Annotated in this window: 56 protein-coding genes and 1 pseudogene (2 of these 57 cut by a window edge); 38 read left to right on the top strand and 19 right to left on the bottom strand. The window is 57.6% G+C overall.

Annotation, left to right across the window (positions count from 1 at the left end; genetic code table 11):
- Window positions 1–219, bottom strand: partial view of a DUF3565 domain-containing protein gene (locus ACF0H7_RS26315; protein WP_397454028.1) — the 5' portion only. 66 nt of this gene lie to the left of the window's left edge; only the first 219 of its 285 coding nucleotides appear in the window; its start codon is at window positions 217–219; its stop codon lies beyond the left edge, outside the window.
- A gap of 25 nt (window positions 220–244) precedes the next feature.
- On the opposite strand from ACF0H7_RS26315, the gene ACF0H7_RS26310 reads away from it, so the two are divergent.
- The 4 genes from ACF0H7_RS26310 to ACF0H7_RS26295 all read left to right on the top strand — a co-directional run bounded on the left by ACF0H7_RS26310 (window position 245) and on the right by ACF0H7_RS26295 (window position 3,200).
- The gene (locus ACF0H7_RS26310) at window positions 245–730 is read left to right on the top strand and encodes a peptidylprolyl isomerase (protein ID WP_397449757.1); all 486 of its coding nucleotides are present in this window, start codon (window positions 245–247) and stop codon (window positions 728–730) included.
- 120 nt (window positions 731–850) lie between these two features.
- Complete coding sequence (locus ACF0H7_RS26305; protein WP_397449756.1) at window positions 851–1,333, top strand: glutathione peroxidase; 483 nt, start codon at window positions 851–853, stop codon at window positions 1,331–1,333.
- A 134-nt stretch (window positions 1,334–1,467) separates the two neighbouring features.
- On the top strand, window positions 1,468–2,079 hold the full coding sequence (locus ACF0H7_RS26300; RefSeq protein ID WP_397449755.1) for a TetR family transcriptional regulator C-terminal domain-containing protein: 612 nt from the start codon (window positions 1,468–1,470) through the stop codon (window positions 2,077–2,079).
- A 17-nt stretch (window positions 2,080–2,096) separates the two neighbouring features.
- Complete coding sequence (locus ACF0H7_RS26295; protein ID WP_397449754.1) at window positions 2,097–3,200, top strand: NADH:flavin oxidoreductase; 1,104 nt, start codon at window positions 2,097–2,099, stop codon at window positions 3,198–3,200.
- A gap of 77 nt (window positions 3,201–3,277) precedes the next feature.
- On the opposite strand, the gene ACF0H7_RS26290 is transcribed toward ACF0H7_RS26295, so the two are convergent.
- Complete coding sequence (locus ACF0H7_RS26290; RefSeq protein WP_397449753.1) at window positions 3,278–4,453, bottom strand: glycosyltransferase family 4 protein; 1,176 nt, start codon at window positions 4,451–4,453, stop codon at window positions 3,278–3,280.
- A 380-nt stretch (window positions 4,454–4,833) separates the two neighbouring features.
- On the opposite strand from ACF0H7_RS26290, the gene ACF0H7_RS26285 reads away from it, so the two are divergent.
- Complete coding sequence (locus ACF0H7_RS26285; protein ID WP_397449752.1) at window positions 4,834–5,268, top strand: flagellar protein FlhE; 435 nt, start codon at window positions 4,834–4,836, stop codon at window positions 5,266–5,268.
- 60 nt (window positions 5,269–5,328) lie between these two features.
- Here the strand turns inward: ACF0H7_RS26285 and ACF0H7_RS26280 are convergent, their stop codons facing one another.
- The 3 genes from ACF0H7_RS26280 to cysZ all read right to left on the bottom strand — a co-directional run bounded on the left by ACF0H7_RS26280 (window position 5,329) and on the right by cysZ (window position 7,443).
- On the bottom strand, window positions 5,329–5,841 hold the full coding sequence (locus ACF0H7_RS26280) for a hypothetical protein (protein WP_397449751.1): 513 nt from the start codon (window positions 5,839–5,841) through the stop codon (window positions 5,329–5,331).
- Window positions 5,842–6,142: 301 nt separating this feature from the next.
- On the bottom strand, window positions 6,143–6,481 hold the full coding sequence (locus tag ACF0H7_RS26275) for a hypothetical protein (protein ID WP_397449750.1): 339 nt from the start codon (window positions 6,479–6,481) through the stop codon (window positions 6,143–6,145).
- Window positions 6,482–6,681: 200 nt separating this feature from the next.
- Window positions 6,682–7,443, bottom strand: coding sequence for a sulfate transporter CysZ (cysZ, locus tag ACF0H7_RS26270; protein ID WP_397449749.1), 762 nt, complete (start codon window positions 7,441–7,443; stop codon window positions 6,682–6,684).
- Window positions 7,444–7,691: 248 nt separating this feature from the next.
- On the opposite strand from cysZ, the gene ACF0H7_RS26265 reads away from it, so the two are divergent.
- Window positions 7,692–8,291, top strand: coding sequence for a peroxiredoxin (locus ACF0H7_RS26265; protein ID WP_397449748.1), 600 nt, complete (start codon window positions 7,692–7,694; stop codon window positions 8,289–8,291).
- 163 nt (window positions 8,292–8,454) lie between these two features.
- On the top strand, window positions 8,455–9,417 hold the full coding sequence (trxB, locus tag ACF0H7_RS26260) for a thioredoxin-disulfide reductase (RefSeq protein ID WP_397449747.1): 963 nt from the start codon (window positions 8,455–8,457) through the stop codon (window positions 9,415–9,417).
- 61 nt (window positions 9,418–9,478) lie between these two features.
- Here trxB and ACF0H7_RS26255 read toward each other — a convergent pair whose 3' ends face one another.
- The 6 genes from ACF0H7_RS26255 to ACF0H7_RS26230 all read right to left on the bottom strand — a co-directional run bounded on the left by ACF0H7_RS26255 (window position 9,479) and on the right by ACF0H7_RS26230 (window position 12,675).
- A complete protein-coding gene (locus ACF0H7_RS26255) occupies window positions 9,479–9,820 on the bottom strand; it encodes a HopJ type III effector protein (RefSeq protein WP_397449746.1) in 342 nt (113 codons plus the stop codon).
- The gene (locus ACF0H7_RS26250) at window positions 9,813–10,109 is read right to left on the bottom strand and encodes a DUF1244 domain-containing protein (RefSeq protein WP_397449745.1); all 297 of its coding nucleotides are present in this window, start codon (window positions 10,107–10,109) and stop codon (window positions 9,813–9,815) included. The genes ACF0H7_RS26255 and ACF0H7_RS26250 overlap by 8 nt, the downstream gene beginning before the upstream one ends.
- 161 nt (window positions 10,110–10,270) lie before the next feature.
- Window positions 10,271–10,642: a dihydroneopterin triphosphate 2'-epimerase gene (gene folX / locus ACF0H7_RS26245; RefSeq protein ID WP_397449744.1), complete on the bottom strand. Its 372-nt coding sequence runs from the start codon at window positions 10,640–10,642 to the stop codon at window positions 10,271–10,273.
- Between the two features lie 2 nt (window positions 10,643–10,644).
- Window positions 10,645–11,205 (bottom strand): GTP cyclohydrolase I FolE, encoded by a 561-nt coding sequence (gene folE, locus ACF0H7_RS26240; RefSeq protein WP_397449743.1) that lies wholly within the window; start codon window positions 11,203–11,205, stop codon window positions 10,645–10,647.
- A 22-nt stretch (window positions 11,206–11,227) separates the two neighbouring features.
- Window positions 11,228–11,938, bottom strand: a complete 711-nt coding sequence (folM, locus tag ACF0H7_RS26235) for a dihydromonapterin reductase (protein WP_397449742.1) — start codon at window positions 11,936–11,938, stop codon at window positions 11,228–11,230.
- A gap of 167 nt (window positions 11,939–12,105) precedes the next feature.
- Window positions 12,106–12,675, bottom strand: coding sequence for an antibiotic biosynthesis monooxygenase (locus ACF0H7_RS26230; protein ID WP_397449741.1), 570 nt, complete (start codon window positions 12,673–12,675; stop codon window positions 12,106–12,108).
- Between the two features lie 199 nt (window positions 12,676–12,874).
- Here ACF0H7_RS26230 and ACF0H7_RS26225 point away from each other — a divergent pair, with 199 nt between their 5' ends.
- Window positions 12,875–13,825 carry a MerR family transcriptional regulator gene (locus ACF0H7_RS26225; protein WP_397449740.1) on the top strand — a complete coding sequence of 317 codons (951 nt, stop codon included), beginning with the start codon at window positions 12,875–12,877 and terminating at the stop codon, window positions 13,823–13,825.
- Between the two features lie 18 nt (window positions 13,826–13,843).
- Here ACF0H7_RS26225 and ACF0H7_RS26220 read toward each other — a convergent pair whose 3' ends face one another.
- Both ACF0H7_RS26220 and ACF0H7_RS26215 read right to left on the bottom strand, forming a co-directional pair.
- Window positions 13,844–14,452: a hypothetical protein gene (locus ACF0H7_RS26220; protein WP_397449739.1), complete on the bottom strand. Its 609-nt coding sequence runs from the start codon at window positions 14,450–14,452 to the stop codon at window positions 13,844–13,846.
- Between the two features lie 52 nt (window positions 14,453–14,504).
- Complete coding sequence (locus ACF0H7_RS26215) at window positions 14,505–14,966, bottom strand: PAS domain-containing protein (RefSeq protein ID WP_397449738.1); 462 nt, start codon at window positions 14,964–14,966, stop codon at window positions 14,505–14,507.
- Window positions 14,967–15,064: 98 nt separating this feature from the next.
- On the opposite strand from ACF0H7_RS26215, the gene ACF0H7_RS26210 reads away from it, so the two are divergent.
- Window positions 15,065–15,520: a flavodoxin gene (locus tag ACF0H7_RS26210; protein WP_397449737.1), complete on the top strand. Its 456-nt coding sequence runs from the start codon at window positions 15,065–15,067 to the stop codon at window positions 15,518–15,520.
- On the opposite strand, the gene ACF0H7_RS26205 is transcribed toward ACF0H7_RS26210, so the two are convergent.
- Complete coding sequence (locus tag ACF0H7_RS26205) at window positions 15,502–16,398, bottom strand: LysR family transcriptional regulator (RefSeq protein ID WP_397449736.1); 897 nt, start codon at window positions 16,396–16,398, stop codon at window positions 15,502–15,504. The two genes, ACF0H7_RS26210 and ACF0H7_RS26205, sit on opposite strands and share 19 nt — an antisense overlap.
- Window positions 16,399–16,514: 116 nt before the next feature.
- On the opposite strand from ACF0H7_RS26205, the gene ACF0H7_RS26200 reads away from it, so the two are divergent.
- The 6 genes from ACF0H7_RS26200 (at window position 16,515) to ACF0H7_RS26175 (ending at window position 21,203) form a co-directional block, all read left to right on the top strand.
- Window positions 16,515–16,901, top strand: a complete 387-nt coding sequence (locus ACF0H7_RS26200) for a CidA/LrgA family protein (RefSeq protein ID WP_397454027.1) — start codon at window positions 16,515–16,517, stop codon at window positions 16,899–16,901.
- Entirely contained in the window at window positions 16,891–17,577 is a 687-nt protein-coding gene (locus ACF0H7_RS26195) for an LrgB family protein (RefSeq protein WP_397449735.1), read from the top strand. Before ACF0H7_RS26200 ends, ACF0H7_RS26195 begins: the two co-directional genes overlap by 11 nt.
- Before the next feature lie 135 nt (window positions 17,578–17,712).
- Window positions 17,713–18,477: a class II aldolase/adducin family protein gene (locus ACF0H7_RS26190; RefSeq protein WP_397454026.1), complete on the top strand. Its 765-nt coding sequence runs from the start codon at window positions 17,713–17,715 to the stop codon at window positions 18,475–18,477.
- The gene (locus ACF0H7_RS26185; protein WP_397449734.1) at window positions 18,477–19,442 is read left to right on the top strand and encodes an alpha/beta fold hydrolase; all 966 of its coding nucleotides are present in this window, start codon (window positions 18,477–18,479) and stop codon (window positions 19,440–19,442) included. Before ACF0H7_RS26190 ends, ACF0H7_RS26185 begins: the two co-directional genes overlap by 1 nt.
- Window positions 19,443–19,580: 138 nt before the next feature.
- A complete protein-coding gene (locus ACF0H7_RS26180; protein WP_397449733.1) occupies window positions 19,581–20,492 on the top strand; it encodes an SDR family oxidoreductase in 912 nt (303 codons plus the stop codon).
- 186 nt (window positions 20,493–20,678) lie between these two features.
- Window positions 20,679–21,203, top strand: coding sequence for a hypothetical protein (locus tag ACF0H7_RS26175; RefSeq protein ID WP_397449732.1), 525 nt, complete (start codon window positions 20,679–20,681; stop codon window positions 21,201–21,203).
- A 66-nt stretch (window positions 21,204–21,269) separates the two neighbouring features.
- Here ACF0H7_RS26175 and ACF0H7_RS26170 read toward each other — a convergent pair whose 3' ends face one another.
- On the bottom strand, window positions 21,270–21,680 hold the full coding sequence (locus ACF0H7_RS26170; RefSeq protein ID WP_397449731.1) for a hypothetical protein: 411 nt from the start codon (window positions 21,678–21,680) through the stop codon (window positions 21,270–21,272).
- A 736-nt stretch (window positions 21,681–22,416) separates the two neighbouring features.
- Here ACF0H7_RS26170 and ACF0H7_RS26165 point away from each other — a divergent pair.
- The 3 genes from ACF0H7_RS26165 to ACF0H7_RS26155 all read left to right on the top strand — a co-directional run bounded on the left by ACF0H7_RS26165 (window position 22,417) and on the right by ACF0H7_RS26155 (window position 28,355).
- Entirely contained in the window at window positions 22,417–24,228 is a 1,812-nt protein-coding gene (locus ACF0H7_RS26165) for a DUF1302 domain-containing protein (protein ID WP_397449730.1), read from the top strand.
- A gap of 22 nt (window positions 24,229–24,250) precedes the next feature.
- Window positions 24,251–25,621 carry a DUF1329 domain-containing protein gene (locus ACF0H7_RS26160; RefSeq protein ID WP_397454025.1) on the top strand — a complete coding sequence of 457 codons (1,371 nt, stop codon included), beginning with the start codon at window positions 24,251–24,253 and terminating at the stop codon, window positions 25,619–25,621.
- 160 nt (window positions 25,622–25,781) lie between these two features.
- A complete protein-coding gene (locus ACF0H7_RS26155; RefSeq protein WP_397449729.1) occupies window positions 25,782–28,355 on the top strand; it encodes a LuxR C-terminal-related transcriptional regulator in 2,574 nt (857 codons plus the stop codon).
- Between the two features lie 22 nt (window positions 28,356–28,377).
- Here ACF0H7_RS26155 and ACF0H7_RS26150 read toward each other — a convergent pair whose 3' ends face one another.
- Window positions 28,378–29,181 carry a SirB1 family protein gene (locus ACF0H7_RS26150; RefSeq protein ID WP_397449728.1) on the bottom strand — a complete coding sequence of 268 codons (804 nt, stop codon included), beginning with the start codon at window positions 29,179–29,181 and terminating at the stop codon, window positions 28,378–28,380.
- Window positions 29,182–29,418: 237 nt separating this feature from the next.
- Here ACF0H7_RS26150 and ACF0H7_RS26145 point away from each other — a divergent pair, with 237 nt between their 5' ends.
- The 8 genes from ACF0H7_RS26145 (at window position 29,419) to ACF0H7_RS26110 (ending at window position 38,383) form a co-directional block, all read left to right on the top strand.
- Window positions 29,419–30,441, top strand: a complete 1,023-nt coding sequence (locus ACF0H7_RS26145; RefSeq protein ID WP_397449727.1) for a Leu/Phe/Val dehydrogenase — start codon at window positions 29,419–29,421, stop codon at window positions 30,439–30,441.
- 84 nt (window positions 30,442–30,525) lie between these two features.
- Window positions 30,526–31,626, top strand: coding sequence for a pyruvate dehydrogenase (acetyl-transferring) E1 component subunit alpha (gene pdhA, locus ACF0H7_RS26140; protein WP_397449726.1), 1,101 nt, complete (start codon window positions 30,526–30,528; stop codon window positions 31,624–31,626).
- Complete coding sequence (locus ACF0H7_RS26135; protein WP_397449725.1) at window positions 31,616–32,602, top strand: alpha-ketoacid dehydrogenase subunit beta; 987 nt, start codon at window positions 31,616–31,618, stop codon at window positions 32,600–32,602. The genes pdhA and ACF0H7_RS26135 overlap by 11 nt, the downstream gene beginning before the upstream one ends.
- Before the next feature lie 12 nt (window positions 32,603–32,614).
- Complete coding sequence (locus tag ACF0H7_RS26130) at window positions 32,615–33,625, top strand: dihydrolipoamide acetyltransferase family protein (protein ID WP_397449724.1); 1,011 nt, start codon at window positions 32,615–32,617, stop codon at window positions 33,623–33,625.
- Window positions 33,626–34,279: 654 nt separating this feature from the next.
- Window positions 34,280–34,837, top strand: a complete 558-nt coding sequence (locus ACF0H7_RS26125; protein ID WP_397449723.1) for a polysaccharide biosynthesis/export family protein — start codon at window positions 34,280–34,282, stop codon at window positions 34,835–34,837.
- A 26-nt stretch (window positions 34,838–34,863) separates the two neighbouring features.
- Window positions 34,864–35,979, top strand: coding sequence for a hypothetical protein (locus ACF0H7_RS26120; RefSeq protein WP_397449722.1), 1,116 nt, complete (start codon window positions 34,864–34,866; stop codon window positions 35,977–35,979).
- A 20-nt stretch (window positions 35,980–35,999) separates the two neighbouring features.
- On the top strand, window positions 36,000–37,562 hold the full coding sequence (locus ACF0H7_RS26115; RefSeq protein WP_397454024.1) for a GumC family protein: 1,563 nt from the start codon (window positions 36,000–36,002) through the stop codon (window positions 37,560–37,562).
- Window positions 37,563–37,573: 11 nt separating this feature from the next.
- A complete protein-coding gene (locus tag ACF0H7_RS26110) occupies window positions 37,574–38,383 on the top strand; it encodes a CpsD/CapB family tyrosine-protein kinase (protein ID WP_397449721.1) in 810 nt (269 codons plus the stop codon).
- 45 nt (window positions 38,384–38,428) lie between these two features.
- On the opposite strand, the gene galE is transcribed toward ACF0H7_RS26110, so the two are convergent.
- The 3 genes from galE to ACF0H7_RS26095 form a co-directional block, all read right to left on the bottom strand.
- On the bottom strand, window positions 38,429–39,391 hold the full coding sequence (gene galE, locus ACF0H7_RS26105) for a UDP-glucose 4-epimerase GalE (protein WP_397449720.1): 963 nt from the start codon (window positions 39,389–39,391) through the stop codon (window positions 38,429–38,431).
- A gap of 81 nt (window positions 39,392–39,472) precedes the next feature.
- Window positions 39,473–42,154 (bottom strand): cellulase family glycosylhydrolase, encoded by a 2,682-nt coding sequence (locus ACF0H7_RS26100; RefSeq protein WP_397449719.1) that lies wholly within the window; start codon window positions 42,152–42,154, stop codon window positions 39,473–39,475.
- Between the two features lie 5 nt (window positions 42,155–42,159).
- Window positions 42,160–43,704: an O-antigen ligase family protein gene (locus tag ACF0H7_RS26095; protein WP_397449718.1), complete on the bottom strand. Its 1,545-nt coding sequence runs from the start codon at window positions 43,702–43,704 to the stop codon at window positions 42,160–42,162.
- A gap of 193 nt (window positions 43,705–43,897) precedes the next feature.
- On the opposite strand from ACF0H7_RS26095, the gene ACF0H7_RS26090 reads away from it, so the two are divergent.
- From ACF0H7_RS26090 to ACF0H7_RS26035, 12 genes and pseudogenes are all read left to right on the top strand, one after another.
- Entirely contained in the window at window positions 43,898–45,274 is a 1,377-nt protein-coding gene (locus ACF0H7_RS26090; protein WP_397449717.1) for an oligosaccharide flippase family protein, read from the top strand.
- A 322-nt stretch (window positions 45,275–45,596) separates the two neighbouring features.
- On the top strand, window positions 45,597–47,063 hold the full coding sequence (locus ACF0H7_RS26085) for an FAD-dependent oxidoreductase (protein WP_397449716.1): 1,467 nt from the start codon (window positions 45,597–45,599) through the stop codon (window positions 47,061–47,063).
- 172 nt (window positions 47,064–47,235) lie between these two features.
- On the top strand, window positions 47,236–47,853 hold the full coding sequence (locus tag ACF0H7_RS26080) for an acyltransferase (RefSeq protein WP_397449715.1): 618 nt from the start codon (window positions 47,236–47,238) through the stop codon (window positions 47,851–47,853).
- Window positions 47,846–48,802, top strand: a complete 957-nt coding sequence (locus ACF0H7_RS26075) for a glycosyltransferase family 2 protein (RefSeq protein WP_397449714.1) — start codon at window positions 47,846–47,848, stop codon at window positions 48,800–48,802. Before ACF0H7_RS26080 ends, ACF0H7_RS26075 begins: the two co-directional genes overlap by 8 nt.
- 6 nt (window positions 48,803–48,808) lie before the next feature.
- A complete protein-coding gene (locus tag ACF0H7_RS26070; RefSeq protein WP_397449713.1) occupies window positions 48,809–49,372 on the top strand; it encodes a serine O-acetyltransferase in 564 nt (187 codons plus the stop codon).
- A gap of 19 nt (window positions 49,373–49,391) precedes the next feature.
- A complete protein-coding gene (locus ACF0H7_RS26065; protein ID WP_397449712.1) occupies window positions 49,392–50,369 on the top strand; it encodes a glycosyltransferase family 2 protein in 978 nt (325 codons plus the stop codon).
- 7 nt (window positions 50,370–50,376) lie between these two features.
- Window positions 50,377–51,309 carry a DUF535 family protein gene (locus ACF0H7_RS26060; RefSeq protein WP_397449711.1) on the top strand — a complete coding sequence of 311 codons (933 nt, stop codon included), beginning with the start codon at window positions 50,377–50,379 and terminating at the stop codon, window positions 51,307–51,309.
- A gap of 70 nt (window positions 51,310–51,379) precedes the next feature.
- Window positions 51,380–52,582 (top strand): glycosyltransferase, encoded by a 1,203-nt coding sequence (locus ACF0H7_RS26055; RefSeq protein WP_397449710.1) that lies wholly within the window; start codon window positions 51,380–51,382, stop codon window positions 52,580–52,582.
- Complete coding sequence (locus tag ACF0H7_RS26050; protein ID WP_397449709.1) at window positions 52,579–53,766, top strand: glycosyltransferase family 2 protein; 1,188 nt, start codon at window positions 52,579–52,581, stop codon at window positions 53,764–53,766. Before ACF0H7_RS26055 ends, ACF0H7_RS26050 begins: the two co-directional genes overlap by 4 nt.
- Window positions 53,766–54,497, top strand: a pseudogene (locus ACF0H7_RS26045) (WecB/TagA/CpsF family glycosyltransferase); the annotation flags it as partial. The gene ACF0H7_RS26050 and the pseudogene ACF0H7_RS26045, both read left to right, overlap by 1 nt.
- Window positions 54,495–55,331, top strand: coding sequence for an IS21-like element helper ATPase IstB (gene istB, locus ACF0H7_RS26040; protein ID WP_397454023.1), 837 nt, complete (start codon window positions 54,495–54,497; stop codon window positions 55,329–55,331). The pseudogene ACF0H7_RS26045 and the gene istB, both read left to right, overlap by 3 nt.
- 69 nt (window positions 55,332–55,400) lie before the next feature.
- Window positions 55,401–55,588: the start of a hypothetical protein gene (locus ACF0H7_RS26035; RefSeq protein ID WP_397449708.1), read on the top strand. It continues 955 nt past the right edge of the window; the window shows 188 of its 1,143 coding nt (coding positions 1–188); the start codon lies at window positions 55,401–55,403; the stop codon falls past the right edge of the window.

Genomic DNA, 55,588 nt, shown 5'->3' with positions numbered 1-55,588 from the left:
AATTTGTTGTTGCCGTTGCGCCGGATCAAGCACCCAGGCCCGGGATTGCCAGGGCGGTTGGTGGCGCAGGTGCTGGGTATGGCCGCAGGAAAGCACGGCTACCCAGTGGCCATCCTCGTCCTGGCGAAAATCAATAAGTGTCGGGGTTTCCAATCTGGGCCGTCCGTCAGAGTTGCGTTCGCTTTCGGGCGATTGCTTGGTTAAACTTGTTCTTTCTATCTAATCAAGCAAAAGGTCTTGCCCCATGCCGATCGCCGCGAACAAGGCTGTCTCCATTGACTATACCCTGACCAACGACGCTGGTGAGGTCATCGATAGTTCCTCCGGCGGCGCGCCGCTGGTTTACCTACAAGGTGCAGGCAACATCATTCCGGGTCTGGAAAAAGCCCTGGACGGCAAGAACGTCGGCGACGAACTGAAAGTCGCCATCGAGCCTGAAGACGCGTACGGCGAGTACTCGGCCGAGCTGGTCAGTACCCTGAGCCGCAGCATGTTCGAAGGTGTCGACGAACTGGAAGTGGGCATGCAGTTCCACGCTTCCGCGCCGGACGGCCAAATGCAGATCGTGACCATCCGTGATCTGGACGGCGACGATGTGACCGTTGACGGTAACCACCCTCTAGCCGGTCAGCGCCTGCATTTCGACGTCAAAATCGTCGAGATCCGTGATGCCAGCCAGGAAGAAATCGCTCATGGTCACGTGCATGGCGAAGGCGGCCATCACCACTGATTTGTGCTGCTAAGCTAAGTTAGCCGGCGAGGCGCCCAGGCAGGATTGTGAAAACGACTGGTTCGTTTGCGCAGCCTGATACGGGCGCCTTTTTCGTCCGCTAGTTATTGGGAGTTCGTCATGAGTGCTTTTCACGACACCACATTAAAAGCCCTGAATGGCCAGGAACTGCCGCTCACGCCGCTGAAGGGCAAAGTCGTGCTGGTGGTCAACGTCGCCTCCAAGTGTGGTCTGACGCCACAGTACGCGGCGCTGGAGGAGTTGCACCAACAGTTCAAGGATAAAGGTTTCAGCGTCCTGGGCCTGCCGTGCAATCAGTTTGCCGGTCAGGAGCCAGGCACGGAGCAAGAAATTCAGGAGTTTTGCAGCCTGAACTACAACGTGACCTTCCCGTTGGCGAGCAAGTTGGAAGTGAATGGAGCCCATCGCCACCCGTTGTACCGGTTGCTGGCCGGCGAAGGGGCTGAGTTTCCGGGGGATATCACCTGGAATTTCGAGAAGTTTCTGGTGGGTAAAGACGGTCGCGTGCTGGCGCGCTTCTCTCCCAAGACGCTGCCAGACGATCCCGTAGTCGTTCATGCGATTGAAAAGGCCCTGAGTTAATCGAGCCTTGTCGTACGCCGGGTTGCCCTTGAGCACGCCCGGCACGCTTCACTCCCCTCCCTGACTTTTACCCCTTAATCACTTAAATCTATAGTGCTGGAAAAAGCGAGACGACCGGTCATATGCTCGTAGCCATGAGCACATCCATTCGACTCGACAAGCGTGATTTGATCCTCGCCAAAGGCGCCCACCTGATGACCCGTCGTGGTTATCACGGTACGGGTGTGCTGGAAATCGTCCAGGCGGCGGGTATCCCCAAAGGTTCGTTCTACCACTACTTCGCCAGCAAGGAAGACTTTGCCGTGCAGGCGCTGGAGCACCTGTATGAGCCGCGCCTGCTGCGTTACGCCGCTGCGCTCAGTGAGCCGGCGCTAGGCCCGCGTGAGCGCGTTCTGAGTTTCTACCGCGAGCTGGTGGTGCATTTTTCTCGTCAGGAGAAGCCCGAGTACCACTGCTTCATCGGGAGCCTGAGTTTCGAAATGGCCGACGATTGCCAACCCATCGCGCGCCAGGTGGAAAACATCCTCGAGCGCTCGGTGGCGATCCTTGCCCAGTGCCTGATGGAAGCGCGGGATGCAGGAGAGCTACAGCGCCACACCGACTGCAGCGCGCTCGCCGAATTTATCGCCAATGCCTGGGAAGGGGCGTTGATGCGCATGAAAGTGAGGGGCAGCGCCGCCTCTCTCGACGTTTTTTTGAACCAGCTTGAGCGTCTTCTGGCGCCAGGCACCCCTGATATCGATTGATTCCCGAGGAGCCTCACATGCCCGTCAAAGCCTTGTTCAAGCCCTTTCATCTGGGCAGCCTGCAATTGCCGACCCGCGTCGTCATGGCGCCGATGACCCGTTCATTTTCGCCGGGCGGCGTGCCGAATTCGAAAGTCATCGAGTACTACCGTCGTCGCGCTGCGGCCGGTGTCGGCCTGATCATCTCCGAAGGTACGACGGTTGATCACAAAGCGTCCAACGGCTATCCGAACGTGCCGCAGTTTTTTGGTGAAGCGCCTTTGGCCGGCTGGAAGAAAGTGGTGGATGCAGTGCACGCCGAGGGCGGAAAAATCGTTCCGCAACTGTGGCACGTGGGTAGCGTGCGTCGTGTCGGCACCGAGCCGGATGCCAGCGTGCCGGGGTATGGCCCGACGGAAAAACTCAAAGACGGCAATGTCGTGGTACACGGCATGACCCAGCAGGACATCGACGACGTCATCGGTGCCTTCGCCCAGGCCGCGAAAGACGCCCAGGCGATCGGCATGGACGGTGTGGAAATTCACGGCGCCCACGGCTACATCGTTGACCAGTTCTTCTGGGAAGGCAGCAACAAGCGTACTGACGAATACGGCGGCGACCTGGCTGGCCGTTCGCGTTTCGCCATTGAATTGATCCAGGCGGTACGGGCTGCGGTCGGACCGGATTTCCCGATCATCTTCCGTTTTTCGCAATGGAAGCAGCAGGATTACTCCGCGCGTCTAGTTGAGACCCCGGAAGCCCTGGGCGCGTTCCTCAAGCCGCTGTCTGACGCAGGCGTGGACATTTTCCACTGCTCGACTCGTCGTTTCTGGGAGCCTGAGTTTGAAGGTTCCGACCTGAACCTGGCCGGTTGGACCCGCAAACTGACCGGTAAGCCGACGATCACCGTGGGCAGCGTCGGTCTGGATGGCGAGTTCCTGCAGTTCATGGTCAACACCGACAAAGTGGCGCAGCCGGCAAGCCTGGATAACCTGCTGAAACGCCTGGGTGAAGAGGAGTTTGACTTGGTGGCAGTCGGTCGTGCGCTGTTGGTGGACCCTGATTGGGCGCTGAAAGTACGTGACGGCCGCGAGGAAGACATCCTGCCATTCAGCCGTGATGCGCTGAATAAGCTGGTGTAAATCCATGTAGAAGCGTGCTTGCTCGCGATGGCGGTGTGCCTGACACCGCGTCAAGCTTATCGCGGGCAAGCCCGCTCCTACAGAATCGTCTGGCCGATGGGCATCAATTTAGTAACCTGACAGGCACTGTGCAGTTGCCGTTCGAACACGTCAATAATCGCTTCCCACCCCTGACGGCTGGCATGTTGCCGAGCATTCAAGCGCAACCGACGCAGGGTTTCGCTGTCCTCCAGCACCCAGCGCGCCGCATCGATAAATCCTTCCTCGTCTCCTGGCATCGCCAACGCGCCATTGTGGCCGTGTCGAATATGCTGGGCCGCCGCCGCCTCGTCATAGGCAATCACACCCAATCCCGACGCCAATGCCTCCAGCACCACATTGCCAAAGGTTTCGGTCAGGCTCGGAAACACAAACACATCCGACGAGGCATAGTGCATGGCCAAGGCCTCGCCACGCTGGGTGCCGCAGAACGTCGCGTGGGGTAGATGCTGTTCCAGTTCCGCGCGTTTCGGGCCATCGCCGACGATGATCAGTTTCAAGTTCAAGCGTGGGTAGCTCGCTTGCAGGGCTTCGAAGCTGTTCTTGAGCAGCCCCAGATTCTTCTCGGGGGCGAGGCGCCCCACATGCAACACGGCAATGTCATCGGCCTTCAGGCCCCAAGCCTCACGCAGTGCTGACGAGCGTTTCGCGGGATGGAACAACTGACTGTCGACCCCGCGTGACAGCAACTCAACCCGATCAAAGCCGCGACGCCCCAGCTCTTGCTTCTGGGTGATGCTCGGTACGACGGTCATCTGCGAGCGGTTGTGAAACCAGCGCAAATAATGCGTCAGCACTCGGGTCAGCACGCCAAACCCATACTGGCTGGTGTACTGCTGGAAATTGGTATGAAAGCCGCTGATCACGGTAATCCCCAGACGCTTCGCCGCGCGCAATGCCGACAAACCCAACGGGCCTTCGGTGGCGATGTACAGCACATCCGGGCGCTGCCGCGTCCAGCGCCGCAACAGCTTATGCATCGACGATTGCCCCCACTGCAAACCGGGATAGCCAGGAATCGGCCAGCCGCGGCATAACAACAGATCGTCATCTGCGGTTTGAATGTGATCGTCATTCTGTCGCGGCCGCACCAACTCGACACGATGGCCGCGCAGACGCAGCCCATCGCACAGCCGGCCAAGGGTATTGGCCACACCATTGATTTCGGGAGGGAAGGTTTCGGTGATCAGGGTGACATGTAGTTTTGCGCTCATGGACACAGTTTCAACGGATGTGATGGCGCTTCCATGGAGGTTTGGTGATGGATTTGTGACGGTGGGTTTTTGTTGGAAGTTCGGAGGGCGGGGCGGTTGGATAGCGATAGTTAATATTAAGTTGGGTGTTAAATACAAGAGTTAGTGGTCGGGCGGTTTTTTAATTGATTAACGGCATTAATAGTGCGTAGGAAATTTCCGTAAGTATGGGTGAGACCCAGTATTCCGTTGACGAGTAATTTTCTGCAGGTAATGTGAGTTTTGCCTTCCGCATCTATAAGTTCCCGCGACAGGAACTTGCACTCAGGCACTCCCGGATATGCAGCAAATAAGCTTCAGGAACACTGCTGTCCATAATAAATAAAAAGAAGGATTTTTCTATGTGTAACAAAATAATGTTTTCGAAAAGCCGCTGCGCCCTTTTGGGTGTTGTATCAGCACTTGTTATGTATTCACAGGCTTCGATGGCGTGGGCTTATAGTTCCAGTGTCGGGCTGCCGACGGTGCATCATAAGGGGTATACGTATCAGGCTCATTTGCCGGTTACGGGGGTGGTTCCTGCTGGGGCGGCAATTTCCAGGGTGAGTTGGAATTGGAATGTAGTTGGGTTTCCTCGGGGTCTTTTGGTTAGTATTTGTCAGGGCTCGGTCAATAATTGCCATCCGATTTCTCGTCAGCGATCTGGCTCTACGAACAGGTTTGACGGCGGTAACCCTTCCCAGCCGTTTTTCTTCCAGGTCCATATGATTAATAATCGGGAAAGCTCTCCCGTTCCCGTAGGTGGACTGTCGAGCGGGGTGACGGTGACTTGGTAATTTAGGCTATTGCTTATGGTTGGCTGCTTCAGGATGATTTACCTGAAGCAGCCAACCAGGTCACCAATCTCCCAGTCGTTTGAATTCATCAGGAAGGGCATCGTTGTAGGCGAAAATTTTTTCCAGGATGTTTATCCCGGGTGTGCCTTTGGCTATTTCTGCCTGATACAGGGCGGATCGGCCAACTTGCATCTCATTTCGTACCTGTGAGTAGTAAGAGTGTATTTCACCCGTGTAGATTTCTCCGGTACTCGCTATTCTCATTATTGGCAGTTCACTGCAGTCCATTAGCGGTGAATCGAGTGAATCGTACGCATACGACTGCGCGAACATATCCGCCTTCTCGGGGTCCGCCTTAGCCTCCCCTAACACCCACTCATGGACCTCAGTCGCTTTCGCACTGCGCACATAGGGTTTGCTGAAATTGTCAGCCGTAACCCCCTTCAACGTGTCAGCAAAAGTTTTACCCGGATTACTATTTTGCGAGGCGCTGACAGCGCTGCTAAGTGTCGACGAAGCGTTGGATTTATAAGCTACAGGAAACAATAGGGTCACATCATTTTGCATGGTCATATCACTCCATAATAGTGGCATGATAGAAAACGCAAAACAGATGCCAGTCTTGGCAGTATGATTGTTACCAGATATGAAGAGCCTATATTGCTCGGCGATAATCGGTTAATAAGCCTGTTGGCGAAGTAAAGCGGATGCAGGTTAACTACGTGCGTGCTGGAAAGCGGCAAGTACTTGCCGTTACTGGGAAATGATGCCCGTCGCGTGATTGTTTCCAGAAAAGCAAATCGGATACACCCGAGTAGGTGTATCCGACGGTTTTTTTCTGATCCTTCGCGAGCAGTCTCAGAAAAAAGCTTGCTTAGCTGTACGCACGAACCAGCGAGCGCATCACATTACCGATTTTTACAAAGTAAGGCCCGGTGACGCGATGTGCGTCGTCGAACGAATAGGCGACCGAGAACAGGCCCATATGGGCTGCGCTGGAGTAGTCCGGTTCATATTGGTTCAGGATATGGGTCACGGCTTCGTCGGTCAGCGATTGGCAATAAATGACAACGCCATCCGGGGCCACGCCGTTGATGTAGACGGCGTCGGGGTCGATGTTCCAGGCTGCCAGTTCATTGATCAGTACTGGGCGAACGGTATCACGCAGGTTGTTCCAGCCTTCGCGGGCGGCGGATTGTGCAGTGTTAGACATGATTTCTTCCTTTTTAAGAGGCCCGGTTATTTTGAGCGTCCTGCTCAAATAGATGTTCACCGGGCCCGGTCTGTTGGAAGCGCTATTAGAAAGGCTTGGGTCGTGTCGACGTGTATAAACAAATATTGAGATGAAACTAATTATGTCCAGTGGGCAGTGGCTTTGATCATCAAGCCTTCATATCAACTGCCCGCGATGTTTCAGCTTCGACGTTTTTCGACCACCAGCGCCTCAGCCCCACGCTCCCTTACCCAGAACAACGTCGCCCCGGCCACCGCCGCTGGCATCATCACCACGTTGACCCCCGGAATCAGCAACACCAGATAAACGATGCTGCCGAAGCTCAGGCTCTGCCAGCGTTTGGCGCGCAGCCAGGCGAGCATGTCTTGCCAGCTCATTTTGTGGTTGTCGGCGGGGTAGTCGATGTACTGAATCGCCATCATCCAGACGCCAAACAACAGCCACAACGGCGCGGCAATGAGGTTGACGGTGGGGATGAAGGACAGGATAAACAGCCCGATGGCCCGTGGCAGAAAATAACCCAGTTTGCGCATTTCCCGGCTGAAGGTACGCGGAACCATTTCGGCCAGTTCGCCCCAGCTAAAGGTGGGGAAGTCGTCGGTGCCGCGTAGCACCACTTCGACTTTCTCCGCGAGAAAGCCGTTGAAGGGCGCAGCGATGACGTTGGCGATCATGGTGAAGGTGAAGAACATGATCAACACCACCAGTGCCACGAACAGCGGCCAGAGGATGTAGTTGAGGAAGCTCAGCCAGTTCGGCAGCTCCGGCATAAAGGTGTCGACCCACATGCCGAACTGATGCAGGGCGACATAAATCAGGCCACCGAACAGCAGCAGGTTGATGGTCAATGGCAATAGCACAAACAGTCGCAAGCCGGGGCCGAGGACCAGTTTCAGGCCTTCGCGCAGGTATTGTGGGCCGGACAGAACAGGGGCGGGCATGGCAGCCTCCGAGCAGTGGAAAACGGGCCGACCTTACCGGCTTTGTGCCAGCGGCGAAAGCGGCGACATTCACGGTAACAAACCTGGCAGCGTAAAGTCTGTTGTCTTACGCAGATACACGCTTATCCGGATAGATCCTGCCTATGAGGTGGATTGTGAATCGATATTTCCTTAATCTGCGCGTCCTCGATAAGCTGCTCGCCATCTTATCGGTCTTCCCGTAAAAATTTGATGTCCAAGGAGTCTTAATGAGCGTTCTGGTAAACAAGCAAGCCCCGGATTTTGACGCAGCAGCGGTATTGGGCAACGGCTCCATCGTCGACAGCTTCACTTTGTCGGCACTGCGCGGTAAATACGTGGTTCTGTTTTTCTGGCCGCTGGATTTCACCTTCGTGTGCCCGTCCGAGATCATCGCGCACAACAACCGCATGGCTAAATTCCGTGACCTGGGTGTTGAAGTGGTGGGCGTTTCCATCGACTCGCAGTTCACTCACCACGCATGGCGCAGCACCCCGGTCGAGAAAGGCGGTATCGGTGAAGTTGAATTCACCATGGTAGCCGACGTTAAACACGAAATTACTCGCGCTTACGGTATCGAGCACGCTGACGGCGTGGCATTGCGCGCTTCGTTCCTGATCGACAAGGCTGGCGTGGTTCAACACCAGGTCGTCAACAACCTGCCACTGGGTCGTGATGTCGACGATATGGTCCGTCTGGTTGAAGCACTACAATTCACCGAAGAGCACGGCGAAGTTTGCCCTGCCGGCTGGCGCCCGGGCCAAAAAGGCATGAAGGCTGACGCACAAGGCGTCGCTGACTACCTGGCCGAGAACGCCAAGTCGCTGTAAACGTTGGTGCAATAGCCTGGCTGCGGCTTCGGTCGTAGCCTCACATTTTCAGGATTGCCGTGTTGTAGGTACTTCCCCTGGTCCCTGTGCAGTCCTTTTTATTCCAGCCGGTCTGCCGGCGTTCCGACCTCGCGTAACGATGGCCGGTCAATAGGAGTGTGTCATGTCTGATGTACGTCATTCCCGAGTGATTATTCTCGGCTCCGGCCCTGCCGGTTATAGCGCAGCGGTCTACGCGGCACGCGCCAACCTCAAGCCTCTGTTGATTACTGGCATGCAGGCCGGCGGTCAGTTGACCACCACCACCGAAGTCGACAACTGGCCGGGCGACCCCCATGGCCTGACCGGTCCGGTGTTGATGGAGCGGATGAAAGAGCACGCCGAGCGTTTCGAGACCGAAGTGGTGTTTGACCACATCAATGCGGTCGATCTGGCCGGCAAGCCGTTCAGTCTCAAGGGCGACAACGCAACCTACACCTGCGACGCCCTGATCATTGCCACCGGTGCCAGCGCCCGCTACCTGGGCCTGCCGTCGGAAGAAGCCTTCATGGGCAAAGGCGTATCGGCCTGCGCAACCTGCGACGGTTTCTTCTATCGCAACCGTGAGGTCGCTGTGGTGGGTGGTGGCAACACGGCTGTTGAGGAAGCACTGTACCTGGCCAACATCGCCAGCAAAGTGACCCTGGTGCATCGCCGCGAAACCTTCCGCGCCGAGAAAATCCTGATCGACAAGCTGCATGCCCGTGTTGCCGAAGGCAAGATCGTGCTCAAGCTGAACGCAACCCTGGACGAAGTGTTGGGCGATGGCATGGGCGTCACCGGTGCCCGTCTGCGCAACAACGACGGCAGCAGCGATGAGCTGAAAGTCGACGGCGTATTCATCGCTATTGGCCACACGCCGAACACCTCGTTGTTCGAAGGCCAACTGGAGTTAAAAGACGGCTATATGGTGGTTCAAGGTGGTCGCGACGGTAATGCGACCGCGACCAACATCGCCGGTGTGTTCGCGGCAGGCGACGTGGCTGACCACGTTTACCGTCAGGCGATCACCTCCGCTGGTGCGGGCTGCATGGCGGCACTGGATGTTGAGCGTTACCTCGACGGCCTGCAGAACGCTTCGTTCTAAACGCCTGTCGACAGGTACAAAAAAAACCGGCCTCGGCCGGTTTTTTCATGTCGCCCGAACGTCAGGCTTTGCGGGTCAGCGGCTCGGCGGCGAATTTAACCCCGGCCAGGCCATGGGCGATCAGCGCGCGGATATTGCCGTGGTCGCTACCGTCAGGCGTGGCCTGCACGGAGCGGTAGTGCTCGCCGAACGCGAGCAGGGCTTCGTCGTCGCTCAGACCTTCGAGCAAGGCCAGGCCCAGGGTTTTGCACGAGCCTTCGTTCTGCCCGGCAGCGTTTTCGACGCTGCCGTTGCTGAACGCCTGAGGCTGGTAATCGTAGCCCGCAGCGATGAACGCCAGGGTGTCGGCAAAGGTGTGTTCGCCGCTGCGCAGACGGGTGCGCAGGGTTTCCAGATCAGTCATGCTTTTTTTCCTTGGCGAACGCGGCTTGCTGCTCGGTGCTGGCTTCTTGTTGGTATTGGCTTTTCCACTCGCTGTACGGCATGCCGTAAACCACTTCGCGGGCTTCGTCGATACTGACGTCGATCTGTTTCTCGTCGGCGGCGGCCTTGTACCACTTGGACAGGCAGTTACGGCAGAAACCGGCGAGGTTCATCAGGTCGATGTTCTGCACGTCTTTGCGGCTGTCCAGATGCGCGACCAGCCGGCGGAAGGACGCGGCTTCCAGTTCGAGGCGTTGTTGCTCGGTCATGATGGGACTCTTGGCAGGCAATGAATGGGGTAGATGATAAGAGCCTGAGCGGTGGGCGGCAAATATTGCAGGAACGGGCTTGCCCGCGATCAGAGTTGATGAGGTGAATCTGACCTGACACCATCGCGGCAAGACCGCTCCTACAGGGTATTTCGGCGGATTCAGCGCTGAGCGGCGAGGGTGATCGAGACTGATTCTGCGAAACGCAGTGCGTGCGGTTTATCCACTTCGACCTCGGCATACGAAACCGCATTGTGGCTCATCACCAGATCCAGCACTTCCTGGGTCAGGCGTTCAAGCAGCGCGAAGCGATTGCCTTCCACATGCTGGATGATCGCCTTGGTGATGGTGCGATAGTTGAGGGCGTGGTCGATGTCGTTGTCACGCACGGCATCTTGCGCCGCGTAGAGAATCGTCAAATTAATCAGCACGTCCTGCTTGTTGAGAATCTCGTCCTCGTTGATGCCGATGAAGGTACGCAGGCACAAGTCTTTGACCCTAATACGGGCCATTCCTGGTTCGAGTCTTGACATGGTTATTTGCTCCGTCCGATCAATTGCAGGAATTCCTGACGGGTTGTGCTCGACTCGCGAAAGGCCCCGAGCATCACTGAAGTCATCATGGTCGAATTCTGTTTTTCGACGCCGCGCATCATCATGCACATGTGCTGAGCCTCGATCACCACGGCGACACCCGCAGCGTTGGTGACGTCCTGAATTGTGTCGGCGATCTGCCGCGTGAGGTTTTCCTGAATCTGCAATCGGCGGGCAAACATGTCGACGATGCGGGCGATTTTCGACAGCCCCAAGACTTTTCCCGTCGGAATGTAGGCCACATGGGCCTTGCCTATGAATGGCAGCAGATGATGCTCGCACAGTGAGTACAACTCGATGTCGTTGACGATCACCATCTCATCGTTGTCGGAGGCGAACAGTGCACCGTTGACGATCTCCTCGACGCTTTGCGCGTAACCATGACACAAGTACTGCATGGCTTTTGCCGCGCGTTTGGGCGTGTCGAGCAAGCCCTCGCGTTCAGGGTCTTCCCCCAGACCCACCAGGATCTCGCGGTAGTGTTGCGACAGCGATGACGTCATCAAGAGATCCTCACGGGGCGACTTATTTAAGGTGCCGTCCGCCGTTAACAGTCAGAGTGGTGCCGGTTACATAGGGATTGTCCAGCAGATACCGCAGGCTTTGAAAAATCACCTCGGCACCGGGTTCGAAACCCAATGCAGATTTGGCCAGGGTCCTGGCGCGGTACGCCGCGTCGTCGTCGGGTTGAAACATTAACAGCGCCGGGGCAATGCCGTTGACCTTGATCCGTGGCGCGAACTTGGCAGCGAACGACAGCGTCAGGCTTTCAAGCCCGGCTTTGCTGGCACAGTAAGCAATGTGCTTGCTGCTGCCCTTGCGCGTCACGTCGTCGCCGATATGGATGATGTCGGCGGTCGGCGAGCGATGCAACAGCTCGGCACACTGCAGGTTGATCAGGTACGGCGCCAGCATGTGTACGCCGAACATGCGGGTAAAGGCAGATGCTTCGTTACCGGGTGTTTCTTCCTGCCATTGCGAGGCGTTGTGAACGATCGCGCGCAAACTGTCGGTGTGGCTTTTGAGTGCGTCGATGAACGCCAGAATACCGGTTTCGTCGACGAAGTCGGCATGAATGGCCACGGCACCCAGCTCGCGAAGTTGTTGGACTCCGGGACGTTCGGTGCGGTAGCTGAAGATGACCGGATAACCTTCGGCCAGCAGGCGTTTTGCGCAATGCAGTCCGACTCGCTGGCTGGCGCCGGTGATCAGAATCGGGGGGGTGGAAAAAGCCATTGGCAACTCGCGCATCACAGTGGGGACGGAAACCAGTTGCCGGCAGGCAGATCATGATTAGCTGGCTATCCAATGCAGCAAAGTTATACCAATGAACCATTCGTCACAACCGGAGCACGAATAACCTGCATCGCGCGAGGTGCAGGTTGTTCGGTGGGGGTGGCAGGTCAGCGGCTGGGGGCGGATCCAGCGGCGCCGACACGAGAACGAGGCGCGCTGTGCAGCCACGCGGCGAGCAAGTGCGTGGACAGCGGAATGAACAGGAACACCATCAAGGGCGTCAGTGCCAAAGTGCTGAGCAGCACTCGGGTCAGCAGGTTCAGTTCGCTGAGTAACGGCCCCAGGAGAAAGTTGAACAGCAGCGAAACCGGAAAGAATGCCAGCCAGATAGCCACCGCTTGTTTCCAGCGTGGCGGACGGTGCCCGGCAGCACCGAACCAGCCGTCGATGCCACTGACCCGATGCTCGGACGGCTGCGCGAACAGACCACTGCCGCGCACCAGCCAGGTGCTTCTCGACACGGAATGCTCCCAGGCGTGCAATGTGTGTTCATCGGCGAAGCGGAAAATGATCTGGAATTCGTCATCGCCAGGCGGCGGGGCCAGCACGCCGGAGCCCAGGTAACCGGGGAAGTCGGTGGCAAGTTGTTCACCTTCACGCAGCCAGGCAATCAGTTCCTGATAGCGGCCTTGGGCGACACGGCGGGCAACCATCAAAGTGACGGGTGAGGTAGACATTGTGTATCTCCGTAGACGGGGCGACGTTCCCGGGTAGGGAATTCACAGAGCGCAGCACCGGGGTGGTGGGCTGCGCTGGACAACAAGCAAGGATTATTCCTGATTGGCAGAAATAAGCCAGAGGCCGGAAGACACTGGGCAGTGCATCCATCTGGATCCAACGTGTAGAATGTAGTGACTGCTTAAAGCGATGCCTACCATGACTGAATCTGTGACTGGTTCCACCTTCAGTGGCAGCCTGAAACAAGAAGAGTTATTCCCCATTCGCGAAGTATCGCGCATCACCGGGATCAATCCGGTGACGTTGCGTGCCTGGGAGCGTCGTTACGGGCTTATTCAACCGACCCGTACCGACAGTGGCCATCGTCTGTATTCTCAAGCCGATATCGATGAAGTCCGCAGCATTCTCGGCTGGATCGAGCGCGGGGTGTCGGTCAGCAAAGTCAGCAAGATATTGGCCAAGGCAGCGGTCGCAAAAAGCGCCTCCGGCAACGTCCAGGAGGACGGAACGCTGCGTGAATGGAGTGAGTGGCAAGCCCAGGTACGGCGTGCCACCAGCGCCTTTGACGAGCGTCGCCTGGAGCAGTTGTACGGCCAGATATTTTCCAGTTACCCGCTGATCGTGGTGTTTCAGGACATCCTCATGCCGCTATGGCAAGAGTTGCTGTTGCAACAGGACCAATTCGGTCAAATCAGTGAGTGGCTGTTTCTCGACAGTTTCCTGCGAGCTCGCGCCTTGCAACGCGTGCAAATGTCGCGCGGCGTGTCAGAAGTACGGATCGTGCTGGCGGCGATTCCGGGCCAGTGTCGTGAGCTTGAGTTGTGGGTCGCGGGGTTGTTGATGGGCAGCAACGATACATCGATCAGTGTGCTGGCCCTGGGGCAACCCTTGGAAGAATTGAGCCTGGTCTGCGAAAAAATCCAGCCACAGGCGCTGGTGCTGTATTCGAATCATCCGCCGACCGCGGATTTGCCTCGACGTTTGCAGCGGCTGGCGTTGACGCTGGATTGTCCGGTGCTGCTGGCGGGCGAGCAGTCAGACCTGGCGCAAGACGGGCTGGTGGGTACTCCGATTGCCTGTCTGGGCAGCGACGCACGTCTGTTTCCGCGACGTTTGCAGCAGTTTCTGGCGGGGCATATGGATACCTGAGTCGCAAATGCCGCTCAGTCAATCGTGCGGGGCGGGATGTACCAACTGATGCTGTTGCAGGATGTACTGGCGCAGGCGTTCAGTGTCTTCCTTGTTTCGCTGGCTCAAACGGTACGCCGCCAACCCTTGCTCGGTCAGCCGTTCGAACGTGCCGCGCAGTGGGATCGGCGCATGGCCGGGCGGGCTGAACCAGAGGGCGAAGTATTTCGGTGGCTTGGTCGCCTTGCGGTTTTCCAGCAATACCCCTTTGAACGAGATTTCGTGAACCCACATGGCGGACAGCGCGCCTTTTTCGGTTTCCAAAGGCAGCGGCTCCGACAGGCTCAGCCGCCACGGACGAACCAACGGTCCCAGCTCTTCGAAAATGGTCGGGGCGCCCAGGCGCAGGTGGAGGGCGTGAAACTCATCCTCCACCAGATGCAGCGGAAAGGTCATTTGCTGGTTCTGGAACTGCGCCTGAATCGTGACTTGCTCATGCGCTGCCAGACGAGTCAGCAGATCTTGAATTTGCACACCGCCGTTCACCATCAAACTACGCGAGGCATCACGCAGGTTCAGGTTCGGGTTGTGTTGCATGTTCTGAATGAAATCCAGCTCGTCCTGAGTGAGTAGGGCATCGCGTTGCATGATAAAGCTCGATAAAAGCGGTTATTGAATATGCAGACAACAAATTCAGAACTTAGTTTGCACCGTTGGTCATTTTCAACGATTCAATTTCCGCCCTTGCCTGCGCCAATTGTGCTTCCAGTTCGATGACACGGTGTTGCGCTTCCACTTGGGTGGTCACGTCTTTTTGAATGCCGATAAAGTAGGTCAACTGATCGGCTTCGTTGAACACGGGGGTGATGGATAATTCGTTCCAGAATGAGCTGCCGTCCTTGCGGTAGTTGCGCAGCACCTCACGGCAGTGCTTTCTTTCGGCGATCGCCTTGCGCACCACCTCGATGCCGGGTTGGTCGCGGTCGGCGGCCTGCAGGAAGCGGCAGTCGCGGTACAGAATGTCCTCCACCGCAAACCCGGTGAGGTTTTCAAAACCCTTGTTCACGTAGATTAGAATGTTGTCATCACCCTCCTGTTCGGCTACCACAATTCCGTCCTTGGAGGCGTTGATTACCAGTTGCAGCAGTTTTGCGTTGATCATGGAAACGTTCCGTCATGATTGCCGAATCAGCATTCTAGGACAGGATCTTCGCTTCAGGCACAATGCCATCCGTTTTTACTGGGTTACAGGATCTATTTATGAAAGTCGTCATTCTTTCCGGGTCGGTCTACGGTCAAGCCGAAGAAGTCGCCCGGCACGCCGAAGGCATCCTGCGCGATGCGGGCCACGACGTGCGACACAACCCGCGCGTGACCTTGGCCGATCTGCAGGCCTTCGCTCCCGAAGCGTTTCTGGTGGTGACCTCGACCACGGGGCTGGGCGAATTGCCTGACAACTTCCTGCCGCTCTACTCACAAATTCGCGATGTGTTGCCGCAGGCTTGGCGCGGGCTGCCCGGTGGCGTCATCGGTCTGGGCGATGCCAGCTACGGCGATACCTTCTGCGGCGGTGGCGAGCAAGTACGCGAATTGTTTGCCGAGCTGGGCGTTCGTGAAGTGCTGCCGATGCTGCGCCTGGACGCCAGCGAAACGGTCACCCCGGAATCCGATGCCGAGCCTTGGTTGGCAGAGTTCATTCAACTGCTGGGGGCGTGATTCGCCTGTTCCCTTAGCAGGGACAGCCAGGCTTGTGCGGCTTTTGACAAGTACGCACCCTGGCGCCAGATGAAGGCGATGTCCCAGCGCAGGTCAACCGGCGCGGTCAGTGTCAGCCGCACCACGCCGGGCCGTACCAACCCTCGGGCGACCACGCTGGGCAGCAACACCACACCCTGGCCCGCCGCCACCAGCGCCGCGAGAAAGTCGGCCTGGCCGCTACGTCCACCCTCTTTGGGGGTGAACCCCGATTGTTGGCAGGCCTGTAGCAGCCGATCGTTGAGCATGAAGCTGCGCTGATACAGCAGGAACGGCGTGTCTGCCAGTTGTCCAAGCTCGATCTGTCCGGCGTTGGCCAGCGGATGGTCAGCGGGGACCAGCGCGTCCAGCGGTTCGTTGCAGAACGGTTGATAGGAAAAGTCCGGGTTATTCGTCGTCAGGCTGCCGCCCAACTCCAGTTCACCGCTCAACACCGCATGTTCGATGTTCCGGCTGCCGTCCTCGATCAAATGAATGTTGATGTTCGGATAGCGCCGCCGGTACTCGGCAAAGGGTTTGGCGAACAAGGCGTCGCTGCCCAGAATCGGCAAGCCCAGACGCAACTCGCCCCGCACCAGATGGCTCAGGTCATCCAGCTCATTGAGCAACTCTTTGCGTAATAACAGCATCTCTTCCGCCCGTCGCAGCACGACGTGGCCGGCGGCGGTCAGGCTGAGTTGTGAGCCGAGGCGATCCAGTAGCGTCACGCCCAGGCTCTGCTCCAGCTGCGCCACTTGCTTGCTGACCGCGGACTGACTGACGTGCAGCGTTTTCGCCGCGTGGGTAAAGCCGCCCGCGCGCATGACCTCGACGAAGCTGCGTAGCTGTTTGAATTCCATGCTCGTTCGACCGTGGTGATTTCATGATTCCAGTTTGGAATGCATTCAAGTCTAACAATTCGCTTTTGGGATAGCAGCCCCCTCATTAAACTGCGGTCCTGGAGGATTTAATGAATATGAAACGCTCCACCCTGCAACACCTCGCTCGCCTGTTTTCGGAACTGGGCATTTTGCTGGCGATTTACCTGTTCGGCGGTCAGCTCGCGGCCTGGCTGCATTGGCCGATTCCCGGCGGTGTGATTGGCCTGGCGCTGCTGTTGCTGGCGTTCGCGCTGGGTTGGGTGAAACCGGCTGCATTGCAGTTGGGCGCGGGATTGCTGCTGGCCGAGATGCTGCTGTTCTTTATCCCTGCGTTGATGAGCCTGCTCGACTATGGCGCGCTGATGCGCAATGAGGGCTGGCGGATCATGCTGGTCATCGGCGTCAGCACCCTGCTGGTCATGGTGGTGACGGCCTGTACGGTTGAAGTGATGTGCCGCTGGAGGGTACGCCGTGAAGCTTGAGCCGATGCCGCTGTTTTGGCTGGCGCTGACCCTCGTTGCTTACGCCTTCAGTCGTTGGATCTACCAGCGTACCGGGCGCTATCTGCTGTCTCCGTTGATACTCGCACCGCTGCTGCTGTTTGCGGTGGCCGTGCCGTTGCACACCGCCTATGCCGAATACTCCAGCAACACCCATTGGTTGATGCTGGTGCTGGGGCCGGTCACCGTGGCCTTTGCCATTCCTATCTGGCAACAACGTCAGCTGTTGTTGATGCATTGGCCAGCGCTGCTATTGGGCATGCTTGTGGGCAGTGCGGCGTCGATCGGCAGTTCATTCTGGCTGGCCAAGGGATTATCTCTGGACACCTCGGTGACCATGTCACTAGTGCCGCGCTCAATCACCACGCCGTTTGCCATGCCGCTGGCCCATGACTTGGGCGGCGTGCCGGAGTTGACGGCGGTGTTCGTGATGTTCACCGGCGTATTCGGCGCCTTGCTCGGCGGCGTACTGCTCAAGTGGCTGCCGCTGCGCAGCGCCTTGGCCCGTGGCGCCTTGTTTGGCGTAGGAGCGCACGGTGCGGGTGTCAGTCGCGCCCGTGAGGTTGGCGGCGAAGAGGGTTCGGTGGCCGGGCTGGTGATGGTCCTTACGGGCCTGCTGAATCTATTTGCGGCACCCTTGTTATCGGCTTTGCTCTGAGATGACTCGCTAGGCCAGTAAGCTGGCTGCCAACGCAACTACGACCCCTCGCGGCTCTGACTAGACTGATCGGCACAACAATCATAACGCCCCACCAAAAAGTGCCGAGGTGAACCCGTGAATGTCGCTCAAGTAGTGCCCTCCCGAAATGTGAAGGATCAAGTCAGTGCCGCGGAATGGCAGGCCAGGGTCGATCTGGCGGCGTGCTATCGGTTGGTGGCCATGCACGGTTGGGATGACCTGATCTTCACCCATATATCTGCCAAGGTGCCCGGCACCGAAGACTTCCTGATCAATCCGTTTGGATTGATGTTCCACGAAATCACCGCGTCGAGTCTGGTCAAGGTCGATCAGGCCGGGCACAAGCTGATGGACAGCGCCTACGAGATCAACCCGGCTGGATACACCATCCACAGTGCAGTGCATGAAGTTCGTCATGATGTGATGTGCGTGCTGCACACCCATACCGCCGCTGGCGTGGCGGTCTCAGCGCAGAAGCAAGGCATTCTGCCGATCAGCCAACAGTCGATTTTTGTCCTGTCGAGCCTGGCCTACCATCCGTATGAAGGTGTCGCCCTCAACCATGAAGAGAAGGCGCGCTTGCAGGCGGATCTGGGCGATAACAGCTTCCTGATGCTCAACAATCACGGGCTGCTGACCTGTTCCAGCAGCATTGCCGATGCGTTCCTGATGATGTTCACCTTCCAGCGTGCCTGTGAGATTCAAGTGTTGGCGCAAAACGGCGGCGCTGAACTGATCCCGATTGGCGGGCAGATCCTGGCCGGTGCCAAGGCCATGGTTGCCGGGGTGACCAAAAGCACGCAGGGCATGGGCGGGGCACTGGCGTGGCCGGCACTGCTGCGCAAGCTTGATAAACAAGACCCGAGTTACAAAGAATAATGAACCTGGCAGAGATCCCTCTGTGCGTCTGGCGCACCCGTGGACAGGATTTTTCCTTCCGTGGTCACGCCATCCGCTACTGGGCCGCAGGGCAGGGCGAGCCATTGCTGTTGATTCATGGCTTCCCTACCGCTGGCTGGGATTGGCATTACCTATGGCAACCTTTGATCCAACATTACAAAGTCATTGTCTGCGACATGTTGGGTTTCGGCGACTCGGATAAACCGGCCGGTCATCATTACAGCCTGCTGGAGCAGGCGGATTTACAGCAGGCGTTGCTCGCGCACCTCGACGTCTCTGAGCCGGTGCACGTGTTGGCCCATGACTACGGCGACAGCGTGGCCCAGGAGCTGTTGGCCCGACATTGCGACGGCACTTTCCGCATGGGCAGTTGCGTGTTTCTCAATGGGGGATTGTTTCCTGAGGCGCATCGGCCGCTGGCGATCCAGAAGCTGCTGCTCAGCCCGCTGGGGGGATTGCTCGGGCGCATGTTCAGTCGCGAAGCGTTGGTCAAAAGCTTCAGGCACATCTTTGGCCCTGAGACCGGCCCCAGTGAAAGTGAGCTGGATGATTTTTGGAGCCTGGTCGACACCAACCATGGCCCGCGGATCATGCATCGGCTGATCCACTACATCCCCGACCGCATCGAGCAACGGGAGCGGTGGGTGACGGCCATGCAGAGCGGCCAGGTGGCCATGCGTTTGATCTGTGGCGCAGTCGACCCGATTTCGGGCCAGCACGTGGTCGAACGGTATCGGGAACTGATCGCCGATGCGGACACGGTGTTGCTGCAGGGGATCGGTCACTACCCGCAAATTGAGGCGCCCGCGCTGGTCCTGCGTAACTACCTGGCCTTTCGCGCCGGTTTGGGAGCGTCCAACATCAGTCGCGCCATCATCGAGCACGTGCCGAGCGTGATGAGTTGCCCACACGCGGCGGGCTTGCTGTCCTCCAATAACGTGTAGGTCGCTTCGGCAGCGAGGGTAGGACTCCGGTCCCATCCCGCTGCCTTATCGCGCACTATTCAGCACTGACTGTATTGATTGTGACTGCGGGTCGACTCATCGACACTGAATGCATTGTCCATTTTGTCGGAGCTGTCCATGAGTGAGCCTGTGCGTTTTGAAGATAAAGTCGTGATCGTGACAGGCGCCGGCGGTGGCTTGGGACGCGCCCATGCGTTGCTGTTCGCTAAACATGGCGCACGGGTGGTGGTCAACGATTTGGGTGGCTCGACCCATGGCGAAGGCGCCAACGCGTCGGCGGCGGACCGTGTGGTCGCCGAGATTCGCGAAGCCGGCGGGACGGCGGTGGCCAACCACGATTCGGTCACCGATGGCGACAAGATCGTACAAAACGCCCTGGACGCCTTCGGCCGTATCGATGTCGTGGTCAATAACGCCGGTATCCTGCGTGACAAAACCTTCGCCAAGATGGAAGACGCCGACTGGGACCTGGTATACCGCGTCCACGTCGAAGGTGCCTACAAGGTTACCCGCGCGGCCTGGTCGCACATGCGCGAGCAGAACTTCGGGCGGGTGATCTTCACCGCCTCGACGTCCGGAATTTACGGTAACTTCGGCCAGTCCAACTACGGCATGGCCAAGTTGGGGCTTTACGGCCTGACACGCACCCTGGCGCTGGAAGGGCGCAAGAACAACATTTTCGTCAACGCCATTGCACCGACTGGCGGCACCCGCATGACCGAAGGCCTGATCCCGGCGCAAGTGTTCGACATGCTCAAACCCGAACTGATCAGCCCGTTGGTGGTGTTCCTCGGCAGTGAACAGTGCCAGGAGACCTCTGGATTGTTTGAAGTCGGCGGCGGATGGGTCGGTAAAACCCGCTGGGAACGCAGCATCGGTGCCGGTTTCGATCCGCGTGCCGGCTTCAGCCCTGAAGACGTTGCGGCCAACTGGCAGACGATCTGCGACTTCGAAGGCGCGTCCCATCCCCAAGACACCATCGAAGCCTTGAAAGAGATGATGCAGAACTTGCAGAAATACAGCGCCTGAGACTAACCGCGCTGCGGATGACGGGGCCGATCAGGTAACGCTGATCGGCCCCGTTGTTTTTGTAGGTTTAATATTGGGGTGTTTGTAGGACACTTCTCTTTATTTTGTTTGTGCCGGGTTTACCGTCAAGCTCGCTGAATACCTTCCGATATGACGTGAATAGCAACGTTATGGGTGGGGGTGGATATGTGGGAGAATTTTGATGTCGTTCGAGATCGGCTGAGCAGCTATAAGGTCTATCCAGAGGCTAAGTACAAGACCGTCAGGGGGCTTCCGATGCAGGAGCAGAACCTCGAGCAGAAGGTCAGGCAATACTGGGCGGATAAAAGCATCTCCAATGCGGAAAAACTAAAAGGGTTTGATTTGGATTTGTCCAAATTCGATCCTCGAAACACTAATAATATGGAATTGCGGAAGATCAGCAATGCTTTGGAAAGCTTGGGTATCGTTGATCAGTCCACGGGGGGCTGGTTTGGCGGGGCTAATCTCGAATTCAATAGCCTGGGTAACGAGATAAATAAGTATAAAAAAGTTGATTTGATCGAATATTTTGATGGTCATCTTGAGTTCTATAAGCGCGAGTTATCCTCTGGCTATTCAATCGTTAAAGATGCGCAAACCAGCTTGTATACGGCTATCAGCGTACTTCAGGCATTGAAAGAATATGCGCTTGAAGTGCGTGCGAATTCGTTGGTTGATACGACTGCTTAAGCAAGGACCTAAACCTGAGTTGAAGCCGTTCGGCTTCAACTCAGATTTCCTTATTTTAACCGGAGGTTAAAGTGGGACTGAGTATGTTCCCTGGTAGCGTACAGGCAAGGGGTTGGCTTTGTTGTTGAAGATAATGCGGAATGTGCCCGCACCAAATTGTTCGGAAGGACTGTATAGGTTAGAGCGAATTTCCCTCCAGGTTCCACCATCCAACCGCTCCACAATCAACGGCAACCAAAGGCCACCGACGGCCTTCACTGTGAATTTGTGGTATGAGTTGGCACACTTGCCGCTGTACGGTCCATACACAACTTTATACTCACCTGCCGCAGCAACGGTCGGGTAAATAGTCCCATTGTGCAGGAAGCACATCTGACTGATCGGCGTCCATGGACCCTGTCTCGGCTCGGCAGTCGTCATCGCCGAAAATGAAATCAACCCCAACGCCAGTATCAAGGCACCTGTTTTTTTGTTCATGGTGAATCTCCTTTGGATGGTTCAGGCAAAAATGCCTGCTCGCCAAGCCGACTCAACACGCTGTTGAATTTCGACTTGGCAATCCATGTTTAATCACACTGTTTCGTAGGATTGTTTGCCATTTTGATGTCGGAAAATTCCGAAAGTGTAAGTGTTCGGTAAATGACCAGTACGAAATATACTGCTGTGATAGGCGGAATTTAAACGCGCACGGATTAAATTACACGCATAAAAAAGGCCGCTGTACTGACAGCGGCCAAAAGGACGTTAGATCCGGGAGCTTCAAAATCACAACGTCGTAAAACCAGGCGAGCGAATCACACTGGGCCGCGAGCAGGCGAGGCCGCAGGTAGGCAATGAGGGAATAAGTCATATTAATGACGTCGGCGTTTTATTGGTTCTGGCCACAGTCAATGAATGCCGGACCAGAATAAAGAAATTATCACTTTTGAAATAGAGCTGTTTGCGACATTGACTGTTACATCCCCGGCAATAGTTATTGTTTTTGTGGTCTCCGTCCCTCGAATGGGTGCACAGAGGATCGGCGCACCCCGCTGAAGTTCAATCCATCCACCTCATCATCGATCATCCACGCCGTCGATGATGTCGCGTAGAAGCCGTGCCAGATGGGGGATTCACTCTTTCGAGGTACAAGGTAAATACCTCCTTGGTGCGCTTATCGCTCCTGATGCCGGTGAGTAGGGTGACCGCTTCTGCAACCAATGGGGGAAGACGCATGACAACAACAATAATGCGCGCCATCTTCAAGCCTAAGGCGCTGGCTGTTGCCATCGCGTTGGGCTGCGCGGCACAGGCGCAAGCTGTTTCATTCAACATCGGCGAAGTCGAAGGGCAATTCGACTCCTCGCTGTCGCTGGGTGCTAGCTTTTCCACGCAGAGCCCTAGTCAGGGACTGATCAGCGTTGCGAGCGGTGGACATGGGCAAGCGGCCACGGGCGATGACAACCGTTTGAACTTCCAGAAGGGCGATGCCTTCTCGGAGATTTTCAAGGGGGTCCACGACCTGCAACTGAAGTGGGGAGACAGCGGTCTGTTCGTGCGTGGCAAGTACTGGTATGACGCCGCGCTGCAGAACCGCGACCTGGACTTCAAGGATGTCAGTAATGATGGCCGCAAAGAAGCCGCCAAGTCCTCGGGCTACCAACTGCTCGACGCCTTCGTTTACCACAACTACAACATCGCTGACCTGCCAGGCACTTTCCGTTTGGGTAATCAGGTCGTCAGTTGGGGTGAAAGTACCTTCATCGGTAACTCGATCAACTCGATCAACCCCATCGACGTCTCCGCTTTCCGTCGTCCAGGCTCCGAGATCAAGGAAGGCCTGATCCCGGTCCCCATGCTGTTCGCCTCCCAAAGTGTGACCGACAAACTCAGCGTCGAAGGTTTCTACCAGTTGCGCTGGCGAGAAACGGTCGTCGACAACTGCGGCACCTTCTTCGGTAACGACGTAGTCGCTGAAGGCTGTAACAACAATTACACCGTCGGCAGCCCGGCCATTGCGCCGCTGGCACCGATTGCCGCTGCGTTTGGACAAGGCATCACGGTTACCCCTGAAGGTGTGGTCGTTCCCCGTGGTAGCGCCCGTGATCCAAAGAACACCGGACAATACGGTATCGCCTTGCGCTGGTTGGGTGACGATACTGAATACGGTGCGTACTTCGAAAACCTGCACAGCCGTTTGCCGGTCCTGAGCACCAAAACCGCTGGCCTGCAGACCCTCAGCGCATTGCCGGGAATTACTCGCACGGCTAATGCTGCTGCCGGTGGTGGTGCTGCTGGTGCGGCCGCAGCCTCAGGCCTGGCCCAGAGCGTGATGCTCGGTAACGGCCAGTACTACCTGGAGTATCCAGAGGACGTGAAGTTGTACGGTCTGAGCTTCGCCACCACCCTGCCTGAAGGCACGGCGTGGGCGGGTGAAATCAGCTACCGGCCGAATGCGCCTGTGCAGCTCAACACCACTGACTTGACGTTGGCATTGCTCAACCCGATCGCAGGCGGCACTGCTTCGCCAATCGCGTCGGCACCCGGTCAGGACAACAAAGGCTACAGACGTAAAGAAATTACCCAGGTCCAAACGACCCTGACGCACTTCTTCGACCAGGTACTCGGCGCAGAACGTCTGACCATTGTCGGTGAAGCCGCAGTGGTCTACGTCGGCGGTCTGGAATCGCACAGCGAGCTGCGCTACGGTCGTGACTCGGTGTACGGTGCATACGGTTTCCAGGGTGACACCGGCGGTTTCGTCAGCGCGACCTCCTACGGTTACCGTGCTCGGGCGATCCTCGATTACGCCAACGTGTTTGCCGGGATCAACCTCAAGCCAAGCCTGTCCTGGTCGCAAGACCTGAAGGGTTACGGTCCTAACGGTTTGTTCAACCAAGGCGCCAAAGCGCTCAGCGCTGGCCTCGATGCCGACTACCGCAACACCTACACTGCGAGCCTGAGCTACACCAGCTTCTGGGGTGGCCATTACAACACTTTGATTGATCGTGACTTCGCTTCGTTAAGCGTTGGCGTGAACTTCTGATCGGCTTGATAAGGGCATGACTATGCGCAAGATGATCCTGCAATGTGGCTTCATGGCACTCAGCCTGCTGGCCACCAACGTAATGGCGGCGGTGTCGGCAGATGAAGCCGCGAAACTGGGTACTAGCCTGACCCCGATGGGCGCCGAAAAAGCGGGCAACGCAGACGGTTCGATTCCTGCGTACACCGGCGGTATTGCGGTCAACGCTGGCACGGTCGATAGCAAGGGTTTCCTGTCGGATCCGTTCGCCAACGAAAAACCACTGTTCACCATCAACGCGGCCAACGCTGCGCAGTACAAGGATAAATTGTCGGCTGGCCAGATAGCGATGCTCCAGCGCTATCCAGAGACCTACCACATTCCGGTCTACCCGACTCACCGCACCATGGCCCTGCCACAAAAGGTCTATGACGCCGTCAAGCGTGGCGCAACGGCGATTACCACGATCAACGACGGTAACGGTTTGTCCGCTAACTTCACCGATACCCGTTATTACGCCTTCCCGATTCCGAAAAACGGTGTCGAGGTGCTGTGGAACCACATCACCCGTTACCACGGCGGTAGCGTCCACCGCACCATCACCCAGGTAACACCGCAAACCAACGGTGCGTTTGACCCGGTGACCTTCGAAGAAGACATCGGTGCACCTGATGACATCCCGGATCTGGACAAGGCGGCCGGTGCGAACATCCTGACGTTCTTCAAACAGGAAGTGACCAAGCCTGCACGTCTGGCCGGTAACGTACTGCTGGTGCACGAAACCCTCGACCAGGTGAAGGAGCCGCGTCAGGCGTGGATCTATAACGCCGGTCAGCGTCGCGTGCGTCGTGCGCCGCAAGTGGCGTATGACGGTCCGGGTACCGCTGCCGACGGTCTGCGGACTTCCGACAACTTCGACATGTTCTCCGGCGCGCCTGATCGTTACGACTGGAAACTGATCGGCAAGAAAGAAATGTACATCCCGTACAACAGCTACAAACTGGATCAGCCGACCCTCAAGTACAGCGACGTGGTCAAGGCCGGGCATATCAACCAAGACCTGACCCGTTATGAACTGCACCGGGTCTGGGAAGTGGAAGGTACGCTCAAGCCTAACGAACGTCACATTTACGCCAAACGCCATATGTACATCGACGAGGACAGCTGGCAGATCGCACTGGTCGATCATTACGATGGTCGCGGTGCATTGTGGCGCGTCGCCGAAGGTCACGCCGAGTACTTCTACAACAAGCAGGCCGCGGCTTACACCCTGGAAGCGCTGTATGACTTGAACGCCGGCCGCTACATCGCGCTGGGCATGAAGAACGAAGAGAAACACAGCTACCAGTTCGATCAAAAGTTCCACGTGGCCGATTTCACGCCTAACGCCTTGCGTAACGCCGGTATCCGCTAAGCCTTTACCACGCACCTTTGAGCAACACCCGAAGCCACTCACCGCTATGTGAGTGGCTTTTTTTATGGCGTATGATCACTGCGCTGAATATTCCTACATGAAGGGATGACGAACGGCTTAGTGTGAGCCCGCGGGTGAGAATAAAAAAAGGGACCTTCCCATGACTGCTTTTACCGTTCATTTGGGACGCCCGGATTTGTGGCCCCGACTATCTCCTCAACACTTGATGCGTAACCGACTGACCGTGCCATTGTTGGCGTCTGGTGCTCGGGTCAGGTTGCTGTGCGCGCCATCAGGCAGCGGCAAGAGTGAATTGCTTGGGGAGTGCGTGCGCCAGGCGCCCCAAGACAGCCTCGTGGCCTGGTTACCGTTGGCTGGAGCCTTGCTCACGCCCGCCGAGTTGTGCGCCAAACTGGCCGCTGCGCTGGGCCTTGAGCACACCGATGAATCCAGTGTCCTGAGCCAGTTGGCACAGTGGAAGAGCCATTGCTGGATCGTTCTGGACGACTACTGCCGCGTCTATTCGCCCGCGCTGGATCAGTGTCTCGACCGTTTTCTGGCGACCAGCAGCCCGGCCGTCACCTGGTGGATCAGCGGGCGTCGGCGTCCGTTGTGCAACTGGCCGCGTTTGCTGCTCAGCGGTGAGTTATACGAGCGAGAAGGGTCGGCGCTGGCTTTTAACCTGACGGAAATCGAGCAGTTGCTGGCCAATGAGCCCAGCCCCTGGCCTGGCGACGCGGGCGCGGCGATTTTTGCGCAAAGTGCCGGTTGGTGCGTGGGCGTGCGCGTGGCGCTGCTCAACCGTGATGACTGGGGCACCACCGAAGACGTCAGTCGGTCTTCTTTCACGCGACAGCCGCTTGCCCGGCAACACCGGGTCACCACGCTGATCGACTACCTGGAACACGAGCTCTTTGCCGGCCTGACGCCCGAGTTGGCCGAGGCTTGGCGTGTCCTCGCGCATTTGCCACGTTTCAACTCGAGTCTCTGCGAGCATCTGTTTGGCGCCGGCGAAGGGGGCAAATGGCTCAAGACCCTGCTGGACATGGGTAGTTTTATCGAGCCCTGGGAGCACGACAGCGAGTGGTTGCAGGTGTTTCCACCTTTGGCGGCGTGCATGCGTGACGAAGATTGGCCCGAGCGTCGATCATGGCATCGGCGTGCCTGTCAGTGGTTCAGCATCGAGGGCGATTGGCAGTCGGCGGTCGACCATGCGGTGCAGGCCGAGCAGTATGAAATCGCAATCAGCCTGTTGCAGCACTTCTGTTTAGAGCACCTGCTCCAGGGCCAAAACGTGGCGCTGGTGTTGGACCTGCAGGAGCGTTTTCCGGACCTGATGTGCGGCACCCCGCACCTGATCAGCCTGGCCAGTTCGGCGTTCATCTATGCCGGTCGTTTCGATCAGGCCGCCGCTTGCCTGGAAAACATGGAGCGGTTCTCGCCACAGCCAACGGCGGCGTTGCAACGGGACTTCATCGCCCTGTGGCAGGGGCAGTTGGGCTGGCTCAATCACTTGTGGGGCAATGCCGAAGAGGCGGTCGGGCATTTGCAGGATGCGTGTAATCATCTTTCGGAGCAGGCTTGGCAATGCCGCGTTTTATGCCTGTCCGGCTTGACCCAGCAGGCGTTGTTGGTCGGTCAGTTCGACCAGGCCTTGGCGCATAACCGTACCGCGTTATGCCTGGTCCGGGGCGAGGGCGCTTTGCTGTTCGAAGCGTTGCTGGAGCTGGATCACGCGCAGCTGCTGGAACAGCGCGGCGCCTTGCAGCGCAGTGAAAGCACGCTGGAAAAAATGCACGATTTGTTGGTCGCCCAACACTTTTCAGAAGGCCCGCTGCTGGGCCGGATCGCCTTGCGTCGCGGGCGGCTGGCGATGCGCCAAGGGTTGGATGAGCAGGCGCGGCAACATTTCCGAAGCGGCCTGCAACAATGTGTGCGCAGCCGGGACAAGCTCGCGCTGTTTGGTTTTCTCGGCTTGGCGACCCTGGATGCCAACAAAGGTGACTATGCCCAGGCGTTTGTCTGGCTGCGTGATGCCGAACGGTTGATGCAGCAAAATCATGTGCCGGAATACGTCTGGCGCGGGGTGTTGCTGCAAGTCAGCAGTCAGTTCTGGCTCCAGCAGGGGCGAGCGAATCTGGTCCGCGAAGCGTTGATCCGTGTGTTGCAGCGTCTGGGCAAGGACGCCGAGAAAAACGCGCCACCGATGACCCTGGAGCTGATCCCGCGTATCACCTACTTACTGGTGTTGTCTGAGGTCTACCTGCACCTGGCGGATCAGCCGATGCAACAACTCCAGGCGTTGCAGCAACAAGCGCATCAGCGGGGCATGCACAGCCTCGAAACAGAACTGTACTTGGCCATGGCGGAAGTGGCCTTCCTGCACGCCGAGCTGCCGCTTGCCAAAGGCTATCTGGCAGAAGGCCTGACCTTGATCGGTCGCTTCAACCTGCAACAACCCTTGCGTGAATTGAGGCTGAGGCAGCCAACGTTGCTGCGAGATCTTGGGGTGGAAGCCGAATTGATCGCGTCGGCCGATAACCCGCTCAGTCTCCGCGAGCTGGAAGTGTTGCAATTGATCGCCCAGGGCAGTTCCAACCTGCAAATCGCCGAGCAGCTGTTTATCTCCCTGCACACAGTCAAAACCCATGCGCGGCGCATCCACAGCAAACTTGGGGTCGAACGGCGCACGCAGGCGGTGGCGAAAGCCAAGGCGCTGGGGTTGATGGCGTGAGGTGACGCGAGCGACTGAGGGGTCAATGGGTCACGCTGACGGGCGGCAACTGATTCAACCGCTCCGTCAAACGCAGTTGCTGAATCGGGTCATCACTCAATAACAACGCATGCTCCAGGTCGAAACGCTCGGCCTGGGGGCATTCGAGTGACTGATACAGGCTGGCGCGGGCCAGGTGGTCGCTGGTGGTTGCCTGGCCCAGTTCGACCACGCGATCGGCATCCTTCAGTGCCGCGAGATAATCGTCGTCCATCTGGTGCAGGTGCCGCAGGTTGCGCGACAGGCGTTGCAGCATCGCCAGTTCATTCGCCCGCACCATATGCTCGGACTTGAGTGGCATCTCCGGACCGAATTGCCGGGTCAGCAACTCCCGGCAGTCTTTCGGGTATAAGCGGCGCCCGCCACACGGGTCCAGCAGATGGTCGGCGCCTGGGATTCTGAGCAGGAAATGCCCCGGAAAGTTGACCCCTTCCAAGGGGATTTCCAGGCGTCTGGCCAGCTCGAGGGCAATGATCGCCAGCCCCAGTGGCTGTCCACGGCGGCGTTGCAGAATTCGATGCAATAGCGCTGATTGTGGTTTCGGCTGGCTCCAGTCGTCTTGCTGAAAGCCCAGATTGTTCAAACGACGCAACAAGGGTTGCGCCAGCTCGCTAGCGGGCAACATGGGCAGCGAGGCGCTGACTTGGCGTGTCAGGTCGTCGATGATCTCCAGACCGTGCTCCGGCAGGAACTCCGGGTCGTGTTCGCTCGATACCCACAGCGCGGCTTCCATCACTGAAGGCGGTGTGCGTTTCAGGCAAGCCAGACAAGCTTGACGTGGTGTCATCGACCTCTCCGCTGGGGCTGGCGTGGCGCTTTGAAGTGAGCTGATTATTCAATGGTGTTACCCCCGTTTTAGCCCTGGCGCATGATTTCGTCCAGTACCGTCGCGAGGGCTCTGATTTAGCGACAAGGTTATGCCTTGCGCCGGGTCGACAATCACTTGCTTATGCCTGAGTGATCAGTCGTTTTTTTTGCCAACGCCTATACTCGCTGTAGAAAATACCCCCCGGGAGCACTGCCGATGTTCGCTCTCATGCAAAGCTCGCAAGTTGAAACAATGCACTTCATCGTCGATCCGGACACGGGACTCAAAGCGCTGATCGCGATTCATAGCAGCCAGATGGGGCCCGCTCTGGGAGGCTGTCGTTACATCGCTTATGGCGACGAAGAAAGCGCCATTCAGGATGCCATTCGTCTCGCGCAAAACATGAGCTACAAAGCCGTATTGGCCGGTCTGCCGTATGGCGGCGGCAAAGCGGTGATCATGCGTCCGGCGCATGTGCCTAGCCGCGCAGCCTTGTTCGAATCCTTTGGCCGATTTATCGAAAGCCTCGATGGGCGATACATCACGGCGGTCGACAGCGGCACCTCCAGCGCCGACATGGATTGCATCGCGCAGCACACCCAGCACGTCACCAGCACCACGGAAGCGGGCGATCCGTCCTCGCATACCGCCATGGGTGTGTTCGCCGGTATCCGCACCACGGCGATGGCGCGTCTGGGCAGTGACAACCTTGAAGGCCTGCGCATCGCCATTCAAGGCATCGGCCATGTCGGTTATGCCTTGGCGGAGCAACTGCACGCGGCGGGTGCTGAACTGCTGGTCAGTGACCTCGACAGCGGCAAGGTGCAACTGGCCATGGAGCAATTCGGTGCGCACCCGATTGCCAGCGAAGCGTTGCTCAGTACCCCGTGCGACATCCTCGTACCTTGCGGGCTGGGCGCAATTCTCAACAGTAAGAGCGTTGCCCAGTTGCGCTGTGCCGCCGTGGCAGGGGCGGCCAACAACCAACTGAGTTGCCCGGAGATCGCCGACCAATTGGAAGCGCGAGGCATTCTTTATGCGCCCGATTACGTGATCAATTCCGGCGGCCTGATTTACGTCGCGTTGCAACATCAGGGTGAAACCCTCAGCACCATTACCGCGCACCTGTCGCGGATCGGCGTGCGCCTGACTGAAGTCTTTGCCCACGCCCAGGCGGAAAAGCGCTCACCCGCGCACGTCGCCGATGCCTTGGCAGAGCGTTTGTTAAGCGCCAGCTAGCAGGGTTACCCCCGTGCAACTGGCCGAGCGACCACAAGTCGCGAACCGCAACACCACGCGTACCCCGCGTGCCAGGAGTATGCGATGCCGCCTAACAAGATCGAGCTGGCGTACACCCGTTTCCTCGCCCCCGATGGCCGCCTGATTGGCGAACTCCCCGACTGGGCAGATGATTTCAACCTGCTGACTCGACTCTATCGGCAAATGGTCCTGACCCGTTTGTTCGATCAAAAAGCCGTCGCCTTGCAACGCACCGGGCGAATCGGCACTTACGCCCCGACCCTCGGCCAAGAAGCCATTGGTGTGGCCATCGGCACCCTGATGCGACCTGAAGACGTGCTGGTGCCGTATTACCGTGACACTGCGGTGCAGCTGATGCGCGGCGTGCGCATGGAAGAAATCCTCCTTTACTGGGGCGGCGACGAGCGCGGCAGCGATTACGCCGAGCCGGCCGTGGCGCAAGACTTCCCTCTGAGCGTGCCGATTGCCACCCAGGCCCTGCACGCCTGCGGTATCGCTACCGCGTTCAAGATTCGCGGAGAGCATCGAGTGGCCGTGACCACGTGCGGGGATGGTGCCACCAGCAAGGGCGATTTTCTCGAAGCGTTGAACGTGGCCGGGGCCTGGCAACTGCCGGTGGTGTTCGTGATCAACAATAACCAGTGGGCGATTTCCGTGCCGCGGCGGATTCAATGTGGCGCACCGACCTTGGCGCAAAAAGCCATCGGCGCCGGCTTTCACGGCGAGCAGGTCGATGGCAACGACATGCTCGCGGTGTACGACCGGGTGCAGATTGCCCTTGAGCGCGCGCGGATTGGTAAAGGCCCGGTGTTGCTGGAGTGCCTGAGTTATCGGCTTGGTGATCACACCACCGCCGACGACGCGACCCGCTACCGCCCCGCCGAAGAGGTCAAGCACGCCTGGCAGGAGGAGCCGGTCAAGCGCCTGCAAGCCTTTCTCGCCAGCCAGGGTGTGTGGAATGAAAGCCGCGAGCAGGCGCTGATCAGCGAATGTCAGGCGTTGGTGCAACAGGCGGTGGAGGTGTTCGAAAGCGCTGGCACCCAAGCGCCGGAATCGATCATCGACTATGTCTACGCCCGCTGGCCGGAGGCCTTGGCCGAGCAGCGCGAATGGTTGCTGGAGCGAGTCGCTCGCCACGCCCGGAGCGCTGACCATGAATCCTGACAAAATTACCCTGCTCGAAGCGGTCAATCTGGCGCTGCACCGGGCCATGGCCGAGGACGAAAACGTGGTCATCCTCGGCGAGGACGTCGGGGTCAATGGCGGGGTGTTTCGCGCCACTCAAGGTTTGCGCGACAGCTTCGGTTTCAAGCGCGTGATCGATTCGCCGCTGGCTGAAACCATGCTCGGCGGGCTGGCGGTGGGCATGGCGGCGCAAGGCCTGAAGCCGGTGCTGGAAATCCAGTTCATGGGCTTTATCTACGCCGCCATGGAACACCTGGTGTCCCACGCCAGCCGCTTGCGTAACCGGACTCGCGGTCGCCTGAGCTGCCCGCTGGTGTTGCGCACACCGATGGGTGCCGGGATTCGCGCACCGGAGCATCACAGCGAAAGTACTGAAGCGATGTTTGCGCAGATTCCTGGTGTGCGGGTGATTATCCCGTCGTCGCCGGCGAGGGCCTATGGTTTGTTGTTAGCCGCCATCGACGATCCCGACCCGGTGCTGTTCCTCGAGCCGACGCGGCTGTATCGCATGAACCCGCAGACAGTGGTCGACGATGGCCAGCGCCTGCCGCTGGACAGTTGTTTCACCTTGCGCGAAGGCAGTGACATCACCCTGATCAGTTGGGGCGCCAGTGTGTTGGAGACGCGCCAGGCGGCCGACGTGCTGGAGGCGCGGGGTATCTCGGCGGAGGTGATCGACGTTGCCTGCGTCAAGCCGCTGGATCTCGATACGCTGGAAGCCTCGGTGCGCAAAACCGGCCGCTGCGTGATCGTCCACGAAGCTCCGCGCTCGTGTGGCGTAGGTGCAGAAATCGCCGCCAGTGTGTATGAGCGGGCGTTTCTTGATTTGCAGGCGCCGATCCAGCGCGTCACAGCCCCCGATATTCCGCCACCGCTCTATCGCCTGGAACATCTGTATATCCCTGGCGTAGAAGACATCCTCCATGCCTGCGACATTACCCTGAAGTTCGCCTGAGGAGAGCACGCCATGAAGTACTTCAAGCTGCCGGACTTGGGCGAGGGATTACAGGAAGCCGAGATCGTCCAGTGGCACGTCAAGGCTGGGCAGGCGGTCAAGGCCGATCAATTGCTGGTGTCGGTGGAAACCGCCAAGGCCATCGTCGATATCCCCGCGCCTTACGATGGTGTGGTGGCGAAAACCTACGGTGCTGACGGCGATATCCTGCATGTCGGTGAGCCGTTGATGGCGTACGAAGGCGAGGGCGATGCCGGTACGGTGGTGGGTCGGCTCGAAGGGGGCGGCAGCTCTCAGGACGATCATTTTTTCGTTGGCGCAGCCCCGTCGACCCGCGAACACATGGCGACTCGCGCCCCTCGTGTCACCCAGCAATTGCCGCCTTTTGCGGGCGACAAGCTGCGCGGTGTGCGGCGCAGCATGGCACTGAACATGTCCCGTTCCCATGCCGAGGTGGTGCCAGTCACGATCTTCGCCGATGCCGATTTGCACGGCTGGGGGCTGGCCCGGGATCCGTTGATTCGCCTCGGCAAAGCCATCGCGGCGGCCTGCGCGGTGGAGCCGGTGCTGAACAGTTGGTTCGACGGAAAAAGCCTGTCGATCAAACACCATGCACAGCTCAATCTGGGGATTGCGGTCGACACGCCGGAGGGGCTGTTCGTGCCGGTGCTGCGTGATGTCGGCAACCGCACGGCGGCGGACTTAAGGGACGGGTTGAGCCGGTTGCGTCACGATGTGCAGGCTCGCTCGATTCCCCCCGGCGAAATGATGGGCGCGACGATTACCTTGTCCAACTTCGGCATGATCTTCGGCCGCTACGCCAGCCCCGTGGTCGTTCCGCCGCAGGTGGCGATCATCGGCGCAGGCATGATTCGCGACGAGCCGGTGGCAGTCGATGGGCAGGTGATGGTGCGCCCGATACTGCCGCTGTCGCTGACCTTCGATCACCGAGCGGTCACGGGAGGCGAGGCGGCGCGGTTTTTCAAGGCGTTGGTGATGGCGTTGCAAACGTCGGAGGAGTAAGACTTGTTTCTCTATATGTGTGCCATTATTTTGACGAAATAGTGTGGGGGCGATAGAGAGTTATTATGGTGACGAACCATTGACGCGATGGCGATGTGCTCATAAGCTCAGGTCATAAAGCGGCACCGATTTATTCGGATTTTTTAGCAAACAAGGCGCCCTGCAAACCTCGACTTATTAGGATGCAGTGGCCGAATTTTGAATGAGTCAGCAGCTCACAGAAGACTACTTCGCCCGATAAAGATAGCGATGCACTCTGCAGTAGGGTGAAAGCGCTCGATACTTTCCGTTACGTTCATCTTTTGTTGATCATCCTGAGTGATGCGCTCGGGACGCCTAACGCTTATAAAAATCAAATGAGAGCAGCGCCGATGACCACGGCGGCGGGGCTATTGTTTTTTGCGGGATGGGTTTCGTTTTTATTGTTGCCTGGCCGGACTCGGCAACAGCTTGTTAAATTTCGAGCGGTAGCTATATTCATTTTGAGCCGCGCTGCTGGGGCTGCTGCGGTTGCATTGAGTGGGTGGACGTTGTCACCCAGGAAGATCGAGGCGATTGTGAATGGTCGTTTCGTTGCCACAAAGGGGAGCGAAAGATTTTCGCCCCGTATTCATGTGAAGCTCTTTGCATGGCCATTTGGCCGGAGGGATCCCGATGTTGCGTTTGTCGTTTTCTGTGCTCTGTGTACTGGTTGTCTGGGCTGGCGTTAGCAACGCCGATGAACTAAACACGGGTTACCTTCTAAGTCCTGGCGATAAGATTACGATTTCCGTCTGGAAGGAAGACAGCCTTCGCCAGGAGGTTAGCGTTCTCCCCGATGGCAGTATTAACTTTCCTCTCGCGGGACGAATCGAGGTGGCGGGGCTTGATACCACTGCGGTCGTGAAGAAAGTGACGACCAAACTTGAAGAGTTCCTGCCCGAGCCTACTGTGAGCGTGGTTGTCACGAGCACGGCGGGTAACCTCATCTACGTGCAGGGCAAGGTGATCAAGCCAGGGCCTGTGCAGATGGCAGGCCCAACGGCAGTGCTGCAGGCATTGAGCATGTCGGGTGGCCTCGACAAGTTCGCGGATGAAAATGAAATCAAGGTCATCCGGCTAAGGGGAAAGTCGCAACAGATACTGCCGGTTCGCTACAAGGATTTGATTTCCGGGCGTGATATGTCCACCAATATCCAGCTTCAAGCTGGCGATACGCTGGTCGTACCTTAGCCTTGCGCGACTCATTGGGGCTTATCGTGCCTACGCTGCGAGCAACCGGAGTCGCCACGGTCTTTTTGATCTTGCCGTTTCCGGGAGTGGCTTACGCGTCTATTTGGCAAACGACCGTCGCCGTGCCCACGACCGTCGAATACGACAGCAACCCGACGCTTGCCACGTCCGGTGAGAAAGGTGTGACGCGTACGATCGTCGCACCCGATTTTGGCCTGGTGGGTGCGTTCGGTGCCGACCAGTTGCAGTTCGGCCTGGGCGTGAATTTCGTGCGCTCGTCGGACACAGACATCATCAAAAATCGGGAAGACCCAGACTTGCGGGTTGGCTGGGAGCGTGAAAACGAGAAAGGGCGTTTTGGGCTGACGGCCCGATATGTCGAGAGCTCGACGCTTTCCGATGCGGTTGAACAAACCGGTGTGGTGGCTACCGATGGCACGCAAAAGCTGTACACATTGGCGGGGAACTGGAGTACCGCGCTGACTGAGCGCAGTACCCTCGAGAACGAGATCGAGTATGCGCATGCCACTTACGACGTGGTTACGCTGACCGATTATGACGAGCTGTCGGCCCGCGTGGGTTGGCGTTACGCCTGGAATGAACGTACCCAGGTTTTTACCCGTTTCGCAGCAAGACGCTATGAGCCGGATCAAGGGTCGGGAGTGCAGTCCTCGAATAGCTACACCCCCACGGTCGAAATCAAATACCAGTTTTCCGAACGGTTTGAGGGCGCGCTGCGACTGGGGGTCGATCAAGAGTCCGGAACCAGTAGCGGCCCCACAGGACAAGGCGGTTTTGATTTTCATTACAAAGGAGAACGCATGGACGCAAGTATTGATGTCGATCGCAGCTCGGTCGCCAGCGGGCAGGGCGGTTTCGCCGAAGTCGACCGCGTTCAGGGCTCATGGAGTTATGCCCTTGATGAGATCAGTCGAGTAGGTCTGGATGCCACATGGCAAGACAGTAAAGGGCAAACCCCAAATACCTTGCAGAAGTACGGTGCCTGGGCCAGCCGAGAGCTCTCGCCTTTTTGGGTTATGCGCCTATCCTTGTTGTACAAAGAGCGCCAGCAAAATGCACTGCCAGACGCCCGTGCCAATGTGATCGGTTTGAGCCTGACCTACAGTTTTCCCGACCTCTGAATTTTAGCAGTGTGGTTACTATGAAATCTGAATACGAACTTTCGCTCAATGATTACATTGCCATAATCAAGGATCGAGCCTGGCTGTTGGGCCTGAGCTTCGCGGCTATTCTGGGTGTGACCGTGGCCGTCGCCATTGCTATCCCGCCGGTTTATCAGTCAGCGGGCACCATTCTCGTCGAGTCTCAGCAGATCTCGCCCGATCTGATTGCCTCGAACAACACGACCTTCGCCGACGAGCGTATCGAGGTCATCCGCCAGCGCGTGATGACCCGTGAGAACCTGCTCAGGATCATTGAGAAATACAACCTGTTTGCCACCAAAGGCAGGCAACTGAGCGATGCCGACAAAATTGATCAGATGCGCAATGCCATTGAAGTTGCCACGGTCAGTACGGTGGTCAAGGGGCGCGGGGAAGTGACGATTGCGTTCCGTGTTTCCTTTGATCACAAACAGCCTGAAATTGCCAATGAAGTGGGCAAGGAACTGGTGACGTTGTTTCTCAATGAAAACATCAAGCAGCGCACCGAGCGTGCCAGTGAAACGACAGAGTTCCTGACGCAGGAAGCGAACAAGCTCAGGGTCGAACTGGAAGCGTTGGAAAACCAGTTGGCCGACTTCAAGCAAGCGCATGCCAACACGCTGCCCGAGCATCAAGAGTTGCGGATGAACATGTTGTCGCGCGCGGAGGGTGACCTCAAGGAAGTTGACCGCGACTACAAGGCGGCTCAGGAAGAGTTGCGCTATACGGAGCTGGAACTGTATTCCGCTAAAGTCGGGCTACCTACTCAGCCCGGCGCTGCCGCCGCTGCTGTCGAGCAACCGCAAGATCTGGCCAGCCTCAAGGCGGAGTACGCCAGGCTGCTGACTCGCTATAAGGAAGCCTACCCGGACGTGCAAGTCGTCAAGCGCAAAATTGCCGCGCTCGAAGGCTCCGAAAGTCGTGGCGTTGCACCTGTTCCGGTCAGCCTTGATGTGGCGAGGGTTCAGACTCGAATCGCCGCCGCGCAAGTTCGGATTAAATCGCTGGCCGATCAAAAGCAGGAAATACTCAAGAAAATTGATGGTTTCGAAGCGGATATTCTCGAAGCACCGCAAGTTGAGCGTGGTCTGACGACGCTGAATCGCGACCACGATAATGCCCGCAAGAAGTATGAAGAAATTCGCACCAAGGAAATGAGCGCGAAAATCTCCGAAAGCCTGGAAGAGGAAAACAAAGCCGAACGTTTTGTGTTGCTCGAGCCGCCGCAGACGCCTGAAGAGCCGGTGAAACCCAACCGCAAGAAAATTGTGGCGTTGGGCTTTGTCCTGGCCCCGGCTGGTGCGGGTTCGCTGGTCATGCTGCTCGAAATGTTGAGCCAGCGCATCCGCGGTGTGGAAGCGCTGGGCAGTGTGCTGGGCAGGCGCGTACTGGTCGCTATTCCCTACATCACCACTCAGGGCGAACTGGCTCGGCGCAGGAAGTGGCGGACGCGTTTGTTGATTATCGCCGCCGCGCTGGTCGCTTTCATCCTGGTGCTCGTGCACATTTTCTATATGCCGTTAGACCTTCTGTTATTTAAAGCTATGGCTCGGTTTGAATAGGGAAAACTGCAATGGACAGAATTACGCCGACTATCGATAAACGCGCCAAGCAGCCATCGTCCAGTCAATCCGAAGAAAAAGCGCTGGCCACCACGTCGAGCGATCAGTTGCCAGCGCTCGGTCAATTCGAATATGTGCAAACCAGGGTCGTGCCGGTGCGGGCAGAGCACCTTGAGCGCCACCGTATTGTGGCTTACAACAAAAACTCGAGCATGAGTGGCGCCATCGATCTACTGCGCACGCAGGTGTTGAAGATCATGGACGAAAATGGCTGGCGCACGCTGGCTATTACGTCGCCGACGCCTGAGGCAGGCAAGACGGTATTGGCCATCAACCTGGCAATGAGTGTCGCGCATCACACGACCAAGGCGGCGCTATTGGTGGATTTCGACTTGCGTCGTCCCCGGGTTGGCTCTTACCTGGGTTTGCCGATGGAAAAGTCGCTCAATGAGTTGCTGGCGAATAAAGCCGAATTGAAAGATGTGCTGGTCAATCCGACATTGCCGCGCTTTGTGGTCTTGCCGACGCGTGAGCCAATTGCGCTCTCCACCGAAATGCTGTCGTCGCCGATGGTCAGTAATCTGATCACCGACCTGCGCGACCGTTATGACTCACGCATCAATATTTTCGACTTGCCACCGTTGCTGAGCTCCGACGATGCGATCACCGTCCTGCCCAAATTCGACTGTGTGTTGCTGGTGGTCGCGAACGGGATGAACACCAAGAAAGAGATCGAGGAGAGCCTGTACCACCTTGGGAAGGCCAATCTGATCGGTACGGTGTTGAACAAGGCCGAGATGCAAAATCGAACGTACTATTAAGTTCTTTCCTGCCGGGGCTGACGACCTTCGTCAGCCCTCCTGCTGTCAGCTCCAGGGATACTTCTGTTCCCAGTTCCAGGCGTGCGTCACGATCTGATCGAGCGAAGCAAATTTGGGCTGCCAGCCCAGTAGTGCCCTGACCCGGCTCGAGTCAGCCACAAGGCGTGGCGGATCTCCCGCACGGCGCGGCGCATCGCTTGTGACAATATCCCGGCCGGTCACGCGGCGCGCGGCATCGATCACCTGCTGTACTGAAAAGCCTTGGCCGTTCCCCAGGTTGAAGGCTGTGCTCGCCCCGCCTTCCAGCAGATAATCCACCGCCAGCAAGTGCGCGGAACACAGATCGCTGACGTGGATATAGTCACGAATACAGGTGCCGTCGGGTGTGTCGTAATCCCGGCCGTAGACGGTGATCGTTGAACGCCGGCCGGCAGCAGCTTGCAGGATCAATGGCAGCAGGTGGGTTTCGGGCTCATGGCGTTCGCCCAGCTCGCCATCGGGATCTGCGCCAGCGGCGTTGAAGTAACGCAGGCTGACTGACTTCAGCCCATACGCGTGGTCGAAGTCCTCAAGTATCTGCTCCACCATCCACTTGCTGCGCCCATAAGGATTGATGGGAGCCTTGGGATGTTCTTCGTCGATGGGGGTGTACTGCGGGTCGCCATACACGGCCGCGCTCGAGGAAAATACCAGATTCTTGACCCCCGCCCGAAGCATGGCCTGCAGCAGCGTCAGGGTGGCCGCGAGGTTGTTTTGGTAATACTTGGCAGGCTCCGCGACGGACTCGCCTACCTGTATGAATGAGGCGAAGTGGAACACGGCATCGAAGTGATGTTCGGCAAACACGGCATCCAGCGCTGGCGCATCGGCGATGTCCAGTTCGATCGCTGGCAAGCGGTGGCCGCCGGAAAAATTGTCCACCACCTCAACGTCATGACCTGCATCGAGCAGCTTCTTGACCATATGCGAGCCGATATAGCCTGCACCACCAACAACCAAAAACTTCATCCAGCTCTCCTTGGAATCTGTTACTGCGTAAGCGTAGGTTGGAGCGCCCCGAAATCGTCCCTAAACAGGCGGGGTGGGTGATCAGCTGGCCGGCGTGCCTGATGCTGCGACGCTGGCAGGGTTTGGCTGATCATGCTTCGAGAGGGTAGAGGTCGAACTGGTTTTTTTCAAGAACAGCCAGTTGGACATCTGCCGTCCGTCGAAACTGATGATGTATTGCCCATCCTGGTAGACGGCCGGCAGCTCTTTCATCTGCGAAACGGTCCCCTGGAAAAGCTTCAGGCCGCGCGCTGCCTTGATGCTCAGCGTGCCTTCGAGGGGCTCGATATAAAAGGGCGTCTTGCCCTCGTCTTTGGGGATGGCCCGGGTGCCCAGCGAAATCAGCAGGCTCTGCGATTGGCCGAATGGCAGGGCGTCGAGACTTTGAACCACCACGCTGGCGTTGGCGGTTTTCATCTGCACCTGGATGTCGCTCAGGTTGATCGACTTGCCACCGATCCAGCCTGTTGCCGCCTGGGTGTGCGGCGTATTGATGGTGTAGACGCCTTGTGCCCAGTTGCGCTTGAGTTCGCCGGTGTCGGTCGTTGACTCGCTGGCATTGGCGTCCAGTAGCGACTGGCCCGGGTCATGAAACACCTGCGCGTCACTGGCGAGCGTACTCGGTTGCAGCCAGGGTAATTCTGGCGTTTGTGGCATCGCGATTTGCAACCGGCCTTTCTCCATCGCGGTACGCAGCAGCACAGAGTTGCTCGGCGAGATGTCCTGGTTGAACAGGGTGCTCGGCGTTGGCGCGAAGACATAGGTGGTCGTGGCCTGGCGAACGTCTCCACGGCGATACAGCAAGGCGGCGGCAGGCAGAGTGGCGAGCAGCGCCGGGTCGTTATAGGCGTTCCAGTTGTCGGCACTCATCCACGCGCCAGATAGCGTTTCCTGGCTGTAGGCATATTGCATCAGCGCATCCCAGCCCTGGTGACTGGCGGTACCTGCGACGTAGAGCGGCAGTGAGTGGCGGTCGGGGGTCGGGAAGGGTTCGGCGTTCCACTCGGTGACGGTCAGCGGCTTGCCTGCGACCTGGCCCGCGGCGATCCAGTCGACCATGTTGTCGCTGCTCAACGGGTTTTTCTCGAGTTGGCCAACGCCGCCATAGCTGTGGACGTCGATCATGTCTCCGGCGGTGAGAGCCGGCAGCGCGCTCAGGCCATTGCCGCCCCAGGTGCTGGTGGTGGTAATCGGCACCTTCACCCCCAGGTCACGCAGGTGTTGAATCATGTCTACATCGAAACGTTGCTGCAGATCATTGAGAAACAGCTTGGCAGGGCCATGCTCCCAGGCGCGCCAGGTCAGGTTGGCCGAAAGATTGTGCTGTTTGGCAAAGACACTGGCCTCGGCCATGTAGAGTTTGCTGTGCTTGGGTACTTGCTTGTCCGGCAACAGGGCGTTGCCATAGTGCTGGGTGATGTCGTTTTCGTTGGTGAGCAATACTGCGGCGACGGCCGGATCGTCTTTATAGGCCAGGCCGGTATAGGCGTTCACATGGGTCAAATAGGCCTGGGCGAAGCGCTTCATCGCTTGCTGAATGGCGAGATTGACGTAGGCGTAGCCCTTGAGGTCGGCAAGGTTGTTGCTGTCCTTGGGCAACTCGTCGAAGCCATAGATGTTGTCGTTCTCCATGAGGCCTCGCTGCACGTGCATGTCGAGCCACACATAAATGCCTTCGTCTTTGAGGCTCTTGATCCACAGATCGATTTTCTTCAGCGACTCCGCGTTTAACTGCTGGGTGTCACGCGTGACTCTGACGTCGCCGAAAATGTTCGGCAGCACCCATGGCGAGTCGTGGTGGTGCAGACGTACCAGATTGAAGCCCAGGGCTGACAGACGTTTGGCTTGCTGCTTGATCTCATCGTCCGGCGTCTTGAACAGTGAGTAGGCCGACACGTTGGTGCCCCAGAAACGCGCTGGGGTGTTGTCTGCAAAGAGCAACTGCTCGCCGACCACTTTGACAAAACCGTGTTTGCCGGCCGGTTTGTCCTGGGCGTTTAGAAACGACAGATCGACCGGCGAGGTTTTCCAGTCGATCTGGTCGCTTGGCCAGCTCTTTGGGTCGGCCAGGCCGAAGCGCTCGGTGGTGGTTTGGCCGATCGCAACATCGCCAGACACGCTCAGGACAGCGGTGATGTGCTGCTGGCCGGGAGTGATGGTGCCTTTGTAGAACAGCGCACGCACTTCGGAGGGGTCGCCTTTTTCGAAATACACGCTCGCCAGCGGCGGGTCAAAGCGCATCTCGACGTGCTGACCTTGTGCATTCTTGCCCCAGGACCAGCCGCGATTGTCAGGCAGCAACACCGGCTCGCCCATTTCCCCAGCGAACAGGGCACGGTCGAACCTGAAGACGATGCCCCCGCCGATCACGCCTGATTTCAGGCTGTGTGCATCCAGGTCGAATTTCCAGGCCAGCGTCTTTTCGTCCGGCTTCTGGATCTGCGCGGCCAGATCGAAATCCAGGCTTTTGTTGGTGCCGACAATCGAGTAGCTGTACGGCGCGTTCACCTTGAACGACGCGGAAAAATTCGCCCAGTCCCAATTGCTGCCAAAGAAAGCGAATGACGAGATCACCGCAGGCCCGCCACCGCGGGTCAGTGTCGGCAGGCCGCTGTGCTCGTCGACGCTGGCGACCCATTCCGAGGCCCAGCTGGAACATGATAAAAGGGCGAGGCTCAAGAACGCCGAGGCCAGCATAGCGGGACTGCGAAAACGTGAGGTCATGAACATTACCGGGGTTGAAGGCTGGTGCTGGCGGTACTGACGGTGCTTGCGACGCGTGCTGTCTGGGTGTGCCTGAGCCGGCTCACCCGCTGCACATAGGCCACGCCTAACCCGGCCACCGACCAATACACCACGGGGATGACCGAGATGCTGCTGACGGTAAAAATGGTGACCATGATCCCGGCCAGGGTCGCCAGCAGCGCACGCCCGAGACGGCGTTCCTCGTCGTCTTTGTCGGGAAATAAACGCATTGCTTTGCGGATGCCGAGCAGGACCGTGACGAAGAAAGCCACGAACAGCGCCAAGCCGACCAGGCCGAGCCTGAGCGCGACACTGAGGTAGGTGTTGACGATGTCGATGATGCCTTGACCCTGGATCATCGATTGCATTTCTGGGGTGCTGCGATAATCGAATGAGCCGAACAAGGGGTTACGCTGGATGACGAGCAATGAATTGTCGATCAAGCGTTCGCGGTACGTGATGTTCTCTGTTTCCACTGTGCCGATGAACGGCAGCAGATCAAGCACCTTTTCACCGCCGGGCACGATGGTCAGCATGGGCAGTGCGAGCACACCCGCGAGGGCCAGCATGATCAGACGTTTGATGGCGCCACGGCCGGTGGCGACGTACGCGACGATGATGACCGCCGCACCGATCCACGGCCCACGCGACATCGGCGCAAACAGTCCGGCGGCCAGCAGCAGCGCGCCGAGCCGACGCTGCAGTTTGCTGCGCACATAGGGCTGCAGGAACAGGAAAAAGCCGATGGACACGCTCATGACGTAACCCAGCGCGATGGATTGGCCGGTTGTAGCGCTGGCGCGTAACGAGCCGCCACGGCTCAAGTAGCTGGACATCTCCCAGTGCATGCCCATGGCGTAGGTCAGCGCGTTGTACAGCAGCCAATGACGAGAAAATTCGCAGACCCCAATAATCGCCAGCACCATGGCAGCGAGCAACAAACCAAACAAAGCGTCTTTGAAGTCGCTGAGCTCTTTGAGCGCTCTGCTCGCGACGTAATAAGGCAGGAACACGTCGGTGAACAGGTACAGCGTTTGGCGCAGGGTGTCGGTGGGCGTGGTTTCTCGCAGGTAAAGCAGGCTGGTCAGCACCAGACTGGCCGCCAACAGCTTGTCAGGCCAGGTTCGCCCGAATGGCAAAGTGTCTTCTTGCTTGCGTAGCGCAAAAAAAGCGGGAAGTAACACGCATAATGACAGCAGGCGGATGTGGTCAAGGTCAAAAAAATAATTGGCCAGACCGAACGCGGGTATCTGCACGGAAGCGGGTGGAATGAGAAAAAGCAGAAGATAAAACAGCCCCATGGGGTGGCGTTCACGTCGCCCGGCGGCGATCAACACGACCGCAGCAATGCCTGCATACACCCAAAAGCTAAAGGAGACGAAGGCGAGTATCGTCAAGCCAAACCACAGATTGCGACGCCGGGTGAAGTCGCCGTAGGGGATCAGATCTGCTGCAGGGCGGCGGGCAAAGGTAAAAACGATGCCGGCAACAACCAAAATGACGACTAGCGCGCGTAAGTGCTCTGGCATGGGCTGTAAATCTTCTTCCTTGGTGAGTATTGGTCAGTCGCTGATTGATTCGGTTTTCGCTAGCAGGCGTCCTGCAGTCCTTGATCCACCCAGGGACGATAGCTGAATTTTGAATTAATCAACGGTCCTCTGGCGATATGGCAAATTGAGATTATAGTGATGTTTGCACGCCATCGAAGTAGGGATTGATGTTATGCCGTTGATTGATGTATCGCCAACCGTGAGCCTTCGTAGGCGCGCGATATCGGCCGGGGCATGGAATCTGGTGTCACTGGTGGTATCACAAGCCATGCGTCTGGGGGGCAACCTGATCATGGCTCGCTTGCTGGTGCCGGAAATGTTCGGCGTCATGGCCATTGCTACCACTGTTTCAGTGCTTTTGCACCTGCTTTCCGATGTCGGTTTGCGCCAGAACATCATCCAGAGCCCGCGTGGCGACGACCCGAATTTTCTCAATACCGCCTGGACGGTGCAGATCGTGCGCGGCCTGGTTCTGTTTGGGTTGACGCTGCTGGTGGCTGTCGGCGCCTGGTTTGCGCAAGTCATCAACCTTTGGCCGGCCGATTCTGCCTATGCGGTCCCACAGCTGCCATGGGTACTGGCATTGACCGGTTTTACTGCGGTCATCTTTGGTTTTCAGTCGACCAAGATGGATGTGGCCGTTCGATCCTTCCAGCAAAAGAAAGTGGTGCTGGTCGAGATTGGCTCGCAGGTTGCCGGCCTGCTGGTGATGCTGGTGGCCGGTTATTTGACGCGGTCCATCTGGTCGTTGGTGGCCGCTGGACTGGTGTCGGCCGTGGTCGGTACGGCGCTGGGTCACCTCAGCTTCCCGGGGCCGCACAACCAACTGCATTGGGAACGCGCGGCGCTCAAGGAATTGGTTGCCTATGGCCGTTGGATACTGCTGTCTTCGGCAGTGGGCGTGTTGGCCATGTATGGCGACCGCATCTGGTTCGGTGGCAGCATGTCGGCGACAGAGCTGGGTATTTACTCCATCGCCTCGCTGATTCTCGGGGCGTTTCAGACCGGCGTGCTGAAGTTATGTGGGGCCGTGACCCTGCCAGCCCTCAGTGAGGCCGCCAGAAATAACGACACCGTGCGTCTGCGAACCTTGTATTTCCGGTTCAGATTGATGTTTGATCTTGCCTTGCTGTTTGTCTGTGGGCTGCTCTTTATCATCAGCCCGCTCCTGATTGACTGGATGTACGATAAGCGTTATTCCGGCGCCGGTCCCATGATGGCGATTTTATCGCTCTCTTTCTTCACCTTGCGCTATACGCTGTCGCATCAAGCCTGGCTGGCGTTGGGACTCACAAAATACCTGGCGATGGATAATATAATTCGGGTGGTCGCGTTGTGGGTGCTGCTGCCTCTGCTGTTGGCGATTGGTGGGGTGAACTATGCAATATGGGGTGTCGCCCTGCATACATTCTCAACGCTGGTGCTGATTGTATATGTCAACTGCAAGATAGGTCTTTTTGATATAAAGCGTGAGCTTGTTGTATTGCCGATGTTGGCGGTGGGGGCCGTGTGTGGTGAGTTGTTTTTGAGCCTTGTCAAGTGGCTCTGATTTAACCTGGGGGCCATGGTTTCTGGTAATTTGTAAGGGAGCATTCAGGTGATGGTCAAAGCGACCAAGTATGTTGATATTGATACATTGGCTGAATTCTAAATAATGATAATGGCGGGGGTCTGGGGATCATGAGGGAACTTGACTTTAGTATTCCGGCGCTTAATCGCAGAGGTTTTCTCTGGCGGTGCACCATTGTGGGCCTGGGCGGGGCGGTATTGGGACTTCCCTATGTCGTTGCACGGCAATCCGTTGATCAATCGAAGTATGTCGTTATCAACGGCTGGGTGTTGCCTGCCCAGCATTTCCGGAATACGTCAGCATGATCAAAGATTACCAGTCGCAGAAAGAACTGCGCGACGCCTATGATTTTTGCATTATTGGTGGGGGGCCAGCCGGTATCACGCTGGCCTTGCGCCTGGCACGGGCTGGTTGGAGTGTGGTGCTGCTCGAGGGCGGCGGGCACGAATATGCACAGCGCTCGCAAACGCTCTATAAGTGCCCATCGTCAGGCCTCGACGTCTATGCCGAGGAAACACGACTGCGCTTTTTGGGCGGGACCTCCAATCATTGGGCCGGGCGTTGCCGTCCCTTCGAGCCGTCCGACTTCGCCATTCCTCCGCCGGGCGATTTACCCGGTTGGCCCATAGCCTTCAGCGAGATCAAGCGCTACCTGCCGGAGGCCATGGCGATTGTGGATCTTCCTTCCGGGGAGGACTTCAAGGCGATTAACACGGCTTTGAGCGGCGACGAATTTGACGCTGATCGCTTCTTGCTCAGCCCGCCGACGCGATTTGCCCAGAAATATACTGACGATCTGACCAAGACCGATGGGCTTGATCTCTTCATCAATTGTAACTGCGTGGATATCGAGTTTGACCACGCGTCGGGCCGCATCGCGTCTGTGGTGGTGGCTGATTACAACTCGCACCGAGAAAAGCTAAAGGCAAAAAACTTCATTCTGGCGACAGGTGCGATCGAGAATGCCAGGCAGTTGCTCAACAGCGAGTCTCTGGTGGCCGGCGGTATCGTAAAAAAAGACGGCCTCGTCGGCCGTTGCTTCATGGAGCATCTGAACGTCGATATGGGCACCTTCATTCTGAAGGACGGCCAGTCGAGAGACCCTTGTCAGTACTACACGACCGATGCGTTCGTGAAGGAATACCACTCAGGCAAGGGTAACGTCACCACCACGGTTCTGTCAGAGGTGAAAGCCTACGGTATAACCGCCGGTGTTAAGGACTTTTTCGAAAATCTCACCTGCGAAATGGGCGTCGCGCACAAGGTCGACTATATTGCCAAATTCAATTGCCCGGGCGATGGCGTCATCACCACCTTGATCGAACAGTTTCCCAACGCCCAAAGCTATGTTTCGCTGCTCAACGAGCGGGATGAGTTAGGGATGGCCAAAGTGAACATTCACTGGGAACTGAGTGCTGCGGACAGGAACACCATTAAGGTCATCGGGCTGGAAATGGCCAAATATTTTGCCGAGTCGGGGCTCGGGTTCGTCAAACTGAACGAGTACGTTTACGATCCGTCCTTGCCGCTGAAAGTGGCGCCTCACGCCCACCACATGGGCACCACAAGAATGGCCAGTTCACCTGAGTTCGGGGTGGTAGACACCAACTGCAAAGTGTTTGGTACCGAAAATCTTTACGTCGCGGGGAGCAGTATTTTTGCCACCGGCGGAGCCAGTAACCCGACGATGCCGTTGTTGCAATTTGCATTAAGGCTGGCAGATCATCTTAATGACAAAATGAAGTTGATGTCGGCCAGTAATTCCTGACATGGCAGGGTTAACGGCGGTAGATTTAAAGTGGTAGTGTTAAAAATGCAAGTGCAGTGCTATTGAGGTTGATTTGAGTGCCATTGATTGACGGGGTGGCAAGATCAGCAAAGATAAGGAGTATATCCGGCACTGTCGCAGTTCCAATCAGTGTATTAGGGAGGCAGGTAGAATGATCGGATGGGTAAGGAAAGCATTGGGTAACTTTGCCATGTCCACAGGGCGTGGTCGCTCAATCTATAAGAAGTTTTATCGACCCAACGGGCGAGAGTGGGCTGAGTACCTGTCCCGCTGGGGTGGGTTGCACTCCATGGGCACTAATGTTGATATTAATGCCGGGTGCAATATCACCGACCCCTCTCTACTGCGGCTGGGTAATAACGTAAGTTTGTCGGACTGCACGTTACTTGGGCATGACGGCGTGGTGAGTCTGCTAGAAAAAAGTTACAACATGAAACTTGATTCGGTCGGCATCATCGATATCCGTGACAACAGTGGCGTCGGGCATGGCGCTATCATCATGCCTCGCGTGACCATAGGTCCGGATTCAATCGTCGCCGCTGGCGCTGTCGTCACCAAAGACGTTCCGCCTGGGGTGGTGGTCGGGGGTAACCCGGCGAAGGTCATTTGTACCATGGAACAAATGATCAAAAGACTCGAAGAGCGGAGCCTGGAGTATCCGTGGATTGACCTCATTAAACAGCGCACTGGCTCTTATGACCCTCAACTGGAGTCGACACTGGCCGCGATGAGAGTGCAGTACTTTTTCGGGGGGGAACCGAATGGCTAATGCACTCCTTGATGTGCTGATCGTCAACTACAATACTGCGGGCTTACTGCAGCCGATGTTTGACGCCTTGCGTCAGTCTGACCGTGCGCATCAAGTGAGTTATCTCGTGGTGGACAATGCCTCTGCCGATGACTCGGTGGCGCGCCTGGCAACGGTGTGTCCAGAGGCACTTCTGCTCGCTAACAAGAACAATGTTGGCTTTGGTCGAGCCAATAATCAGTTGGTCGAGCACCTGCAAGGCAAGTACGCGTTACTCCTCAATACCGACGCTTTTGTGGCGGCGGATACCCTGAGTAAAACCCTCGACTACATGGAGGCTCACCCCGATTGTGGAGTATTGGGCGTTCGGCTGGTGGGGCGAGAGGGTGATCTGCAACCTAGCTGTCGTTATTTCCCCACGCCATTGAACGTATTCGTCGCCCGGACAGGGCTTGGGCGCTTTTTCCCAGGCCTGAAAATGATTGATGAAATGACCTGGGACCATGACTCGGTACGTGAGTGCGACTGGCTACCGGGATGCTATTACTTGATCCGCCGTGAAGTCATCGATCAGGTGGGCTTGTTCGACCCGCGCTACTTCCTCTACTACGAAGAGGTCGACCAGTGTAAACGCGTTAAACAGGCCGGCTGGAAGGTGGTTTATTACCCGCACACCACGGTGGTGCACATCGGCGGGGAAAGCTCCAAGTCGGTTGCTGAGCTGGATAAGGCCAGTCGACAGATATCCACCTTGCAAATCGAAAGCGAGCTTTTGTATTTCCGTAAGCATCACGGCGTACTCGGGTTGGCACTGCATATGCTTCTAGTGAGTCTGGGTGATCTGGTTTTGGCGCTCAAGTCACTGTTGAAAGGGCGCGGCTGGGCTGCCATCAAGGCGAGCTGGCTGCATTGTCGTGCCACATGGGCGTTGCTGTTCGATACCCGGTTCGCGAGCCAACCCACACGGTAGGTGATCATGTTCGAAAACATACGCGCGGACTTGCGTGCCCATGGTGGCGACTGGGGTGCTCAGGGGTTCTGGGTGCTGCTGGTTTATCGCTTTGGACGGTGGCGTTACGGCGTGCGCCCGGCGGTACTGCGCAAGCTTCTTTCTTTTGTGTACAAGTTTCTTTTCAAACTGGTGCAGATCCTCACGGGTATCGAATTGCCGTGTGAGGTCGTCATCGGCCGCAACTTCGTCATCGACCATTTTGGCGGCATCGTGATCAGCGGGTATGCACGATTCGGCGATGACTGCCGTGTGCGCAATGGCGTGGTCATCGGCCTGAAGAATGTGGATAAGCCGATTGCTCCGGTGCTGGGAAACAATGTCGATATCGGTGCGGGGGCCAAGGTACTGGGCAATATTCGTATCGGCAACAATGTGGTGATTGGCGCCAACGCTGTGGTGCTGACCGATGTGCCGGACGACTCGATTGCAGTGGGTGTGCCGGCAGTTGTCAGAAAAAGACAGTACGCGGCAGAAGGGAATTTGCATGAGCCCGTCGATGGGCCATGTCAGGCAGCATCACATCGTTGATCCAACCGCGGTGAAGTCCATGGCTACTGGTATTGGCATTGTAGTTATCGGTCGCAATGAAGGTTCGCGGCTTGAGCGCTGTCTGACTTCGCTGGTCGGCGCGGCGGACAAAGTTGTTTATGTCGATTCTGGCTCGACCGATGGGTCAGTGCAGATGGCGCTAACACTCGGTGTCGAGGTATTGGAGCTGGACCTGGCCATTCCGTTCACGGCTGCGCGCGCGCGCAATGAAGGGTTTGCCTGCGTGCAGCGCTTGTTGCCTGCGCTGCGGTATGTGCAGTTCGTCGATGGTGATTGCGAGGTGGCGTCGGGTTGGCTGCCGAAGGCGCAGGCGTTTCTGGATGCGCAACCTGAAGTCGCGGTGGTGTGTGGGCGGCGACGGGAACGCTTTCCTCAACGCTCGATTTACAACTTGTTGTGTGATCTTGAATGGGACACGCCGATCGGTGAGGCCAAGGCGTGCGGCGGCGATGCGCTGATGCGCGCTGACGCGTTTGCCGCCATGTCCGGTTTTCGCCCGGAACTGATTGCCGGAGAAGAACCCGAGTTGTGCGTGCGCCTGCGTGCGGCGGGGTGGAAGGTGTGGCGTCTGGTCGACGAAATGACCCTGCACGATGCGGCCATGACCCGTTTCAGTCAGTGGTGGCAGCGCAGCCTGCGGGCTGGGTATGCGTTTGCCGAAGGTGCGTTCTTGCACGGGACTGCTTCGGAGCAACATTGGTTGCGCGAGTCGCGACGTGCATGGTTCTGGGGCCTGGGCATCCCCTTGGCGATTATCGCTGCGAGTTTGGTGTTGGGAGGGTCCGGATTACTGCTTCTGCTGGTTTACCCGCTACAGGTCGTGCGCCTGGCACGCCGGGGTGACAGGTCGGCACGGGAAAACTGGCTGCAGGCTTTCTTCCTGGTTCTGGGGAAATTCCCGGAGATGTTTGGGCAAGTAAAGTTTCTATTGAACAGATTCGGCACCGGCAAGTCGGTGTTGATCGAATACAAGTGAGACTCCCATGATGGTTCGGCCGGTGGTTAAAAGCGTGTTTGTCTTGTACCCGGGGTACTCGTTACGGGACTTGAACAACAAATTTAAATTGATGACCCTGATCGCCCGGGAGTGGTCGGGTCTGAAATTATTTTTGTCGCGCCTGTCGAACGCGCTGGGCAAAAGCAATTTTGAGGCGCTGGGCGTGGATTGCATTGGCGTCGTCCAATGGCCCTACATCAGTAAAAGCTGGAACTCCGAGGACAGGTTCGGCGTGTTGGCCTCGCACTATGAGGTGGTCGCCGCCTGCTGGCCGCAGCTGTTGTTGCTGGGGCGCGATGAAAGCCGGGTGCTGAGCGACTTGTCGAAATACTCCAGTGGCTGTTCTTTAGTGCTGGACCGTCCGACCTGGTTTATGCGGGAAGGGGAGTTGGTGCTCAACGTGTTTCGGGGTGATTTGCGCGTGGCCTCCATCGCGTTCTCCTTGAGTCGCACGGAAGGTGAATTGTGCATTTTCATCGGCGCCGTTCAGGGAATACACAAAGGCGTGGACAGCGAAACGTCCTTGAATACTTACCGGGACCTGACCAAGGATTTCGAGGGGCTGCGACCTCGAAGCTTCTTGATCGAAGTTATTAAATGCATCGCAAGAGCGGTCGGTGTTTCGAGTATTTATGCTGTCGGTGATGGCTACCGACACCATCGTCACCCCTACTTTGGGGCTGAAAAGGCTAACGACCTGGCGGCAAATTATGACGTCATATGGTTGGAGCATGGCGCGACTCAGTCGGAACGCGAAGATTTTTTCGCCATTCCTACCGCGTCCTCCAGGAAGTCACCTGACGATATTTCTTCAAAGAAACGTGCCATGTACCGCCGGCGGCATGAGCTGCTGGATGAAGTTTTTGCACAGGTAGAGGCCGCCTTGCCAAGCCCACAATCGGCAAGTGCAAGCGCCTAGCGGTGCGATCGTAATGTTGGAACGGCGTGTGCTTTGCACAGTAGTAGTCATTGGTCATGGATGAGTTGTTATGCGCATCTCCTATTTCATCAATCAGTATCCCAAAGTCAGCCATAGCTTCATTCGTCGCGAAATTCTGGCGCTGGAGCGTCAGGGGTTCGAGGTTCAGCGCATTGCTTTGCGGGGTTGGGACGCGGAGTTGGTAGATGCCGAGGATGAGTCAGAACGCAATAAAACCAGTTATGTGCTGCAAGGCGGTGCCAAGGGGCTGATTGCGCCTTTGTTGCAGGTCCTGCGTGCCCAGCCGCGGCGCTTTTTTTCGACCTTGTGGCTGGCACTTCGCATGGGGCTGCGTGCCGATCGTCCCTGGCCCTACCATTTGGTCTATTTGGCCGAGGCGTGCCAGGTACTGCAGTGGTTGCAGGCGTTCGGCGCCGGGCATGTGCATGCACATTTTGGCACCAACTCAACCGAGGTGGTGATGCTGGCCAATGCACTGGGTGGGCCTGCGTACAGCTTTACCGTGCACGGCCCGGAAGAGTTCGACAAACCGCTGTTGATCAAATTGCGCGAGAAAGTCCGGCGTGCGGCGTTTGTCGCGGCGGTCAGCTCTTACGGACGGAGCCAGTTGTTTCGTTGGGTGGCGCATGGGCACTGGGCGAAGGTCAAGGTGGTGCATTGCGGCCTGGAGCGGGTGTTTCACGATGTGCCGGCAGTCGCGGCGCCCTCCGCGCCGCGGCTGGTATGTGTAGGCCGCTTGTGTGAGCAGAAGGGCCAGTTGTTGTTGCTTGAGGCTGCCCGAATCTTGGCGGCCCAAGGCGTGGAGTTCGAGCTAGTGCTGGCCGGCGACGGGGAAATGCGCGCGGAAATTGAAGCCCTGATTGCCCGGTATGAGTTGCGGGCACGGGTGCGAATTACCGGCTGGATCAGCAGCGCGCAGGTACGCGAGGAAATTCTTGCCGCGCGCGCCTTGGTGTTGCCCAGCTTCGCCGAGGGCTTACCGGTGGTGATCATGGAAGCCATGGCCTTGCGTCGGCCGGTACTGACGACCTACGTGGCGGGCATTCCCGAATTGGTTCGACAGGGTGAGAACGGTTGGCTATTTCCCGCTGGGGCGGTGGATGAGCTGGCAACTGCAATGGCGGACTGCCTCGCGCAACCTGCCGACGTCTTGCAGCGAATGGGGGAGGCTGCTTATCAGCGCGTGTTGGAACGACACGATATCGACACTGAAGCGGCCAAGTTAGCCAGTTTTTTCAGGGCGCTAGCATGATCACATTACTCAATTGGCTGCTGGGAGCACTGGCGGTGCTCATCCTCGTGCCGGCATTGGTGCTGTTTACCCAAGTGCTGCTGGCCTGTTTGCCCGCGCGGACGCTGCCGCTGGCGCAAGGGTCGCGACCGCGAGTGGCGGTGTTGGTGCCGGCGCACAACGAATCCTCACTGATACTCGCGACGCTGACTAGCATTCTCCCGCAATTGCTGAAGGGCGACCGACTGTTGGTGGTGGCGGACAACTGCGATGACGACACTGCCGCGCTGGCCCGCTCGACGGGCGCAGAGGTAGTGGAGCGCACCAGTGATCAACAGCGTGGCAAGGGTTATGCGCTGGACTTCGGGGTACGGCATCTGGCAAGCGCAGCGCCGGAGGTGGTGATCATTGTCGATGCCGATTGCCAGGTGGGCGAGGGCGCTATCGAGCATTTGGCAACACGCTGCATCGGCTCGGGCCGGCCTGTGCAAGCACTCTATTTGATGCATGCACCCGCAGGCGCAGCGCTGAAAGTGCGGATTGCCGAGTTCGCCTGGTGTGTGAAGAACCGGGTGCGGCCACGAGGCTGGGCTCGACTGGGTCTTCCTTGTCAGTTGATGGGGGCGGGAATGGCTTTTGACTGGCGGGATCTGACGTTGATCAACTTGGCCAGTGGGCATCTCGTTGAAGACTTGAAGATGGGCCTCGATCTCTGTCGCAATGGCAAGCCGCCTTTGTTCTGTCCTGAGGCGCGGGTAACCAGTTACTTTCCGGGCAGCGATGAAGTGTTAAGTAGCCAGCGCACACGCTGGGAACATGGCCACCTGGGGGTCATCCTCGGTGATGCGCCTAAGCTTTTTGTCGAGTCGATTGGCCGGGGTAACGGCAACCTGCTGGCCATGACCCTGGATCTGCTGGTCCCTCCGTTGGCCCTATTGGTCTTGGCGTTGGCGGCTGTCTTCAGCCTCTCATGGTTGGCATTTTTGCTGTTCGCAGCGTTGGCTCCTGCGTTGATAGCGTCTGCTGCGATGGCACTCCTGGGTGTCGCAGTTTTGCTGGCATGGAGCCAATTCGGTCGCGAGCTGATCTCTCTTTCAGCCTTGCTCTACGCACCGTTCTACGTGGTGAAAAAAATCCCCCTGTATCTGGGATTTTTGATCAAGCGCCAGGTTGATTGGGTTCACTCGAAGCGGGATGACCGTTAATGCGCGCCCTGACCTGGCAGAAAAACTGGAAAACCCTGATCGGAAAACTCCGATTGGTCAGTCAGCCGCATGATGAACAGGAGCTGCTTGAAGCGTTATCCACACCTGAGTCGGCGCTCGTGCTCGGTTTCATCAATGCCCATGCGCTGAACCTGGTGGCGCGCGACGCCAATTACTACAAGGCGCTGTCGGCCGTTGACGTGTTGTTACGGGATGGCCTCGGCCTGGCGATTCTGTTGCGCCGGATCGGCCTCAATCCTGGGCTGAACATGAATGGCACGGATTTTATCCCCAAGATTTTGGCTGCGTTCAAGGGGCGGCGTGTGGCGTTCTGGGGCACTGAAGAGCCTTTCCTGAGCAACGCGGTACAGCGCAGTGAAGCGCTATTCGGGGTCAATGTCGTCTCTGCTCACCATGGCTTTGCCGGGGTCGATACCTACATCAACCTTGCCCAGCAAATGCAGCCGGAGTTGATTGTGCTGGGGATGGGAATGCCCAAGCAGGAAGCCGTGGCTGCACGGGTGGCGGCCTGGTTAAATGTCAGTGGCGCGCCGTGCCTGATCGTGTGTGGCGGGGCAATTCTGGATTTTATGGGTGGCAAGGTAGTGCGGGCGCCGCAATGGACGCGCAGTCTGCATTGCGAGTGGATCTTCAGGCTGATGAAAGAGCCCAAACGATTATTCCATCGTTATGTGGTGGGCAATCCGCTGTTCCTGTTGCGTACGCTGATTCCTCTCGGTGCCGATGCGACCTCGGCCCAGCCGGCTGACGAAGTACTCAGAAGCCTGCAACATCGGCGCATCGAAGCCTTGTGCCAACAGTTCCAGTTGCACAGTTTCTCCACCGAGTGGGCCGCACTGGCCCAACAGGCTGTCGAGAGAGAATTCAGCCATGCCGATTTCCTCGAACAACTGCTGCTGAGTGAGGACCGGGCTCGGCAAGAACAGCAGAGTCCAACGCTGCTGCACCTGTCCGGACTGCCCGCGGTGAAGACGGTTGAGCAGTACGACTTCACCTTTGCCAGCGGCGCGCCGCAGAGCCAGATTCTGGAATTGGCCGAGCTGACGTTTATCGAGCATAAAGAAAACGTGCTGCTGCTGGGGCCGTCGGGCGTTGGCAAAACCCACTTGGCCAGCGCTCTGGCTCATCGGGCAATCATGGCTGGCATCTCGACCAAGTTCATCTCTGCGAGCGACCTGATCCTGCAATTGGTCGACGCACAGCTGCAGGGACGCCTGCCCCAGTACTACAGCCGCGTCGTCGAACAGCCCAAGCTGCTGGTGATCGACGAAATCGGTTACCTGCCCTTTGGGCGCGAGGAGGCCAACCTGTTCTTCAGTGTCATCGCCAAACGCTACGAGCAGGGCAGCGTGGTCTTGACCAGCAGTCTGCCATTCAGTCAGTGGTCGACGACCTTTGCCGACGATTCGAAACTGACCACCGTGTTACTGGATCGGTTACTCCACCATGCTCATACCGTGCAGATCAGCGGGCAGAGTTACCGGCTGAAAGACCAGCTGGAGTCCGGTGAAGTCGTGCCTCGGGCTGCGGCCTCACCCCGTTGATCAACAGACTTTAACGACCGCTGGATTTATTAGTTAACTAACAGAACAGTTAAAGAGTGCGAACGACCGATGAGAGAAAATTTAGCCGTTCTGATCCGCAAGCTCCTGTCGCCCTCGGTACGCTTTAAGCTAAGGGAAGCGTCAGCCTGGCTGCGCGACATGCTGGGGCGAGCCTGTTTCTGGCGCTGGGAAGTTGCCCGGTTCAAACTGCGCCAGGACAGTCCTTACGACATTGTCTATATCGGAAGGAAAGCGCA

Source organism: Pseudomonas sp. NA-150 (assembly GCF_044336365.1).
In the GTDB taxonomy this organism is placed as follows: Bacteria; Pseudomonadota; Gammaproteobacteria; order Pseudomonadales; family Pseudomonadaceae; genus Aquipseudomonas.
This window is presented reverse-complemented; position numbering and strand designations above follow the sequence as displayed.

Bases quoted from the DNA above. Each gene is read 5' to 3' on its own strand.
- folX (WP_397449744.1), bottom strand. From the start codon at position 10,642: ATGTCAAGACTCGAACCAGGAATGGCCCGTATTAGGGTCAAAGACTTG.
- ACF0H7_RS26090 (WP_397449717.1), top strand. From the start codon at position 43,898: ATGCCGTTGATTGATGTATCGCCAACCGTGAGCCTTCGTAGGCGCGCG.
- ACF0H7_RS26215 (WP_397449738.1), bottom strand. From the start codon at position 14,966: ATGATCAACGCAAAACTGCTGCAACTGGTAATCAACGCCTCCAAGGAC.
- ACF0H7_RS26130 (WP_397449724.1), top strand. From the start codon at position 32,615: ATGAAGTACTTCAAGCTGCCGGACTTGGGCGAGGGATTACAGGAAGCC.
- ACF0H7_RS26060 (WP_397449711.1), top strand. From the start codon at position 50,377: ATGATGGTTCGGCCGGTGGTTAAAAGCGTGTTTGTCTTGTACCCGGGG.
- ACF0H7_RS26075 (WP_397449714.1), top strand. From the start codon at position 47,846: ATGGCTAATGCACTCCTTGATGTGCTGATCGTCAACTACAATACTGCG.
- ACF0H7_RS26250 (WP_397449745.1), bottom strand. From the start codon at position 10,109: ATGACCGAGCAACAACGCCTCGAACTGGAAGCCGCGTCCTTCCGCCGG.
- ACF0H7_RS26100 (WP_397449719.1), bottom strand. From the start codon at position 42,154: ATGACCTCACGTTTTCGCAGTCCCGCTATGCTGGCCTCGGCGTTCTTG.
- ACF0H7_RS26280 (WP_397449751.1), bottom strand. From the start codon at position 5,841: ATGACCATGCAAAATGATGTGACCCTATTGTTTCCTGTAGCTTATAAA.
- ACF0H7_RS26160 (WP_397454025.1), top strand. From the start codon at position 24,251: ATGCGCAAGATGATCCTGCAATGTGGCTTCATGGCACTCAGCCTGCTG.
- ACF0H7_RS26095 (WP_397449718.1), bottom strand. From the start codon at position 43,704: ATGCCAGAGCACTTACGCGCGCTAGTCGTCATTTTGGTTGTTGCCGGC.
- ACF0H7_RS26305 (WP_397449756.1), top strand. From the start codon at position 851: ATGAGTGCTTTTCACGACACCACATTAAAAGCCCTGAATGGCCAGGAA.
- ACF0H7_RS26255 (WP_397449746.1), bottom strand. From the start codon at position 9,820: ATGACTGATCTGGAAACCCTGCGCACCCGTCTGCGCAGCGGCGAACAC.
- folM (WP_397449742.1), bottom strand. From the start codon at position 11,938: ATGGCTTTTTCCACCCCCCCGATTCTGATCACCGGCGCCAGCCAGCGA.
- ACF0H7_RS26165 (WP_397449730.1), top strand. From the start codon at position 22,417: ATGACAACAACAATAATGCGCGCCATCTTCAAGCCTAAGGCGCTGGCT.
- ACF0H7_RS26310 (WP_397449757.1), top strand. From the start codon at position 245: ATGCCGATCGCCGCGAACAAGGCTGTCTCCATTGACTATACCCTGACC.
- ACF0H7_RS26155 (WP_397449729.1), top strand. From the start codon at position 25,782: ATGACTGCTTTTACCGTTCATTTGGGACGCCCGGATTTGTGGCCCCGA.
- ACF0H7_RS26275 (WP_397449750.1), bottom strand. From the start codon at position 6,481: ATGTCTAACACTGCACAATCCGCCGCCCGCGAAGGCTGGAACAACCTG.
- ACF0H7_RS26180 (WP_397449733.1), top strand. From the start codon at position 19,581: ATGAGTGAGCCTGTGCGTTTTGAAGATAAAGTCGTGATCGTGACAGGC.
- ACF0H7_RS26210 (WP_397449737.1), top strand. From the start codon at position 15,065: ATGAAAGTCGTCATTCTTTCCGGGTCGGTCTACGGTCAAGCCGAAGAA.
- ACF0H7_RS26230 (WP_397449741.1), bottom strand. From the start codon at position 12,675: ATGTCTACCTCACCCGTCACTTTGATGGTTGCCCGCCGTGTCGCCCAA.
- ACF0H7_RS26150 (WP_397449728.1), bottom strand. From the start codon at position 29,181: ATGACACCACGTCAAGCTTGTCTGGCTTGCCTGAAACGCACACCGCCT.
- galE (WP_397449720.1), bottom strand. From the start codon at position 39,391: ATGAAGTTTTTGGTTGTTGGTGGTGCAGGCTATATCGGCTCGCATATG.
- ACF0H7_RS26050 (WP_397449709.1), top strand. From the start codon at position 52,579: ATGATCACATTACTCAATTGGCTGCTGGGAGCACTGGCGGTGCTCATC.
- ACF0H7_RS26290 (WP_397449753.1), bottom strand. From the start codon at position 4,453: ATGAGCGCAAAACTACATGTCACCCTGATCACCGAAACCTTCCCTCCC.
- ACF0H7_RS26055 (WP_397449710.1), top strand. From the start codon at position 51,380: ATGCGCATCTCCTATTTCATCAATCAGTATCCCAAAGTCAGCCATAGC.
- ACF0H7_RS26295 (WP_397449754.1), top strand. From the start codon at position 2,097: ATGCCCGTCAAAGCCTTGTTCAAGCCCTTTCATCTGGGCAGCCTGCAA.
- ACF0H7_RS26170 (WP_397449731.1), bottom strand. From the start codon at position 21,680: ATGAACAAAAAAACAGGTGCCTTGATACTGGCGTTGGGGTTGATTTCA.
- ACF0H7_RS26205 (WP_397449736.1), bottom strand. From the start codon at position 16,398: ATGGAATTCAAACAGCTACGCAGCTTCGTCGAGGTCATGCGCGCGGGC.
- ACF0H7_RS26285 (WP_397449752.1), top strand. From the start codon at position 4,834: ATGTGTAACAAAATAATGTTTTCGAAAAGCCGCTGCGCCCTTTTGGGT.
- ACF0H7_RS26115 (WP_397454024.1), top strand. From the start codon at position 36,000: ATGAAATCTGAATACGAACTTTCGCTCAATGATTACATTGCCATAATC.
- ACF0H7_RS26185 (WP_397449734.1), top strand. From the start codon at position 18,477: ATGAACCTGGCAGAGATCCCTCTGTGCGTCTGGCGCACCCGTGGACAG.
- ACF0H7_RS26070 (WP_397449713.1), top strand. From the start codon at position 48,809: ATGTTCGAAAACATACGCGCGGACTTGCGTGCCCATGGTGGCGACTGG.
- trxB (WP_397449747.1), top strand. From the start codon at position 8,455: ATGTCTGATGTACGTCATTCCCGAGTGATTATTCTCGGCTCCGGCCCT.
- ACF0H7_RS26175 (WP_397449732.1), top strand. From the start codon at position 20,679: ATGTGGGAGAATTTTGATGTCGTTCGAGATCGGCTGAGCAGCTATAAG.
- ACF0H7_RS26080 (WP_397449715.1), top strand. From the start codon at position 47,236: ATGATCGGATGGGTAAGGAAAGCATTGGGTAACTTTGCCATGTCCACA.
- ACF0H7_RS26085 (WP_397449716.1), top strand. From the start codon at position 45,597: ATGATCAAAGATTACCAGTCGCAGAAAGAACTGCGCGACGCCTATGAT.
- cysZ (WP_397449749.1), bottom strand. From the start codon at position 7,443: ATGCCCGCCCCTGTTCTGTCCGGCCCACAATACCTGCGCGAAGGCCTG.
- ACF0H7_RS26125 (WP_397449723.1), top strand. From the start codon at position 34,280: ATGTTGCGTTTGTCGTTTTCTGTGCTCTGTGTACTGGTTGTCTGGGCT.
- ACF0H7_RS26300 (WP_397449755.1), top strand. From the start codon at position 1,468: ATGAGCACATCCATTCGACTCGACAAGCGTGATTTGATCCTCGCCAAA.
- ACF0H7_RS26065 (WP_397449712.1), top strand. From the start codon at position 49,392: ATGGCTACTGGTATTGGCATTGTAGTTATCGGTCGCAATGAAGGTTCG.
- ACF0H7_RS26200 (WP_397454027.1), top strand. From the start codon at position 16,515: ATGAAACGCTCCACCCTGCAACACCTCGCTCGCCTGTTTTCGGAACTG.
- folE (WP_397449743.1), bottom strand. From the start codon at position 11,205: ATGACGTCATCGCTGTCGCAACACTACCGCGAGATCCTGGTGGGTCTG.
- ACF0H7_RS26145 (WP_397449727.1), top strand. From the start codon at position 29,419: ATGTTCGCTCTCATGCAAAGCTCGCAAGTTGAAACAATGCACTTCATC.
- ACF0H7_RS26225 (WP_397449740.1), top strand. From the start codon at position 12,875: ATGACTGAATCTGTGACTGGTTCCACCTTCAGTGGCAGCCTGAAACAA.
- ACF0H7_RS26265 (WP_397449748.1), top strand. From the start codon at position 7,692: ATGAGCGTTCTGGTAAACAAGCAAGCCCCGGATTTTGACGCAGCAGCG.
- ACF0H7_RS26220 (WP_397449739.1), bottom strand. From the start codon at position 14,452: ATGCAACGCGATGCCCTACTCACTCAGGACGAGCTGGATTTCATTCAG.
- pdhA (WP_397449726.1), top strand. From the start codon at position 30,526: ATGCCGCCTAACAAGATCGAGCTGGCGTACACCCGTTTCCTCGCCCCC.
- ACF0H7_RS26135 (WP_397449725.1), top strand. From the start codon at position 31,616: ATGAATCCTGACAAAATTACCCTGCTCGAAGCGGTCAATCTGGCGCTG.
- ACF0H7_RS26110 (WP_397449721.1), top strand. From the start codon at position 37,574: ATGGACAGAATTACGCCGACTATCGATAAACGCGCCAAGCAGCCATCG.